This is a genomic window from Polymorphospora sp. NPDC050346, from assembly GCF_040655695.1.
GTDB classification, from domain to species: domain Bacteria; phylum Actinomycetota; class Actinomycetes; order Mycobacteriales; family Micromonosporaceae; genus Polymorphospora; species Polymorphospora lycopeni.
In genome coordinates this window covers 12120-68074 of sequence record NZ_JBFAKM010000032.1, presented here as the reverse complement: position 1 = coordinate 68074, position 55955 = coordinate 12120, and the positions used below count along the sequence as shown (strand labels likewise).

The 55955-nt window shown below is 72.8% G+C and carries 55 protein-coding genes (1 of these 55 only partly in view); 20 read left to right on the top strand and 35 right to left on the bottom strand.

Annotated features, from left to right (window positions below; genetic code table 11):
• From AB0I42_RS27550 to AB0I42_RS27540, 3 genes are all read right to left on the bottom strand, one after another.
• A protein-coding gene (locus AB0I42_RS27550) for an ADP-ribosylglycohydrolase family protein (RefSeq protein ID WP_357541563.1) crosses the window boundary here: on the bottom strand, positions 1-251 show its start. The gene continues 652 nt to the left of window position 1, outside the view; 251 of the gene's 903 nt are visible here — the first part of the coding sequence; its start codon is at positions 249-251; the stop codon falls past the left edge of the window.
• Between the two features lie 42 nt (positions 252-293).
• The gene (locus AB0I42_RS27545) at positions 294-1193 is read right to left on the bottom strand and encodes an aminoglycoside phosphotransferase family protein (protein WP_357541617.1); all 900 of its coding nucleotides are present in this window, start codon (positions 1191-1193) and stop codon (positions 294-296) included.
• A 237-nt stretch (positions 1194-1430) separates the two neighbouring features.
• Positions 1431-1640, bottom strand: a complete 210-nt coding sequence (locus AB0I42_RS27540) for a hypothetical protein (protein ID WP_357541561.1) — start codon at positions 1638-1640, stop codon at positions 1431-1433.
• Between the two features lie 579 nt (positions 1641-2219).
• Here AB0I42_RS27540 and AB0I42_RS27535 point away from each other — a divergent pair.
• A complete protein-coding gene (locus AB0I42_RS27535) occupies positions 2220-2951 on the top strand; it encodes an SRPBCC domain-containing protein (protein ID WP_357541559.1) in 732 nt (243 codons plus the stop codon).
• A gap of 142 nt (positions 2952-3093) precedes the next feature.
• On the opposite strand, the gene AB0I42_RS27530 is transcribed toward AB0I42_RS27535, so the two are convergent.
• Positions 3094-3672: a hypothetical protein gene (locus tag AB0I42_RS27530; RefSeq protein WP_357541557.1), complete on the bottom strand. Its 579-nt coding sequence runs from the start codon at positions 3670-3672 to the stop codon at positions 3094-3096.
• 84 nt (positions 3673-3756) lie between these two features.
• Here AB0I42_RS27530 and AB0I42_RS27525 point away from each other — a divergent pair, with 84 nt between their 5' ends.
• A complete protein-coding gene (locus AB0I42_RS27525; RefSeq protein ID WP_357541555.1) occupies positions 3757-4413 on the top strand; it encodes a CGNR zinc finger domain-containing protein in 657 nt (218 codons plus the stop codon).
• Positions 4414-4446: 33 nt separating this feature from the next.
• On the opposite strand, the gene AB0I42_RS27520 is transcribed toward AB0I42_RS27525, so the two are convergent.
• Positions 4447-5205 carry an ABC transporter permease gene (locus tag AB0I42_RS27520; RefSeq protein WP_357541553.1) on the bottom strand — a complete coding sequence of 253 codons (759 nt, stop codon included), beginning with the start codon at positions 5203-5205 and terminating at the stop codon, positions 4447-4449.
• The gene (locus tag AB0I42_RS27515) at positions 5202-6230 is read right to left on the bottom strand and encodes an ATP-binding cassette domain-containing protein (protein ID WP_357541615.1); all 1029 of its coding nucleotides are present in this window, start codon (positions 6228-6230) and stop codon (positions 5202-5204) included. The genes AB0I42_RS27520 and AB0I42_RS27515 overlap by 4 nt, the downstream gene beginning before the upstream one ends.
• 74 nt (positions 6231-6304) lie before the next feature.
• On the opposite strand from AB0I42_RS27515, the gene AB0I42_RS27510 reads away from it, so the two are divergent.
• Together AB0I42_RS27510 and AB0I42_RS27505 are read left to right on the top strand one after the other, a co-directional pair.
• On the top strand, positions 6305-7261 hold the full coding sequence (locus tag AB0I42_RS27510; protein WP_357541551.1) for a YafY family protein: 957 nt from the start codon (positions 6305-6307) through the stop codon (positions 7259-7261).
• Positions 7262-7295: 34 nt separating this feature from the next.
• Positions 7296-8048 carry a hypothetical protein gene (locus tag AB0I42_RS27505; protein ID WP_357541549.1) on the top strand — a complete coding sequence of 251 codons (753 nt, stop codon included), beginning with the start codon at positions 7296-7298 and terminating at the stop codon, positions 8046-8048.
• 15 nt (positions 8049-8063) lie between these two features.
• Here AB0I42_RS27505 and AB0I42_RS27500 read toward each other — a convergent pair whose 3' ends face one another.
• From AB0I42_RS27500 to AB0I42_RS27490, 3 genes are all read right to left on the bottom strand, one after another.
• Complete coding sequence (locus AB0I42_RS27500) at positions 8064-8537, bottom strand: anthrone oxygenase family protein (protein WP_357541547.1); 474 nt, start codon at positions 8535-8537, stop codon at positions 8064-8066.
• A gap of 139 nt (positions 8538-8676) precedes the next feature.
• Positions 8677-9870: a sialidase family protein gene (locus AB0I42_RS27495; RefSeq protein WP_357541545.1), complete on the bottom strand. Its 1194-nt coding sequence runs from the start codon at positions 9868-9870 to the stop codon at positions 8677-8679.
• Entirely contained in the window at positions 9857-10357 is a 501-nt protein-coding gene (locus AB0I42_RS27490; RefSeq protein WP_357541543.1) for a SigE family RNA polymerase sigma factor, read from the bottom strand. The genes AB0I42_RS27495 and AB0I42_RS27490 overlap by 14 nt, the downstream gene beginning before the upstream one ends.
• A gap of 219 nt (positions 10358-10576) precedes the next feature.
• On the opposite strand from AB0I42_RS27490, the gene AB0I42_RS27485 reads away from it, so the two are divergent.
• The gene (locus AB0I42_RS27485; RefSeq protein WP_357541541.1) at positions 10577-10717 is read left to right on the top strand and encodes a hypothetical protein; all 141 of its coding nucleotides are present in this window, start codon (positions 10577-10579) and stop codon (positions 10715-10717) included.
• A gap of 209 nt (positions 10718-10926) precedes the next feature.
• Here the strand turns inward: AB0I42_RS27485 and AB0I42_RS27480 are convergent, their stop codons facing one another.
• On the bottom strand, positions 10927-12210 hold the full coding sequence (locus AB0I42_RS27480) for a multidrug effflux MFS transporter (protein ID WP_357541539.1): 1284 nt from the start codon (positions 12208-12210) through the stop codon (positions 10927-10929).
• 173 nt (positions 12211-12383) lie between these two features.
• Positions 12384-14261, bottom strand: coding sequence for a transketolase (locus AB0I42_RS27475; protein ID WP_357541537.1), 1878 nt, complete (start codon positions 14259-14261; stop codon positions 12384-12386).
• 226 nt (positions 14262-14487) lie between these two features.
• On the opposite strand from AB0I42_RS27475, the gene AB0I42_RS27470 reads away from it, so the two are divergent.
• Positions 14488-14961 (top strand): hypothetical protein, encoded by a 474-nt coding sequence (locus AB0I42_RS27470; protein ID WP_357541535.1) that lies wholly within the window; start codon positions 14488-14490, stop codon positions 14959-14961.
• A 25-nt stretch (positions 14962-14986) separates the two neighbouring features.
• Here the strand turns inward: AB0I42_RS27470 and AB0I42_RS27465 are convergent, their stop codons facing one another.
• The 3 genes from AB0I42_RS27465 to AB0I42_RS27455 are packed head-to-tail and all read right to left on the bottom strand — an operon-like array spanning position 14987 to position 16561.
• Positions 14987-15943: an FAD-dependent oxidoreductase gene (locus AB0I42_RS27465; protein WP_357541533.1), complete on the bottom strand. Its 957-nt coding sequence runs from the start codon at positions 15941-15943 to the stop codon at positions 14987-14989.
• Between the two features lie 37 nt (positions 15944-15980).
• Positions 15981-16298, bottom strand: coding sequence for a type II toxin-antitoxin system PemK/MazF family toxin (locus AB0I42_RS27460; RefSeq protein ID WP_357541531.1), 318 nt, complete (start codon positions 16296-16298; stop codon positions 15981-15983).
• Complete coding sequence (locus AB0I42_RS27455) at positions 16295-16561, bottom strand: hypothetical protein (protein ID WP_357541529.1); 267 nt, start codon at positions 16559-16561, stop codon at positions 16295-16297. Before AB0I42_RS27455 ends, AB0I42_RS27460 begins: the two co-directional genes overlap by 4 nt.
• 181 nt (positions 16562-16742) lie before the next feature.
• Here AB0I42_RS27455 and AB0I42_RS27450 point away from each other — a divergent pair, with 181 nt between their 5' ends.
• From AB0I42_RS27450 to AB0I42_RS27430, 5 genes are all read left to right on the top strand, one after another.
• Positions 16743-18410, top strand: coding sequence for a DEAD/DEAH box helicase (locus AB0I42_RS27450; protein ID WP_357541527.1), 1668 nt, complete (start codon positions 16743-16745; stop codon positions 18408-18410).
• A 396-nt stretch (positions 18411-18806) separates the two neighbouring features.
• Positions 18807-20159 (top strand): ABC transporter substrate-binding protein, encoded by a 1353-nt coding sequence (locus tag AB0I42_RS27445; protein WP_357541525.1) that lies wholly within the window; start codon positions 18807-18809, stop codon positions 20157-20159.
• Entirely contained in the window at positions 20144-21112 is a 969-nt protein-coding gene (locus tag AB0I42_RS27440) for a sugar ABC transporter permease (RefSeq protein ID WP_357541523.1), read from the top strand. Before AB0I42_RS27445 ends, AB0I42_RS27440 begins: the two co-directional genes overlap by 16 nt.
• Positions 21109-21957, top strand: coding sequence for a carbohydrate ABC transporter permease (locus tag AB0I42_RS27435; RefSeq protein ID WP_357541521.1), 849 nt, complete (start codon positions 21109-21111; stop codon positions 21955-21957). The genes AB0I42_RS27440 and AB0I42_RS27435 overlap by 4 nt, the downstream gene beginning before the upstream one ends.
• Before the next feature lie 41 nt (positions 21958-21998).
• Positions 21999-23123 carry an ABC transporter ATP-binding protein gene (locus AB0I42_RS27430; protein WP_357541519.1) on the top strand — a complete coding sequence of 375 codons (1125 nt, stop codon included), beginning with the start codon at positions 21999-22001 and terminating at the stop codon, positions 23121-23123.
• Between the two features lie 68 nt (positions 23124-23191).
• Here AB0I42_RS27430 and AB0I42_RS27425 read toward each other — a convergent pair whose 3' ends face one another.
• On the bottom strand, positions 23192-24895 hold the full coding sequence (locus AB0I42_RS27425; protein ID WP_357541518.1) for a hypothetical protein: 1704 nt from the start codon (positions 24893-24895) through the stop codon (positions 23192-23194).
• Between the two features lie 231 nt (positions 24896-25126).
• On the opposite strand from AB0I42_RS27425, the gene AB0I42_RS27420 reads away from it, so the two are divergent.
• Positions 25127-26143, top strand: coding sequence for a LacI family DNA-binding transcriptional regulator (locus AB0I42_RS27420; RefSeq protein ID WP_357541516.1), 1017 nt, complete (start codon positions 25127-25129; stop codon positions 26141-26143).
• 43 nt (positions 26144-26186) lie between these two features.
• Here AB0I42_RS27420 and AB0I42_RS27415 read toward each other — a convergent pair whose 3' ends face one another.
• Positions 26187-27332 carry an acyl-CoA dehydrogenase family protein gene (locus AB0I42_RS27415; RefSeq protein ID WP_357541514.1) on the bottom strand — a complete coding sequence of 382 codons (1146 nt, stop codon included), beginning with the start codon at positions 27330-27332 and terminating at the stop codon, positions 26187-26189.
• A 191-nt stretch (positions 27333-27523) separates the two neighbouring features.
• On the opposite strand from AB0I42_RS27415, the gene AB0I42_RS27410 reads away from it, so the two are divergent.
• Together AB0I42_RS27410 and AB0I42_RS27405 are read left to right on the top strand one after the other, a co-directional pair.
• Complete coding sequence (locus AB0I42_RS27410) at positions 27524-28501, top strand: aldo/keto reductase (RefSeq protein ID WP_357541613.1); 978 nt, start codon at positions 27524-27526, stop codon at positions 28499-28501.
• 96 nt (positions 28502-28597) lie between these two features.
• The gene (locus AB0I42_RS27405; protein WP_357541512.1) at positions 28598-29515 is read left to right on the top strand and encodes a 5'-3' exonuclease; all 918 of its coding nucleotides are present in this window, start codon (positions 28598-28600) and stop codon (positions 29513-29515) included.
• A gap of 179 nt (positions 29516-29694) precedes the next feature.
• Here AB0I42_RS27405 and AB0I42_RS27400 read toward each other — a convergent pair whose 3' ends face one another.
• On the bottom strand, positions 29695-30480 hold the full coding sequence (locus tag AB0I42_RS27400) for an MHYT domain-containing protein (RefSeq protein WP_357541510.1): 786 nt from the start codon (positions 30478-30480) through the stop codon (positions 29695-29697).
• A gap of 239 nt (positions 30481-30719) precedes the next feature.
• Entirely contained in the window at positions 30720-33611 is a 2892-nt protein-coding gene (locus tag AB0I42_RS27395; RefSeq protein ID WP_357541508.1) for a DEAD/DEAH box helicase, read from the bottom strand.
• An 86-nt stretch (positions 33612-33697) separates the two neighbouring features.
• Between AB0I42_RS27395 and AB0I42_RS27390 the strand changes: the two genes are divergently transcribed.
• Together AB0I42_RS27390 and AB0I42_RS27385 are read left to right on the top strand one after the other, a co-directional pair.
• A complete protein-coding gene (locus tag AB0I42_RS27390) occupies positions 33698-34471 on the top strand; it encodes an HAD family hydrolase (RefSeq protein WP_357541506.1) in 774 nt (257 codons plus the stop codon).
• Between the two features lie 72 nt (positions 34472-34543).
• Positions 34544-36445, top strand: coding sequence for a glycoside hydrolase family 15 protein (locus AB0I42_RS27385; protein ID WP_357541504.1), 1902 nt, complete (start codon positions 34544-34546; stop codon positions 36443-36445).
• A 3-nt stretch (positions 36446-36448) separates the two neighbouring features.
• Here the strand turns inward: AB0I42_RS27385 and AB0I42_RS27380 are convergent, their stop codons facing one another.
• The 6 genes from AB0I42_RS27380 to AB0I42_RS27355 all read right to left on the bottom strand — a co-directional run bounded on the left by AB0I42_RS27380 (position 36449) and on the right by AB0I42_RS27355 (position 41209).
• Complete coding sequence (locus AB0I42_RS27380) at positions 36449-37333, bottom strand: diacylglycerol kinase family protein (RefSeq protein ID WP_357541611.1); 885 nt, start codon at positions 37331-37333, stop codon at positions 36449-36451.
• Positions 37334-37442: 109 nt separating this feature from the next.
• On the bottom strand, positions 37443-38378 hold the full coding sequence (tatC, locus tag AB0I42_RS27375; RefSeq protein WP_357541502.1) for a twin-arginine translocase subunit TatC: 936 nt from the start codon (positions 38376-38378) through the stop codon (positions 37443-37445).
• A 10-nt stretch (positions 38379-38388) separates the two neighbouring features.
• A complete protein-coding gene (gene tatA / locus AB0I42_RS27370; RefSeq protein ID WP_357541500.1) occupies positions 38389-38670 on the bottom strand; it encodes a Sec-independent protein translocase subunit TatA in 282 nt (93 codons plus the stop codon).
• Positions 38671-38899: 229 nt separating this feature from the next.
• Entirely contained in the window at positions 38900-39148 is a 249-nt protein-coding gene (locus tag AB0I42_RS27365) for a hypothetical protein (RefSeq protein ID WP_357541498.1), read from the bottom strand.
• Positions 39149-39158: 10 nt separating this feature from the next.
• On the bottom strand, positions 39159-40217 hold the full coding sequence (locus AB0I42_RS27360; protein ID WP_357541496.1) for a YafY family protein: 1059 nt from the start codon (positions 40215-40217) through the stop codon (positions 39159-39161).
• On the bottom strand, positions 40214-41209 hold the full coding sequence (locus tag AB0I42_RS27355) for a WYL domain-containing protein (protein WP_357541494.1): 996 nt from the start codon (positions 41207-41209) through the stop codon (positions 40214-40216). The genes AB0I42_RS27360 and AB0I42_RS27355 overlap by 4 nt, the downstream gene beginning before the upstream one ends.
• Positions 41210-41292: 83 nt before the next feature.
• Here AB0I42_RS27355 and AB0I42_RS27350 point away from each other — a divergent pair, with 83 nt between their 5' ends.
• Entirely contained in the window at positions 41293-42378 is a 1086-nt protein-coding gene (locus tag AB0I42_RS27350; protein ID WP_357541492.1) for a DUF3866 family protein, read from the top strand.
• 18 nt (positions 42379-42396) lie between these two features.
• On the opposite strand, the gene AB0I42_RS27345 is transcribed toward AB0I42_RS27350, so the two are convergent.
• The 3 genes from AB0I42_RS27345 to rfbA form a co-directional block, all read right to left on the bottom strand.
• Positions 42397-42594, bottom strand: coding sequence for a hypothetical protein (locus AB0I42_RS27345; protein WP_357541490.1), 198 nt, complete (start codon positions 42592-42594; stop codon positions 42397-42399).
• Positions 42595-42675: 81 nt separating this feature from the next.
• Positions 42676-44034, bottom strand: a complete 1359-nt coding sequence (gene pafA / locus AB0I42_RS27340; RefSeq protein WP_357541488.1) for a Pup--protein ligase — start codon at positions 44032-44034, stop codon at positions 42676-42678.
• A gap of 102 nt (positions 44035-44136) precedes the next feature.
• On the bottom strand, positions 44137-44997 hold the full coding sequence (rfbA, locus tag AB0I42_RS27335; protein ID WP_357541486.1) for a glucose-1-phosphate thymidylyltransferase RfbA: 861 nt from the start codon (positions 44995-44997) through the stop codon (positions 44137-44139).
• Positions 44998-45092: 95 nt separating this feature from the next.
• On the opposite strand from rfbA, the gene rfbD reads away from it, so the two are divergent.
• Together rfbD and AB0I42_RS27325 are read left to right on the top strand one after the other, a co-directional pair.
• Positions 45093-46007, top strand: a complete 915-nt coding sequence (gene rfbD, locus AB0I42_RS27330; protein ID WP_357541484.1) for a dTDP-4-dehydrorhamnose reductase — start codon at positions 45093-45095, stop codon at positions 46005-46007.
• A 90-nt stretch (positions 46008-46097) separates the two neighbouring features.
• Complete coding sequence (locus AB0I42_RS27325; RefSeq protein ID WP_357541482.1) at positions 46098-47132, top strand: glycosyltransferase family 2 protein; 1035 nt, start codon at positions 46098-46100, stop codon at positions 47130-47132.
• Positions 47133-47210: 78 nt separating this feature from the next.
• Here the strand turns inward: AB0I42_RS27325 and prcA are convergent, their stop codons facing one another.
• The 8 genes from prcA to AB0I42_RS27285 form a co-directional block, all read right to left on the bottom strand.
• Positions 47211-48044 carry a proteasome subunit alpha gene (prcA, locus tag AB0I42_RS27320; protein WP_357541480.1) on the bottom strand — a complete coding sequence of 278 codons (834 nt, stop codon included), beginning with the start codon at positions 48042-48044 and terminating at the stop codon, positions 47211-47213.
• Between the two features lie 61 nt (positions 48045-48105).
• The gene (prcB, locus tag AB0I42_RS27315) at positions 48106-48945 is read right to left on the bottom strand and encodes a proteasome subunit beta (protein WP_357541478.1); all 840 of its coding nucleotides are present in this window, start codon (positions 48943-48945) and stop codon (positions 48106-48108) included.
• Positions 48946-49165: 220 nt separating this feature from the next.
• Entirely contained in the window at positions 49166-49381 is a 216-nt protein-coding gene (locus tag AB0I42_RS27310; RefSeq protein ID WP_212819336.1) for a ubiquitin-like protein Pup, read from the bottom strand.
• A 97-nt stretch (positions 49382-49478) separates the two neighbouring features.
• Positions 49479-50750 carry an acyltransferase gene (locus AB0I42_RS27305; protein WP_357541476.1) on the bottom strand — a complete coding sequence of 424 codons (1272 nt, stop codon included), beginning with the start codon at positions 50748-50750 and terminating at the stop codon, positions 49479-49481.
• 92 nt (positions 50751-50842) lie between these two features.
• Positions 50843-52357: a depupylase/deamidase Dop gene (dop, locus tag AB0I42_RS27300; RefSeq protein ID WP_357541474.1), complete on the bottom strand. Its 1515-nt coding sequence runs from the start codon at positions 52355-52357 to the stop codon at positions 50843-50845.
• Between the two features lie 115 nt (positions 52358-52472).
• Positions 52473-53276: a glycosyltransferase family 2 protein gene (locus AB0I42_RS27295; RefSeq protein WP_357541472.1), complete on the bottom strand. Its 804-nt coding sequence runs from the start codon at positions 53274-53276 to the stop codon at positions 52473-52475.
• Positions 53273-53620, bottom strand: coding sequence for a DUF2304 domain-containing protein (locus AB0I42_RS27290; protein ID WP_357541470.1), 348 nt, complete (start codon positions 53618-53620; stop codon positions 53273-53275). The genes AB0I42_RS27295 and AB0I42_RS27290 overlap by 4 nt, the downstream gene beginning before the upstream one ends.
• Positions 53620-55275, bottom strand: coding sequence for a DUF2142 domain-containing protein (locus AB0I42_RS27285; RefSeq protein WP_357541468.1), 1656 nt, complete (start codon positions 55273-55275; stop codon positions 53620-53622). The genes AB0I42_RS27290 and AB0I42_RS27285 overlap by 1 nt, the downstream gene beginning before the upstream one ends.
• A gap of 87 nt (positions 55276-55362) precedes the next feature.
• Between AB0I42_RS27285 and AB0I42_RS27280 the strand changes: the two genes are divergently transcribed.
• A complete protein-coding gene (locus AB0I42_RS27280) occupies positions 55363-55818 on the top strand; it encodes a GtrA family protein (RefSeq protein WP_357541466.1) in 456 nt (151 codons plus the stop codon).
• Positions 55819-55955 lie beyond the last annotated feature (137 nt).

Below are 55955 nucleotides of genomic sequence, written 5' to 3'. Positions count from 1 at the left end.
CCACGGTAGGGATCGAAGCGTCCGGCGAAACGTGTGGCCAGTCGGTCCTGGTCGATACCGGCGTGTTCCCGTAACTCGTCGACGATCGAGCAGGCCATCTCGGTGTCGTCGGTCCACGGCCACGGCGGCTCCGGCAGGTACCAGTCGCTCCGTGCGGAAACGCCGCCGCCGGAAAGGAGGAACTGGGCGCCCAGCGCGTCGCCCACCGACAGTCCGTCCAGGCTGTCGTAAGAAAGGTTCAGCATGGTCATGTCCGGCTCATCCTGCCAGACGGTCCAGCACGCCGGCCCGGCTCAGCCGGCCGGCGGGTCGGCGACGATGCGCGCGACGGTACGCCGGCCCATCCGGCTCATCGCCGGATTGGTCCGGTCGTAGTACCAGACCGCTCCCATCGCCTGCACGAAAGCCCACGCCCTGCCGCGTCCCCATTCGAGATCGTCGCAGCCGAGCTGCCGCCGCAGCGTCTGGCGTGGCCCGGGCTCCAGCAGGTGCCAGGCACCGACGAGATCGAGGGCGGGATCGGCCGGGCCGAGGCCGCCCACGTCGAGGACCCCGGCCAGCCGTCCGTCGGCGACCAGGACGTTCCCCGGTATGAGATCACCGTGATTCGTCCGGTCCGCGGACCCGCCCCGGGGCAGCTCCCGCATCGTCGCCCAGAAGCGGCGCAGCGGCGGGACGTCCAGCAGTGCCTCGCTGTGCCGCAGGCAGGTCTCCATCCACTCGTCGTGCACCCACAACTCGCCCCCGCGCCCCTGGCCCTCGAAGGTGCGTCCCCCGGTGTCGATGGCCCGTACGCCCTCGATGAACTCGGCCAGGTCGCGGGCGAACGCGAACGAGTCACCCGGGTCGCGGTCGGTGGCCACCACCCCGGGCAGCCACGTCTGCACCGACCAGGGAAGCGGATAACCGGCGCCGGGTGCACCGATCGCGACCGGCTCCGGAGTGGGAAACCGGGTACGCCCCAACAGTTTCCGGGCCGCTTCCGCTTCCCGTTCCAGCCAGCGCCGCGCCGACCCGACCTCACGGGGCTGGAGCGGGAACCGGACCGTGAGCCGTTCCCCGAGCCGGAAGATGGCGTTGACCGTCCCCTGCGCGGCGACCCGCCTGATCGGCAGGCCGCGCCACCGGGGAAACTGGGCGTCGACCAACTGACGCACCGTCTCGTCGGCGACGCTGATCTGGTCCTCGTGCATCCGCACGACTGGCAGCCTGATAGCCCTCGCCGACAGCCGCAACCCGGTTTCGCCAGGATTCCATCCGCGAGACGCTCCGCGGGGCAGGCCGGTCAACCGCTGCGGAAACGCCCATGTGTGCCAGCCACTTGCAACGGTTGGCCGATCACTGTCGACATCCGCGCTGGACCTGGCCGCTCCGCCGTCTCGTACGTGACGTCCGGTCGGCGGCAGAGCCGGGACGGTGTCCTGCGTCGATCAGTTCGACGTGAAGTTCCACCGAGTGGGCAGAGCGCTGTCACACAGGGCGCAGGTGAAGTCGTTGTCCCGCACGACGTTGCGCGCGCCGCAGGCCGGGCAGCACCGGAAGATGACCTTGTCGGTGAAGTCATCGCGATGCTCGACGCCGATACGGTCGAGCGCGCTGCCACGCGAATCCAGGCGCATCGCACGACGCCTGTTGATCATCGTTATTCAGGTATGGAGATCAAGCACCTGACGGAATCGGGCCGGGGCAGGGTCTGGCAGGAAGCACCTGCGCCCCTCACGCATTCCGCCACTCACGGAGCGGACACGCCGATCGACACAAGCGCATGCCGCGCGCGCCGCCTCCGTGTCTCTGACCGTGCCGCTGGATCTGCGGTGGAGAAGCCGATACGGATGGCGTTGCTAGGCATCATCCGACAGAAGGTGAAGCATGGTTTCGATGCGTGCCGCCAGGATAGCGCCGATGTCGCCCTCGACCCGCACGCTGATAACGGCACATCGCCGAGCCGGGCGGCTCGACCCGCTCGGACGCGGTGGCCGCAGCGGCACACCAGCACGGCATCACCGTGACCCGCACCGGACTACGACTCTTTCGCCACTGACCCCGCAGCACGATCCCCACCTGCAAGACGGTCAGGCGAACAACGTGGCACCCGAACTCGTCCTCCTGCGGCTTTGACATCGGTGTGAGCGGCTTGCCGCCCGCCTCCTTGACAACTTTTCTTGTCGGTGCGAGGGTCGAGCCGACCGGCACACCTGACCAGCGAGGAGCGCACCGCGATGACCCGCGAGTTCGAGATCCGCCAGGACGTACCCCTCGACGCGACACCGGAGCAGGTGTGGGAGGCGGTCGCGACCGGTCCCGGCATCACCTCGTGGCTGATGCCGTACGAGGTCGAGCCCCGCGCGGGCGGCCGGGTCACGGTGGAACTCGGCGGCGAGCGCGAGGACTCGACGGTGACCGCGTGGGAGCCGCCGTACCGCTTCGCGTTCCGGGGGCCGGCGGCCGAGGACGGCTCGGTCGAGGCGATGGAGTTTCTCATCGAGAGCCGCGACGGCGGTGCCACCGTGCTGCGTTTCGTACACAGTGGACTGGCCAGTCCCGACTGGGGCGACGAGTTCGAGGCGCAGTCGGCGGCCGGCTGGGACATGTACCTGCACACCCTGGTCCAGTACCTGACGCACTTCACCGGCCGCACCGCGACGTTCGTCTATGGAGAGAGCCCGAAGACGTCGGACCCGGCCGGCCCGCTGGCCGTGGTGCGGCGGGCGCTCGGCGTACCCGACACCGTGGCGGCGGGCGACCGGGTGCGCGTCGACCCGGCCGGGCTACCGCCGATCGACGGTGTCGCCGACTACGCGACGCCCGACATGCTCGGGATCCGTACGACCGACGCCCTCTACCGCTTCCACGGCCACCCCGAGACGGTACGGGCCGGCCACCACCTCTTCGCCCCCGTCCAGAAAGCCGAGAAAGCCTGGCAGGACTGGCTGAACCAAGCCATCTCCTGACCCGCCTCCCCTCCCCCTCCCCACATCCCCCACCCCACATCCCCCGCGATCTTGCACTTGTCGCCGGGCAAAAGCCGCAAAGGGAGGAGACAAGTGCAAGATCGCGGGGACACACCGGGGAAGTCGCGGGGGCAACGCAGGGTCAGGTGAGGGGGTCGCAGACGTTCTCGCGGTCGCCGATGCCGACCGCGAGCCGGCGGGTGCCGTCGGCGTCGAACGAGATGACGTGCAGCCCGTCAAGGATGTAGTAGCCCTTCGGCAGGCCGTCGCCGGCCCGGAAACCGAAGCCGGCCGGGCCGACGATCGTGTACCACGCGTAGCTGCCGTCGGGCCGGTACTCGGCCGCCCCGGAACCACCGGCATCACGGCGTACCGACGCTCCGGTGTCGGCGTTGACGAAGTCGACCGTCAGCGGCCCGGCGAACTCTTCCCGCTTGACGGCACCGTCGGGGTGGCGGGCGAGCACCCGGACCCGGATGTCCTGGGAGACCACGCGCACCTCCAGCGGGAAGGAGCAGTACCGGCCGGCCGGCGCGGTCCACTCCTCCTGGATCCACGGCCGCCAGGGTTCGGGCCGGTGGCCGGTCCAGCCGGCAGCCTTGGTGGCGGCCGTGACGGACGCGGGCGCGGGCGCGGGAGCGGCGGCGGCCGGAGCGGCGGGGACCAGGGCAAGGGCGGCAACGACGAGAGCCCCGACGAGGGCCCGACGTTCGAGAACCATACGACCACCTAACCAGTAGACGCGGATTAACCGGTGTTTGGCAGATTACTGGTTGATCGCCGCACGTCAAGGCATAATGACGGCGTGCACTGGGTCGAGGTCGACGGTTACCCGATGCCCGTCCTGCTCGGCGGGCACCCGGCCCTGGACTTCTGCAACACCTGGGCCGGCTGGGACACACCCCCGACCCCCGACCAGCCTCCGACGCCTGACGCTCCCCCGACACCCGACCGGCCGGACCAGGATTGGCTCGGCGACTTCGACCGGCTGGCGGTGTGGGCCGGCCACGCCGGGCTCCTCTCCCCCGACACCGTGCGCCGGCTGCGCGACGCCGGGCACCTCGACCCCGCCGGCGCCCGTCAAGCCGTCGACGACGCCCGGCGGCTGCGGTCCGCGCTGCACGACGTACTGCTCGACCCGACCGACGAGGCGGCGTTCCGGCATGTCGCGGCGCAGGCCCGGCGGGCCGCCGGCCACGCGGTGCTGGAGAACGGGCCGGACGGCGTCGCCCGCTGGACGCTGCCCGCCGACACCGGCCCCGCCCTGCCGGTCCTCGCCGCCGCCCGCGCCGGCGCCGACCTGCTGTCCACGCCGGAGCGTACCCGGATCCGGGCCTGCCCCGGCGAGATGTGCGGCTGGCTGTTCCTCGACCCGCGCGGCCGGCGCCGCTGGTGCAGCATGGCCGCCTGCGGCAACCGGGCCAAGGTACGCGCGTACGCCAGCCGGCACCGGCCGGGCTGACCCGGAACGGCACCGGCCGGCGGACGGGGGGTGTCAGACGGCGCGACGCATGGCGCGGGTGCCGACGGCCAGCCCGAGCCCGGCGACCGCGACCGCCGCGAGCACGCCCCACAGCACCGTCACCGAGGCGATCTCACCAGCGAACAGGACCCGCTCGGCGTCCACCACGTACGTCAGCGGGTTGAGCCGGGACAGCGTCGCCAGCCAGCCCGGCCCGGAGTCGACCGGCAGCAGCATCCCGGCCAGCAGCAGCAACGGGAACAGCAGCGTCTGCTGCACCGTCCAGAACAGCCACTCCTGGTTCTTCGACGCGAGCGCCAGCGTGTACGACAGCGCGCCGAGCCCGACGCAGAACAGCGCGAGGATCAGCAGGCCGAGCAGCGCACCGGCCGGGTGCAGCTCGAACCCGAACGGCACGGTCACCGCGACGATGATCAGCGCCTGGACGAGCACCGGCACGATCTCCTTCAGCGCCCGGCCGATGAGCAGCGCCGGCCGGCGCAGCGGCGCGACGAGCATCCGCTCGTGCGAGCCGGTCTGGATCTCGAAGAGCAGGTTGGAGCCGGTCATCGAGGTGCCGAACAGGCAGCACATGACGACGATGCCGGGCACGAACCACTGCAACGCCGAGCCCTCGCCGGCGCCGACGGCGTCCGGCAGCAGCGGGGCGAACAGGGCGAGGAAAACGAGCGGCTGGACCATGCCGAAGATCGCCGAGAACGGGTTGCGCAGCACCGGGCGAAGTTCCCGGCTGAAAACGGTGACGGTGTCGGTGACCAGGCTGCCGTTCATCGGTTGCTCTCCTGTTCGGTGCCGGCGATGCCGCCTTCACGCAGGCTGCGGCCGGTGAGGTTGAGGAAGACGTCGTCGAGGGTGGGCCGGGCGACGTCGGCGCGGACCACGTCGACGCCGTCGTCGGCGAGCGCCCGTAACAGGCCGGGCAGCAGGCCGGGGCCGTCCGGCACCCGGACCGTGGCGGTGTCGCCGATCTGCTCGACCGCGGCACCCGCCGGTCCGGCGAGGGCGGCCCGGCCGGCCGGACCACCGGCGCGGGCGGCGACCTCGCGGGCGCGTACGGCCGCCCGCCGAGCGGCGTCCGGGTCGGCGCAGACCAGGGTGACCCGGTCCCCGGCCAGGTCGGCCTTGAGCCGGGCCGGGGTGTCGTCGGCGATCACGCGGCCGTTGTCGACCACGATGACGCGTTCGGCCATCGAGTCGGCCTCGTCGAGGTAGTGCGTCGTCAGCACCACCGTCGTGCCGTGGTCGGCACGCAGCTTGCGGATGTGGTCCTGGAGGTTGGCCCGGTTCTGCGGGTCGAGCCCGGTCGACGGCTCGTCGAGGAAGAGCAGCTCGGGAGCGTGGATCAGCCCCATCGCGATGTCCAGCCGGCGTCGCTGGCCGCCGGACAGCGACGAGACGACCCGGTCGGCGACGGCGGCCAGGTCGAGGGTGGTGATCAGGTCGGCGGCACGGGTGCGGGCGTCGGTCCGGCTCAGCCCGTAGCAGCGGCCCTGGTTGATCAGCTCGTCGCGGCCGCGCTGGCTGTGGCCGGCGCCGTTGCCCTGGCCGACGTACCCGATCCGGCGGCGGACCCCGCGCGGGTCGGTCGTGATGTCGTGGCCGGCGACCCGGGCCGTGCCGGACGTCGGCGGGATCAGGGTGGTGAGCATCCGCAGGGTGGTGGACTTACCGGCGCCGTTGGGGCCGAGCAGCGCCACCAGTTCGCCGGTACCGACCGTCAGGTCGATGCCGCGTACGGCTTCGACGGTCGTCTTCCTCACGGTGAAGTGCCTGGTCAGGCCCTTCGCCTCGATCATCGTCGTGGTCATGTCCACCACGCTAGAATCGATTCCGGCCAGAACCTGACCTCAATGCGCGGGAACCTCGATCCATGGCGAACACAAGCACCCGGATGCTGCAACTGCTGTCGCTGTTGCAGACCCACCGCTACTGGCCCGGCAGCGAACTCGCCGGCCGGCTCTCGGTCAGCGAACGCACCCTGCGCCGCGACGTCGACCGGCTGCGTGAACTCGGCTATCCCGTCGACGCCGCCCGGGGCGTCGCCGGCGGCTACCAGCTACAGGCCGGCGCCGCGCTGCCGCCGCTGCTTCTCGACGACGAGGAGGCGGTCGCCATCGCGGTCGGGCTGCGCACCGCCGCCGGCGGCGCCGTCGCCGGCATCGCCGAAACCTCGGTACGGGCCCTCGCCAAGGTGGTGCAGGTGATGCCACCCCGGCTGCGGCGCCGGGTCGACGCACTGCACACGTACACCGAACCGGCCCTGACCGGCGGCGGCCCGACCGTCGACGCGACCACCCTGACCCTGATCGCGCAGGCGTGCCGCGACGACGAGCGGTTGGCGTTCGACTACACCAGCCGCGACGGCGCCCCGACCACCCGGCTCGTCGAGCCGCACCGGCTCGTGTCGTACGGCCGGCGCTGGTACCTGGTCGCGTTCGACGTCGAACGCCACGACTGGCGTACGTTCCGGGTCGACCGCCTGTCGGCGGCCCGGACCACCGGCGCCCGGTTCCGCCCCCGCGACCTGCCGGCGGCCGACGCCGCCGAGTTCGTCCGCACCGGCCTGTCGTCGATCCCGACCCGCCACCGGGTACGGATCCGCGTCGAGGCCGGCACCGACCACGTGGCCCGGGTCGTCGGCCGGTGGGCGGAGGTCGAGGCCGACGGCGAGGGGAGCGTGGTGACCATGCACGTCGACGAGTTCGACTGGCCGGTGCTGCTGCTCGCCGCGATCGGGGCCGAGTTCGAGGTGCTCGAACCGGCCGAGTTCCGCGAGCACCTGGGCCGGATCGGCCGGCTCTTCATCGGGGCCGCTGGCAGGGCCTAGCTACGGTTGCGCCGTGTTCGTCGAGAATCATGCGGTGAAACCCCGGCAGGTCATCTGCGTACTCGGGACCGGACCGGACTTCGACCTGGTCGAGAAACTGGTCGCCGAGGTCGGCGGACCGGGCTTCAGCCTGGACCGGGAGTTCGCCATGACGACGCCCGACCCCCGGATGCTCCAGTCGTTCGAGTCCTGCCTGACCAACGCCACCTTCAGCGCCACCGACCGGCAGGCGGTGTCCGGCCACGACTCCGTCGCCTACATCCTGTCGCCACCGATGGGCGACAAGGACATGTCGTTCCTCGTCGCGGCCCGGATGCTGGCCCTCACCGCGGCGCTGCTGCGGGCCGGCGCCACCGCCGTGAAATGCGAGAGCAGCGGCCTGACCCACGGCCGGGACCGCTGGCTGGAACTGGCCGACCTCGCCGCCGGCGCCCCGTCGCTCGCCGACCTGACCACGGTCCTCTATTACGCCTGGGTGAAACGGCCGCTGTCGGACGACGACCGCATGTACACCTGCGGGATGCACCTGCTCGGCGAACCGGACGTCGAGATCGAGGCGGACGGGCTCGCCGATCCGGACCGGCTCGACGACTGGGTCGAGTTGATCGACGGCCTGGCCGTCTACCTGCTGACCGAGGTCAGGGCCGCGGACATCCGCAGCGGTGAGGGCTTCCGGCTCGCCCCCGAGGCACCACGCTGGATCCTGACCAGACGCGCCTGCCACCGGTACGCCGACGACGACTTCTTCTACAACCCGTACGGCTACTGGCTTATGACGCCGGGGTGAGCCCCGCCGCCCGCGCTACCCGTGCAGGAGCGCGCCGAGCAGGCAGCCGAAGGCGGCGACCGACGCGACCGTACGCACCAGGTTCCAGCGGACCCACCGCGCCTCGAACGCGACCCGGACCGGGCCGGGATCGGCCGGCTCGCCGACCGCGTCGAGCTGGTTGTTCAGCGGCACGTTGACCGCACCGGTGACCCCGAGCGTCACCGCGTGGCAGGCGACCGCCGCCACGATCCACCACAGGGCCGGCCCGCCGGTGCCCCAGAACAGGACGACGGCGACGATCGCCAGCAGCGGCGCGCCGCCGAAGCTCAGCGCGAACCAGCCGTTCAGGATCGCCACGTTGATGTTCCGCATGGCCTCGACGAAGGTGCGGTCGTCGGTGCGGCGCAGCCCCGGCATGACCGAGCAGGCGTACGCGTAGAACAGCCCGCCGAGCAGGCCGGCCGTGCCGGTCGCCGCCACGAGTACGGCCGTACGCAGTGCCCCCATCGTCTCTCCCCCGTTCCGGTCCGGCCGGCCCGGCCGGTGTCACCGCAAGCCGTCGTCGTTGATCTGGGCGCCAGCCACCTTATCCGCCGCCCGTTCGGTGGTTTCCGCCCAGATCAACTCCGTCACGACGGGACACCGTTCATTGCGGAAGGGCCAGGCGTGCCTGCCACGTCACACCGTCGCTGGTGATGCTGGCACCGTCCTGGTCGGCGATCCAGACCAGGCCCGGCAGGCCACCGATGTTGCCGGGCTCCACGGCCGGCCCCCGCACGAAGTGCCGTCCGCCGTCTCGGCTCACCCACACGTACCCGTCCGCCAGGTCGGCGTCGGCGACGAGCAGGACCCGACCGGCACCGACCGCGAACGGGCGCAGGGCCTGCGACGCCGGCAGGTCCGTGGCCACCTCCGTCCAGGTGTCACCACCATCGGAGGTTCGGAAGATCATGGCGTACGGGCCGATGCCGTCTCTCGGGTTGACCAGCAGATAGGCCACCTCGGCGCTCTCCGCCGCCAGCCCGACCAGGGAGGGCGGCGTGTCGCCGGTGAACGGCTCCGGCAGGGTCGCCGGCTGCCAGGTCGCCCCACGGTCGACGCTGCGCGCCACCACCGACGGTCGGTCGATGTCCCCCGGCCAGTAGGCGGTCCACAGCGCTCCGTCCGTGGTCTCGTACATCTCGTGCAGCGGGAACGGCGACGGCGACTCGCCCCGCAGGCGGAAGACCGCTCCGTTGTCCGGATCGACAGCCAGTGGTTGGCGCAGCCCGAAACAGCCCCCCTGGCAGTTCACCGGATCCGCACTTGTCGGGAAGGAGTCGACGGCGGTGATCACCGAGTCCGCTTCCCGCCAGGTCCGCCCCGCGTCCGTCGAAAGATAGGACCGGTCGTCCACGCTCACCAGGTACGTCCGCACGCTGAGCGGCTGGTACCTGAGGTCGGCGGCGTGCCGCCCCTCGGCGTCCCCGCGACACGGCTGTTCGTACGACAGCGGGCGAAACTCGGACCAGGTGACGCCCAGGTCATCGGTGTATCCGAACTCGACGACGCAGTCCGCCGTCTGCCTGACCCCGACCGCCGACGTCTCGTCGAGCACGAACAACTGGGTGATGCCCGGCACCGGCGACGGCTCCTCGGAGCCGTCCGGGCCGCCGACCTGGCTCCCGATCATCGGGCCGCCCGCCACCGCACCCAGTACGGCGACCAGGGCCAGGGCCACTCCCGAAGAGCGACGCTGCCGACGGCGGGCCACCACCCGGTACAGATCGTCCAGCGGCGGCTGCCGGACGGCCTCCTTCACCGCATCGGCGTCGAACCCGGAAAACTCACGATCGGACATCGGCACTCCTGGCGTAGACGGGTTCCTCAAGATCGAGAGCAAGAGCGCGCCGGCCCCTGGACAGCCGCGACTTGACCGTGCCGACGGAGACACCGAGCGCGTCGGCGACCTCCTCGATCGGCAGATCGACCAGGTAGTGCAGGGCAAGCGCATCCCGCTGCCCCCGTGGCAGCCGGCGCATCGCCGCCATGAGCGCGACATGGTCCGGTCCGACGTCGGCGACAACCGGTGGCGGACCGATCCGGCGGAGAAGCCCGTCGAGAACCCGACGCCGCCGGTAACGGCTGCGGGCGACGTTGACCGCCACCCGGCGCAGCCACGCCTCGGGATTGTCCAACCGCTCGAAACGCCGCGGCGCCGCCAGCGCCCGGACGAACGCCTCCTGCACCGCCTCCTGCGCCTCGGTCAGGTCGCCCGTCACCGCGTAGAGCTGAACGACCAGACGCCGGAAACACCCGGCGTACACCTCGCCGACAACGTCATCCACGGACACCTCCCTCTCCACCAGTCCCACTACCGGGCCGATCGAAAGGTTCCATCCGTCGCTGGCACGTTCGCTACGGTGGTCGCGCACCGCCGAGCGCCGGCCGCCGGGGTGCGGCCGAGCGTGAGGTGACGCGTACTCGCAGCAAACTGCCAGCTTCGACTGTCATCATTACGACGGATGGCCACCTAACGACCGGCCACCTGACCACCGGAGCAGCAGATGTCGATCGTCCAGAAGATCCGCACGTTCCTGTCCAGCCCGCAGGGGCGGAAGCTGACCTCCCAGGCCCAGCAGCAGCTCTCCAAGCCGGAAAACCAGCAGAAGCTGCGTAACCTCGCCAGCCGCTTCAAGCGGCGCTGATTTTCTGGCCCTCGCTTCGCTCGGGCGGCTCGCTCCGCATCGCGCCGCCTGAATGCACCGTCTTCACCCTGCGGGCATGACGGCTTCGCCGCATGTCCTCGGGCTCCAGACGGTGCGGCGGCGCTCGGTCGACTCGCGACTTGGGTTGCGGCCCTGTGCCGCGCGTCGCTTGGTTCGTCGGATGGCTGCGGCTTGTGCCGCCGGGTCGGTCAGTGGGCGGCGACCGGTGCCACCGCCGGGACTTCGGTGACCAGGCGGGCGGGGCGGACGATCAGCAGCAGGGCGGCCAGCGCCAGCACCATGCTGGCGGCGACCACGGCCGCCATGGCGCCGCCACCGGTACCGATCGCGCCGACCATGGGCGCGGCGACCGCACCGACACCGAACTGGGCGGAGCCGAGCAGCGCGGCGGCGGTGCCGGCCGCCTCGCCGTGCCGGCTCATCGCCAGGGCCGCCGCGTTGGGGTTGATCAGCGCGACGGTGGCCAGCACACCCCACAGCGGCACCAGGATGGCGGGCAGTCCACCGAATCCGGTGACCGCGAACAGCAGCAGGAACAGGGCGCACAGCGCCCCGGCCACCACGGAGGCGGCCAGGATCCGCGCCGGCCGGAAGTAGCGCAGCAGCACCACGTTGACCTGGCTGGCGGCGACCAGCCCGATCGCGCCGAGGCCGAAGACGACGGCGAAGCCCTGTTCGCTCATCCCGTACTGCTCCTGGAAGACGAACGACGACCCGGAGACGTACGCGAACACGGCCGCCATCGCCAGGCCGGTGACCAGGACCAGGCCGACGAAGACCCGGTCGCGCAGCAACGAGCGGTACGCCCGGGCGGTGCCGGCGATCCCGCCACGGCGGCGACGCTCGGGCGGCAGCGTCTCCGGCAGCCCGAACGCGGTCACCGCGAGCAGGATGACGCTGATGCCGGCCAGGGCGACGAACACGCCCCGCCAGTCGGTCCACCGCAGCACCTCGCCGCCGAGGGTCGGGGCGAGGACCGGGGCGACCCCCATGACGAGCATCAGGCGGGACAGCACCCGGGCCACCCCCAGGCCACTGAACAGGTCCCGTACGACGGCCATGGCGACGACGGCGGCGGCCGACACGGCCAGCCCCTGCACCACCCGCAGCGCGCCGAGGACCGTGACGTTCGGCGCCACCGCGCAGAGCAGGGACGCGAGTACGTGCACGACCGCGCCGGCGAGCAGCGGGCGGCGGCGGCCGACGGCGTCGGAGAGCGGGCCGATGAGCAACTGACCGAGCGCGACACCGGCGAGCGTGCCGGTGAGGGTGAGCTGGACCGCGGCGGCGTTGGTGAGCAGGTCTTCGGTGATCGCGGGCAGCGCCGGCAGGTACATGTCGATGGTGAGCGGGCCCACCGCGATCAGCGAGCCGAGCACCAGCACCGTCTTAACCCGCTGCCACGACGTCATCAGGTCGCCCGGCATCGCCGGTGCGGGGGGCGCCGATTCACGGCTGTCGACCGAGGTCATGGCTGTCTTCCGTCCGGGTGGCGGCAATGGGTGGGAACACGTCCCACCGTCCACCAAGACCGGCTCCCGGTGGATCATTCCCGCCCGGCGCAACGGTGGGCCGGCTCACACCCCGACCACCGGCGACAGCCGCCGCCGTTTCCTCCCGGGCCCGACGGGCGCCGGGCGCGGGATCAGCGGGCGGCGAGGGTACGGGCGGCTCCCGTCACCGCGTCGACGCCGATGCCGGCGGCGTCCATGAGCTGGGCCGTCGTGCCCGAGGTGGGCAGGCCGCGGACCGCGAGGTGACTCATCCGGATCGGCTCGCCGAGGTCGGCGAGCGCCTCCAGGATGGCGGCGCCGATGCCGCCCTGCGGGTAGTGGTCCTCGACCACGACGAGCCGGCCGCCGGTGATCCGTACCGCCTCGACCAGGGCGTCCCGGTCGATGGGCTTGACGGAGTAGAGGTCGATGACGCGGGCGGCGATGCCGTCGGCGGCCAGCCGGTCGGCGGCGGCCAGGCAGTTGTGCACGGTGACGCCGGCACCGATGAGCGCGACCTGGTCGCCGGGGCCGCCGCGCAACTGCTTGCTGCCGCCGATCGGGAAGGTGTCGCCGTTGTCGTACAGGACCGGGTAGGAGCCGCGGGTGGTGCGCACGTAGCTGACGCCGGGCAGGTCCACGGTCTGCGCGACGAGCGCCGCGCAGGAGACCGCGTCGCTGGGGTAGAGCACGGTCGAGCCGTAGACGGCCCGCAGCGCGGCGATGTCCTCCAGCGCCATCTGCGACGGGCCGTCGGCGCCGATCTCGACGCCGGCGTGGGAGCCGGCGAGCTTGATCTCGGCGCCGGAGATGCCGGCCATCCGGATGAAGTCGTACGCCCGGGACAGGAACGCGGCGAAGGTGGCGGCGAACGGCCGGTAGCCGCGTACCTGGAGGCCGACGGCGGCGCCGACCAGCTGCTGCTCGGCGATGTAGATCTCGAAGAACCGGTCCGGGAAGGCGTCGGCGAACGCCTCGGTGCGGGTGGAGTCGCTGACCTCGCCGTCGAGTACGACGACGTCGGGGCGGGCGGCCAGTGCCAGCAGCGCCTCCCCGTACGCCTTGCGGGTGGCGACCTTGGCGCCGCGCTGGTAGCGGGGCAGGTCGGGGGCGGGGCCGCGGGCGGGGGTGGTCACGGCGGGCTGGCCGGGTGCCGGCATCGGCGCGGCGACGGTGATCGACCGTACGCCGCCGAGGGCGGTGACGGCGCGGTCGGCGATATCGGCCGGGAGGGCCTTGCCGTGCCAGCCGGGCTTGTCCTCGACGTCGGGTACGCCCCGGCCCTTGATCGTGCGGGAGAGCAGCACGGTCGGGCCGGTGGCGGTACGGGCGGTGCGCAGGGCGTCGTCGATCGAGGTCAGGTCGTGGCCGTCGACGACGATCGCACGGCAGCCGAACGCCTCGGCGCGCCGGCGGTAGGTGTCGAGGTCCCATTCGAGTTCGGTGGTCCCCCGCTGGCCGTACCGGTTGATGTCGACGATCGCGGTCAGGTTGCGCAGCCCGTAGTGGCCGGCCTTGTCGAGTGCCTCCCAGATCGAGCCCTCGGCGGTCTCGCTGTCGCCGCAGAGCACCCAGACGTGGTACGGCAGCTTGTCGAGGCGCAGGCCGGCGAGCGCGATGCCGACGCCGGCCGGCAGGCCCTGGCCCAGCGAGCCGGTGGCGACGTCGACCCACGGCAGTGCCGGGGTCGGATGGCCCTGCAGCCGCGACCCGAATTTGCGGTACGTCCCGACGAGTTCGTCGTCGCTGATCACGCCGGCGGCCTTGAAGACGGAGTACAGCAGCGGGGAGGCGTGCCCCTTGGAGAAGATCAGGTGGTCGTTGGTGGGGGCCTTCGGGGCGGACCAGTCGTAGCGGAGGTGCCGGGCGAGCAGGACGGCGAGCAGGTCGGCCGCCGACAGGCTGGACGTCGGGTGACCGGAGCCGGCCGCGCTGCTGCTGCGGATCGAGTCGACCCTGAGTTGGGCGGCGAGGTCGCGTAGGGCGACGAGTTCGCTGTCGGGCAGGATCCGGGTCGTTTCGGTGGTCATGCACGCCTCCAACCGCCGGCGGTCGCCGAGTACCGGGACTCCCCACCGGGCCGGCCGACAAACCCGGAAGGCGGGGCCGCCACTACCCGACACGGCTGTCTGGTGGCGGCGGACCGCCCACTGACAAACTCACGACCGTCGATCAGTTGCGGACCTCGGCAGCGGCGAGCAGCGCCGCCCGCGCGTGCCCCGGTGTTGCCCCACCCAGCCAGGAAGGCAGCCCACGATGCTGCGAAGAGCGCTTCTGGTGTCGGCCACGATCTGCGGATTCCTCGTCGCCGGAGTCACCCCCGCCCAGGCCGCCGACGGCGGCTGGCGGATCAACCGCGGCCCGGCGACGCAGGTGTGCGGCACGACGGTCGTGTCGTCGTACGCCAACAGCACCCAGGCTCCGGTCCAGTACAGCCGGACGACGACCACGACCTCGAAGGTGACGATCAGCGCCTCGATCAGCGGGGGCGTGGGAGTGGTCGAATCCGAGATCAGCTACACCAACGAGCAGACCGTCTCCCTCAGCGAGCAGATCAGCCTGACGATCCCGGCGCGCACCGTTCTCAACCTCACCGTCCGCTACACGCAGACGCCCTGGACGTTGTCCTACTCCGGATTCTTCGGGACCAGCCACGGAACAGCCGTCAGCAGGGTTCCGGTGGGACTGTGCATCACCACGATCACCGCGCCCACGCCGCCTCCGCCGTGATCCGGCCGCCGGCGGCGGACCGGCGTCAGGCGGCGCGCAGGCGGCCCGCGAGGGCACGACCGAGCGCGTCCCCGGAGGCCCACGCGGTGGGCACACCGGGCCTGCCGAACGCGTCGCCGGCGAGACCGACCAACTCGTCGTCGAGGTGGTACGCCCCGTCGTCGCCGCCGGGCTCCGGCCGGGCGTACGCCCACCGGTGCACGTACGTGCCGACGGCCGCCCCGGGCAGCTCCAGCAGGTCGCGTACGGCGGCGGCGACCGGTGGTCCGGCGGCGGCCGGGTCGGCGAGGTGCTCGCGGGCGAACCCGGCGGTGGTGTGCGCGACCAGCACCGGGGCGCCATCGCCGCGCCGGTCTCCGTCGTCGCAGACGGTGGCGAGCACCGGGTGCCCGTTGACGAACGCCCCGGCGAAGCCGGCCCAGGTCCGGGCCGGGTAGCGCAGCACGACGGCGAGTGCCGGCAGCCAGCGCCGCGCGGCGGCGGCCCGGGCGGCGGTCGCGAGGGCGGGGTCGAGCAGCCGGGCCGCCTGCGGGCCGGGCATCGCCAGCACGACCGCCTCGGCGGGAGCGCCGTCGACCGTCGGCCCCGGCCCGACCCGGGTCACGGTGCGGCCGGTGGTCACGCCGGCGGGCAGCCCCGCCGCCAGTTCCTCGGGGAGGGAGCGCAGGCCGGCGGGGGCCGCCCACCGCACCGGGCCGGTGGTGTCGTGGCGGCCGTCGGGGTCGTACACGGCGAAGGTGTCGGTCCAGCTCCGCGCGAGCCCGGCGGCCCGCCAGCGTTCGGCGACCGCCGCGAAGGCGGGGTCGCCGGTGGTGAAGTAGGCGGCGCCGAGGTCCACGGGCCTGCCGTCGAGCCGCCGGGTGGCCATCCGGCCGCCGGTGACCCGGGCCCGGTCGAGCACCTCGACGGGTATGCCGGCCGCGGCCAGCGCGCCCGCGCAGGCCAGCCCGCTGATCCCGGCGCCCACCACGACGACCGTCACCCGCCACTCCCCCGTGGTGTCACCGGGGGTGCGCCGCTCACAGCTCGAACAGGTCGCGCATCGCCTCGCCCAGCCGGACCATGCTCGCGCCGGTCACCATGCCGAGCCGTTCGGCGCCGGCGACGATCGGCATCCGGCGCATGCGGTTGACGACGACGACCCCGGACAGCGGGTCGCTCTCGGCGAGCGGCACCACGAACGGGGGAAGTTCGGTCGCGCCGCGCTGGCGGACGATCGGCGCGCAGTACGGTGCCGCGCTCGGCCGGTCGTTGTGCGCGTCTCCGGACAGTACGACGACCCGGTAGCGCATATCTCCGCGACCGCTGCCGATCGTCCAGATCTCGCCGCGGTTCACGCCGCCTCGGACAGGTCGGTCCAGCCGGATCCGGTCCGGTCGGCCTCGATCCGGTCGGCGAGCCGGTCGAATCCGTCGAGTTCCTCGCGGATGCCGGGGTTGGCGGCCATCCAGTCGTCCTGCCGGCGGGCGGCGTCGCGTAGTGCCTCCCGCCGGGCCGCCCGGTCCATCCAGGCGGACAGGCTGAGCCCGGCGTGCCGGGCGGCGGCTCGGGCGCGGGCCAGGGTATCGGCGTTGAGGCTGAGCGTGACCTTCTCTGCCATACCAGCGATGGTACGCCCGGTGGTACCAGGCACGGTACGGTCTCCGGGCCGACGCGCGGTGGCGGCGACGGCGGCGGTCGACGGGTGCCGCAGCGGCGGGCCGGCCGGCAGGGGAGGATGTGGAGGGCGCCGCCGGTGGTGCGGTGGCCGCGCCACAAAGCAAAAATGGGGAAGGGAACACATGGACGACGCGACCGGCTTCGCCGAACTGGGACTGCGGCCGGAACTGTTGCGCGCGATCTCCGGTCTCGGTTACGAGGAACCCACCCCGATCCAGCGGGAGGCGATCCCGCCGCTGGTCGACGGCCGTGACCTGCTGGGTCAGGCGGCGACCGGCACCGGCAAGACGGCGGCGTTCGCGCTGCCGCTGCTGCACCGGATGCGGGCCGAGGGCGGTGGCCCCAACCCGGACGCGCTGGTCCTGGTGCCGACCCGGGAGTTGGCCATCCAGGTCTGCGAGGCGGTGCACCGCTACGGCCGCGAGCTGGGTGCGCGGGTGCTGCCGATCTACGGCGGGCAGCCGATCGTACGGCAGTTGCGAGCCCTCGAACGCGGGGTGGACGTGGTCGTCGCCACGCCGGGGCGGGCGTTGGACCACATCGGGCGCGGCACGCTCGACCTGTCCGACATCCGGACGGTGGTGCTCGACGAGGCCGACGAGATGCTCGACATGGGATTCGCCGAGGACATCGAGGCGATCCTGCAGGAGGTGCCGGAGCGGCGGCAGACGGTGCTCTTCTCGGCCACCATGCCGCCGCGGATCGACGCGCTGGCCCGCAGCCATCTGCGGGACGAGGTCCGCATCCAGATCGGGCGCGAGCCGGCGCCGGCCGGGGAGACGCCGCGCGTGCGGCAGGCGGCCTACCTGGTGGCGCGGGCCCACAAGCCGGCCGCGCTGGGCCGGGTCCTCGACGTCGAGGCGCCGACCGCGGCGATCGTGTTCTGCCGGCGGCGGGACGAGGTCGACGAGCTGACCGAGACGCTCAACGGGCGCGGCTACCGGGCCGAGGCCCTGCACGGCGGGATGAGCCAGGAACAGCGCGACCGGGTGATGACCCGGCTGCGCAACGGCACCGCCGATCTGCTGGTCGCCACCGACGTCGCGGCCCGTGGCCTGGACATCGAGCAGCTCACCCATGTGGTCAACTACGACGTCCCGTCGGCGCCGGAGTCGTACGTGCACCGGATCGGCCGGGTGGGTCGGGCCGGTCGTGAGGGGGTGGCGATCACCCTGGCGGAGCCGCGCGAGCACGGGATGCTGCGGACCATCGAACGGGTGACCCGGCAGCGGATCGCGATGGAGAAGGTGCCGACGACCGCGGACCTGCGGGCCCGGCGGCTGGAGCTGACCCGGGCGGCGCTGCACGAGAGCATCCTGGAGGACGACCTGACCCGGTTCCGGGTCGTCGTGGAGTCGCTGACCGACGAGTTCGACGTGATGGACGTGGCGCTCGCGGCGGTGAAGCTGGCGCACGAGGCCAGCGGTGCGGCGGCCGACGAGGAGGAGATTCCGGAGGTCGCGGTCCAGGCCCGGCCGGCGGGTCGGGGTCGGTCGCGGCCCGGTGGCCGGGAGGACCGGCGGGGGCGGGCGCCCGCCGAGGGCATGACCCGGTTGTTCGTCAGTGCCGGGCGCAGCGCGGGCATCCGGCCGCAGGACCTGGTCGGTGCGATCGCCGGGGAGTCGCGGCTGTCCGGCCGCGAGATCGGCGCGATCGAGATCGCCGACCGGTTCTCGCTGGTCGAGGTGCCGGAGTCGGCGGCGCGGGACGTGATCGCGGCGCTGCGCGGCACGACCGTCAAGGGCAAGAAGGTCACGATACGGCGGGAGCGCGCCGACGCCGGTCACTGACGGGCGGCGGACCGCCTCGTGGTGTCGCCGAACCGGACCCGACCGCCGAAGGTGTGGCCCCCTCGCCCGCCTGCGGTCGGTTGGGATCCGGTCGGTCCGGTTTCCGGCGGGTGCCGGAAGCCGGTGGTGACCCGGCCGGGCGGGCCGTGGCAAGTGGTTCACCCGACGGGTGCGGCGCCGACAGCGATCATGTGACCGTCGTCACAAGTCAGTGTGCACCCGTACCCGCGCGCCTACTGACGGTAACCCGACAGTCGACACGACGAGGAAATGTTTCCTCCGCTTGACACATAGGCCAACAAATATGTCCACTTGTGACACCAAGGGAACCCGACCGTTTCTGGTCGGCCCCGGCGTGACCCGCGCCGACGCCGGCCACCCATACGGGGAGGCACGATGGCAGCTCTACCTGGATCGTTCGCCGACGCCCGACTCGCCCGACGTACCCTGCTCGGACTCGGCCTCGCCGCCGGTGCCGCGCCGCTGCTGACCGCCTGCGGCGGCGCCTCCACCAGCGGCGCCGACGGCGGCGAGGGCGCGGTCAACTTCCTGTCCACCGAATTCACCCCGGTCGAGGAACGTCAGCGGTTCGAGACGATCCTCAGCGAACGGGTCAAGGTCGCCCCGGTGGCGTTCAACCCGGTCAACCCGGGCGTCTTCGCCTCGACCCTGACCACCCAGGCCGACAGCGGCAACATGCAGATCAGCCTCGTCGGCGGCGTACACGGCAACCTCGCCCCGCACGCCCAGCGGCTGGAGAACCTCGACGACCTGGCCACCAAGCTCGCCGACCGGCGGTTCCCCGAGGAGATCGCCGAACTCGGCCGGATCGGCGGCGCCGGCACCATGTACATCCCCTGGATGCAGGCGTCGTACGTGCTCGCCGTACACAAGCGGGCGCTGGAGTGGCTACCGGCCGGCGCCGACGTGCAGAACCTGACGTACGACCAGTTCCTGACCTGGATGCGCGACGCGCAACGGGGCAACGGCGGCAAGCCGGTGCTCGGCCTGCCCTGCGGCCCCAAGGGCCTTTCCCACCGCTTCTACCAGGGCTACCTGCTGCCGAGCTTCACCGGCGGACAGATCACCACCTTCCGCAACCCGGACGCGGTGACCGCCTGGCAGTACATGAAGGAACTGTGGTCGGTGACCGCACCGGCCTCGACGAACTTCGAGTACATGCAGGAGCCGCTCGCCCGCGGCGAGGTCCTGGTCGCCTGGGACCACGTGGCCCGGCTGGTCAACGCCCCGGCGGCGAGCCCCGACGACTGGGTGATGGCGCCCGCGCCGCGCGGCCCGAAGGGCCTGGGCTACATGCTGATCGTCGCCGGCCTCGGAATCCCGCGCGGAGCACCCGAGATGGACCTCGCCAAGTCGGTCATCGAGGCGCTGACCACCCCCGACGTCCAGACCGAGGTGCTGCGCCGCAACGCCTTCTTCCCGGTCGTCGAGGCACCGCCCGCCGCCGACCTGCCGCCCGCGGTCGCCCTCGAGGCCGAGGCCGTACGCCGCCAGCAGGACGCCGAGGGCACCATCGTCGCGCTGCCCCCGGTCGGGATCGGCGCCCGCGACGGCGAGGTGTCGCAGATCTTCCTCAACACCTTCAAGGAGATCTGCCTCGACGGGCGGGGCGTGCAGCAGGTGCTCGACGCGCAGGCGACCCAGCTCAACACCATCCTCGACGAGGTCAAGGTGCCGTGCTGGCGGCCCGACCCGGTCGGCGCGGAGCAGACGTGCCGGGTGGCGTGACCGGCGACCCGGGCGGCGCCGCCGGGGGCGCCGCACCGGCGACGGTGCCCCGCCCACCCGACCGTGAACCCGCCGGGCCGGACCGCCCGGCCCGCGCCGCCCGGCGCCGGCCCCGGCTACCGGTGCCGGTGCTGCTCATCGCCCCGTCGGTGGTCTTCCTGGCCGCGCTGTTCCTGTGGCCGGTGGTCGTCGGCGTCAGCCAGGCGTTCACCGGCACCGACGGCGCCACCCTGGCCCACCTGCGCCGGATGGTCGACGATCCCTACTTCTGGCCGGCGGTACGCAACACCGCGCTGCTCATCGTCGTGCTGATCCCGCTGCAGTTCGCGTTCGCGCTGGCCATGGCGCTGCTGCTGCGCAGCCGGCCCCGGCTGTCGTCGTTCTACTTCTACGTCTGGTGCGTACCGCTGGCGGTCAGCGACCTGGCCGCCGGCCTGATCTGGCTGTCGATCCTCACCGACCGCGGCTACCTCAACTCGGTGCTGGCCCACCTCGGCCTCGGCGACGGCTTCGCCTGGCTGTCCTACCAGAACCCGACCACGATGTTCATCGCGGTCCTGCTCGCCGAACTGTGGCGGGCCACCTCACTGGTGCTGGTCATCGTCGTCGCCGGGCTGCAGAACATCCCCCGCGACTACGACGAGGCCGCCGCCGTCTTCGGCGCCGGCTACTGGCAGCGGCTGTGGCACGTCATCCTGCCCCAGTTGCGGCCCAGCCTCCAGGTCGCGCTGATCCTGCGGACCATCCTCGGCCTGCAGACGTTCGCCGTCGCCCAGGCCCTCACCGGTCGCAACTTCCCGCTCCTGGTCGGCGAGACCTACCAGTGGTACGTCGTGCTGCAGAACGAGCGCGTCGCCGCGGCGATCGCGCTGGTCATCCTCGCCGTGTCGATCGGCACCGCGATGGTCTACCTGCGCGTGCTGCGCGACCCGAGCATCCAGGGGCGGCGATGACCGGCACCGGCAGGCCGGCGGTGACCGCCCGGCGGCGGCGGGCCCGTCGCAACACCGTGCTCGTGCAGGCCGCCTGCATCGCCATCACCCTCTTCATGGGCGTGCCGATCTACCTCGTGGCGCTGGCCGCCCTGTCCAGCCGCGAGGCGCTCAACGAGTTCCCGCTCGCGCTGCTGCCCACCGACCCGTCGTTCGAGACGATGCGGGTGTTCCTGACCTCGACCGGGGTCACCGGCGCCTTCGTCAACTCGATGGAGGTCGGGGTGATCAGCCTCGCCCTGTCCCTGGCGCTCGGCGTACCCGCCGGATACGCCGTAGCCCGCTACGCGTTCCGCGGCCGGGAGCCGTACCAGCTGTTCCTGCTGCTCACCCGGGCGCTGCCGATCGTGGTGCTGTCCGTACCGCTGGCCCGGGTCTTCCTCGGCACCGGCCTGTACGACACGACGTACGGGGTCGCCCTGCTGCACACCGCGCTGGCGCTGCCGACCACCGTGCTGATCACCTCGGCGATCTTCGTGGCCGTACCGGCCGAGCACGAGGAGGCGGCGATGGTCTTCGGCGCCACCCCGGCCCGGGCCTTCACCCGCGTCGTCCTCCCCCAGGCGCTGCCCGGCATCGCCGCCGCCGCCATCTTCACCTTCGTCACGAGCTGGAACGAGGTGCTCGGCGCGGCGATCCTCACCCTCAACCGGCGCACGCTGCCGGCCCAGGTGCTGTCCACCCTGCCCGACTCGCCGCTGGCGTTCCGGTTCGCGGGCGGGTTCGCGCTCGTCGTACCGGCGCTGATCTTCATCGCCTTCATGCGGCGCTACCTGCTCAACATGTGGGGCACCACCATCCGGTGACCGGCGCGCGGGCGCCGCGCCGAGGCTAGAGAGGACGGGCGTTGGCCGAGATCGTGATGACCAACCTGGTCAAGACCTACCCCGGTACGAAGAACCGGGCGACCGACGACATCAGCCTGCGCGTCGGTGACGGCGAGTTCCTGGTCCTGGTCGGCCCGAGCGGCTGCGGCAAGACCACCCTGCTCCGTATGATCGCCGGCCTGGAGAACCCGGACGCCGGCTCGGTGCACATCGGCGGGCGCGACGTCACCGACCTGCCCGCCCGCCAGCGCGACCTGTCGATGGTCTTCCAGTCGTACGCGGTCTTCCCGCACATGCGGGTGCGGCAGAACATCGCCTTCGGGCTGACCATGCGCAAGACCCCGAAGGCCGAGGTGGAGCGGCGGGTCGCCGAGGCCGCCGAGATGCTGCACCTGACCGACTACCTCGACCGCTACCCGGCGCAGCTGTCCGGCGGGCAGCGGCAGCGGGTCGCGGTGGCCCGCGCCATCGTCGTCGACACCGGCGTGCTGCTGATGGACGAGCCGCTGTCCAACCTCGACGCCCTGCTGCGGATGCAGTTCCGCACCGAGCTGAAGCGGATCGTCGCCAAACTCGGCACCACCACCGTCTACGTCACCCACGACCAGGCCGAGGCGCTGTCGCTCGGCGACCGGGTCGCGGTCATGCGCGACGGCCGGATCGCGCAGATCGGGCCGCCGCTGGAGGTCTACGACGCGCCCGCCGACGAGTTCGTCGGCGGCTTCCTCGGCGCGCCGCCGATGAACTTCCTGCCGGCCCGCGTCGACCACGACGGCGACCGGGTCGAACTGGTCCTCGGCGACCAGCGCCTGCCCGCTCCGGACACGCTGCGCGGGCACGCCGGCACCGAGGTCACCGTCGGCGTACGCGCCGAGAACGTGGCGGTCGCGGGCGGGGCGGCGGCGGACCGGGTGGCGGCGCGGGTGGAGGTGGTCGAGCCGACCGGTGCGGCGATCCTGCTCACCGTCGACCTCGCCGGCCGGCAGGTGAAGGTGCAGACCCCGCCGACGCAGCGGGTCGGTGCCGGCGACACCGTGTGGCTGGCCGTCGACCCGAACCGGATGCACTTCTACGACCCGGCGACCGGCGCCGCCCTGCGCCCGGCAGGTACGGCCACCGTGCCGGCCCCGCGCGACGCCGGCTGACCCCGCCCGGGCGTACGTCCCCGGGCGGGGCCGGCGCCTCACCTGCGGCCGGACCGGTGGTGCGGCCGTCAGGTCAGTTCGATGTAGTCGAGTTCGGCGTATCCGGTGCCGCCGGCGAAGTACGGCGCTCCCTTGGCGAGCCGGATCACGTTGTAGCCGGCCCGCAGGTTCACCGTGGTGCTGACCGTCGCGCCGAACTGCCCCCACCCGCCGGTCGGCGGATAGCTGACCGTGGACCAGGCACCGCCGTTGTAGGCCAGGCCGTGCGTCGCGGTGGCACCGGTGGCGTTGGCGTACGCGATCCGCATCGTGTACGCGCGGGCGGTCGGTACGTTGACCACGAAGTCGACGTAGCTCGCCGTACGCGGGTCACCGGTGTTGTCGATCTGGCCGACGTACGCCCCGGCGGAGGCGCCGGCGCTGCCGAACCGGTTGGCCCGGAAGATCGACGCGTTCTCCGCCTCGTACCGCTGCTGGTAGCTCGGCACACCGCTGGTCGGCTGGATGACGATGTGGTAGCCGCTGGTCGCGTTCATGTTCGGTACGGTCACCGTCAGCTCGCCGTTGCTGACGGTCGCGGTGCTGTTGCTGATCACGGTCGGCGCGGCCACGTGGGTGTACCGGCCGGCCGCCGGCGTGGACTCCACCAGCACCCGGACCGAACCGCCCAGTGACGGCAGGCCGGTGACCCGGACGTGGTTGGTGCCGGACTCGCCGCCGAAGATCACCCGCACGATGCGTCGGGTGGGGTCGTGTGCGGCGAAGCCGTCCAGGCCGGTCTGCGCCCGGGGCGTGGTGGTCACCATGTTGCCGGCCATGTCGCCGTACCACTTGTAGAGCCACCAGCTACCGGTCGGCTGGTTGTTGACGGTCAGCCCGTTGACGGTGCCGTACTCGTACCAGAAGGCCCGGTGCGCGTTGTCGACGCCGCCACGCTCGAACTTGGCGATGTAGCCGGCCACCGGGCCGGGCTGGTCGATCTCGGTGGGGGTGGCGTACTCGTTGATGGAGATCCGGCGCGGGCTGATCCCCAGCGACGCCTCCAGGGCGCGGTAGTTGGCGATGTCGTTGGCGACGCGGTGCGCGCCCTCCAGCTCGTGCCAGCAGATGATGTCGGGCAGCGTGTTGCTGTCCCGGGCGTGGGTGAGGAAGGACCGCATCCACGCCTCGTTGTAGACGGCGGTGCTCGGGCCGACGATCGGCGTCAGCGGGTCGCGGGCCCGGACCTGCCGGTACGTGCGTACCCAGGCGTCGTTGAAGTTGCCGGCGGCGGCGGTGTTCCAGGTGTAGTCGGGCTCGTTCCACAGTTCCCAGCCGGCGATGTTGCTGGTGCCGGTCGCCGCCAGCCGGGCGGTGACCTGCGCGTCCACCTTGGACAACCAGTCGGTCCAGCTAACCCAGCGGTACGGGAAGTCGGGGTAGATGTCGGGCATGCGGATGTACTCGGCGGCCCCGACCCGGGTCGCCTGCGGCGCCACGAGCAGCGAGTCGCCGCCGGGCGGCTGGCCGTTGGGGCGCTGGCCGACGCCGGGCGCGGGCTGGGTGAGGGTGTGCAGCTTCAGCGGCAGCAGCATCGCGTCGCTCGGGCGGTTGTTCTCGGCCAGGGCGTACAGGCCGCCGGCGCCGACGTGGCTGACCGGCCGGAACGGCCGCGCCGCGTCGACGGTGAGGGTGGAGTTGGCGGCCACGGCCGGGCTCGCGGCCAGGACGGCGCAGGCGGCGGCCACGACGGCCAGGGACAGCGTCGCGGCCGACGCGCGGGTCGTTCTCACGGGGTGCCTCCTCGGGACGGGTTCGGGAGCGGGGTGTGAGCGTTAACAACTGAGGATTGCGGCCGCGATCGTGGTTGCGGAAAAGTTTGCCGGCCCGGGTGGCTCCGATGTGGGCGGTGCGCCACCTCTTTGACGTCTGGTTTCGCCGAGGTTACGGATGACTTAGGTATCCGTCAATGGCTTCCCGGCCGACCGGTTGAGGCAACCCTTTTCCGTCGCTACGGTTCTTGCGTGACGGGCAGGCGGACACGGGTCAGCATCACCGACGTGGCACGACAGGCCGGAGTGTCGGTCGGCACCGCGTCGAAGGCTCTCAACGGCCGGGGACAACTCCGCGAGGAGACCCGCGCCCGGGTCCGGGCGGCAGCCCACGAACTGGGCTTCCTCCCCAGCGCCGTCGCGGCCAGCCTGCTCACCGGGCGGACGTACACGGTGGGCCTGATCATGACCGACCACCACGGACGGTTCAGCCTGCCGATCCTGCACGGCGCCGAGGACGCCCTGGGCTGGGACGAGACGCTGGCGTTCGTCTGCGACACCAGGGACGACCCGATCCGCGAGCAGCACTACGTCCGCGGCCTGCTGCGTCGTCGGGTCGACGGCATCATCGTCGCCGGCCGGCGCACCGAGCCCCGCCCGCCGCTCGCCGCCGACCTGCCCGTACCGGTCGTCTACGCCTTCGCCCGCTCCGCCGACCCCGGCGACTGCAGCGTCGTGGTCGACGAGCCGGCCGGGGCGGCGCTCGCCGTCGAGCACCTGCTGCGCACCGGCCGCCGGCACATCGCCCACGTCACCGGCCCACACGGCCACGCGTCCGTACGGGCCCGCGTCGACGGCACCCGGCGGGCCCTGGCCGACGCCGGGCGCGAACTGGTCGGCGACCCCTGGTACGGCGGATGGAGCGAGGTGTGGGGCCGCTTCGCGGCGGCGGCCCTGGCCCGCGCACACCCCGACGTGGACGCCGTGTTCTGCGGCAGTGACGCGATCGCCCGGGGCGTGGCGGACGGTCTGCGCGAATGCGGCCGGCGCCTGCCCGACGACGTCGCCATCGTGGGTGTGGACAACTGGCAGCCCACCGCCGAGGGCTGCCGGCCGCCGCTGACCAGCGTCGACCTGAACCTGCGCGAGGTCGGCCGGACCGCCGGCACCCTGCTGCTCTCCGCGATCCGGAGCGGCCCGGCACCCGGCGTGCACTCCGTGCCGTGCCGGCTGGTGGTCCGCGCCTCCTCGGCGCCGACGGGTGGCTGAGCGGCCGGGTGCACCGGGAGACCCCGGCGCACCCGGCCGGGCCTCAGGACCGGGCGAGGGCGCGGGAGATGACGACCCGCTGGATCTGGTTGGTGCCCTCGACGATCTGCAACACCTTCGCCTCGCGCATGTAGCGCTCGACCGGGTAGTCGGCGACGTAGCCGTAGCCGCCAAGGACCTGGACCGCGTCGGTGGTGACCCGCATCGCCATGTCGGTGGCGAAGAGCTTGGCCTTGGCCGCCTCGATCGAGTACGGCCGGCCGGCGTCGCGCAGCCGGGCGGCGGCCAGGGTCAGCGCACGGGCCGCCGACACCTGGGTCGCCATGTCGGCGAGCATGAAGCCCAGCCCCTGGAAGTCGATGATCGGCTTGCCGAACTGGGTCCGCTCCTTGGCGTACGAGGTGGCGAAGTCCAGGGCCGCCTGGGCCAGCCCGACGGCGCAGGCGGCGATGCCGAGGCGCCCGGAGTCCAGCGCGGTCATCGCGATGGTGAAGCCGCCGCCCTCGGCGCCGACGAGCCGGTCACCGGGCACCCGGACGCCGTCGAAGGCGATCTGCGCGACCGGCGAGCCGCGCATGCCCATCGTGCGCTCGGCCGCCAGCGGCTCGATACCGGCGGTGCCCCGGTCGGCGAGCAGGCAGGAGATTCCGGCGGCGCCGGGGCCGCCGGTGCGGCAGAAGATGTTGTAGAAGTCGGCGGAGTGGGCGTGGGTGATCCACGCCTTGGTGCCGTCGACGACCCAGTCGTCTCCGTCGCGCCTGGCGCGGGTGGTCAGCGCGGCGGCGTCCGAGCCACCCTGCGGCTCCGACAGGCAGTACGCGCCGAGCAGTTCCCCGCCGAGCATGTCGGGCAGCAGCGACTTGCGCAGTTCCTCGCTGCCGTACGCGGCGACCGGGTAGCAGGACAGGGTGTGCACGCTGATCGCCTCGGCGACCGTCACCCAGCGGCTGGCGAGCACCTCCAGCACCTGGAGGTAGACCTCGTACGGCTGGCCGGCGCCGCCGTACTCCTCGGGATAGGGCAGGCCGAGCAGCCCGGAGCGGCCCAGGGTGCGCAGGACCTCGCGGGGGAACTCGCCCCGGTTCTCGAAGTCGTCGGCGCGGCCGGCGAGTTCGCGGTCGGCGAGCTCGGTGGCGAGTTCGATCAGGTCGTACGCCTCGGGGGTGGGCAGAATCCGGTCGACTGTCATGGTGCGGCAGGCTCCGTGGGGTGTCGGGCTTCCGGCGGCGTCCAGGGTGTGGACGGCGCCGACTTCCCGCAAGCTTAACGCTCGTTCGGGTAGCTGGGGAGGTACGTCACATACCGGCCTGGTGACGACCGCCCGGCACCGGTACCGGCCCGGGCCCCGGCCGGCCGCCGCATAGGCTCTGCCGGGTGGGTATGGATTATGTACGGCTCGGCGGAACCGGCCTGAAGGTGTCCCGGGTCTGCCTCGGCATGATGAGCTACGGATCGTCCGCGTGGCGGGACTGGGTCCTGGAGTACGACGCGGCGCTGCCCCTGGTCCGCCGGGCGGTCGAGCTGGGCGTGACGTTCTTCGACACCGCCGACATGTACTCGCTCGGCGCGAGCGAGGAGGTCACCGGCCGGCTGCTGCGGGCCCTGTTCGCCCGCCGCGAGGACTACGTGCTGGCGACCAAGGTCTACCACCCGATGGGTGACGGCCCCAACGACCGCGGGCTGTCCCGCAAGCACATCATGGCCTCGATCGACGACTCGCTACGCCGGCTCGGCACCGACCACGTCGACCTCTACCAGATCCACCGCTGGGACCCCGACACCCCGATCGAGGAGACGATGTCGGCGCTGCACGACGTCGTACGCGCCGGCAAGGCCCGCTACCTGGGCGCGTCGAGCATGTACGCCTGGCAGTTCGCCAAGGCCCAGCAGGTCGCCCGCGAGCACGGCTGGACCCCGTTCGTGTCGATGCAGCCGCACTACAACCTGGTCTACCGGGAGGAGGAGCGGGAAATGCTGCCGCTCTGCCTCGACCAGGGCGTCGGGGTCATCCCGTGGAGCCCGCTGGCGCGCGGCGTGCTGGCCGGCACCCGGGCCCGCGGCGGTGCCCGGCACACCACCCGGGCCCGCAGCGACACCCTCGCCGACGCCCTGTACGCCGAGGCCGACTTCGCCGTCGTCGACGCGCTGACCGGGGTCGCCGCCCGGCGCGGGCTGCCGCCCGCACAGGTCGCGCTGGCCTGGCTGCTGCGCCGGCCGGCGGTCACCGCGCCGATCGTCGGGGTGACCAAGCCGGGCCAGATCGACGACGCGGTGGCCGCCGTCGGCGTGGACCTGACCGACGAGGAGTGCGCGGAGCTGGAGCGGCCGTACGTGCCGCACCCGGTCCTCGGCCACTGAGGCACCGCCGGCCACCGGTCGCCGTCGCGGGCCGGGGTGCGGGCCGGCGGCGGGTCGGGGCGGGACCGGCCGGGCCGGCTGTGCCAGGCTGTCCGGGTGAACGACGCCCGCCCCCTGCTGCTGGTCGACTCGCCGAGCCTGTACTTCCGCGCCTACTTCGGCATCCCCGAATCCGCCGCCCAGGCCGCCGACGGCACCCCGGTCAACGCCGTCCGGGGCTTCCTGGACATGCTGGCGACCCTGATCCGCACCCGGCGACCTGACCGGGTGGTGTGCGCGCTCGACCACGACTGGCGGCCGGCGTGGCGGGTGGCGCTGCTGCCGACGTACAAGGCGCACCGGGTGGCGCCGGCCGGTGGCGAGGTCGTCCCCGACACCCTGGTCCCCCAGGTGCCGCTGATCCTCGACATCCTGGCGGCGATCGGCATCCCCGCCGTCGGCGCCGACGGCTACGAGGCCGACGACGTGCTCGGCACGCTCGCCACCGGCCAGCCGGGGCCGGTCGAGGTGGCCTCCGGCGACCGCGACATGATCCAGCTCGTCGACGACGTCCGGGGCGTACGGGTGCTCTACTGCGGCCGGGGCGTGGCGAAGCTGGAGGATCTCGACGACGCGGCCGTACGCGCCAAGTACGGCGTGCCGGCGGCCGGCTACGCCGACTTCGCCGCGCTGCGCGGCGACCCGAGCGACGGCCTGCCGGGGGTGGCCGGCGTCGGTGAGAAGACCGCCGCCCGCCTGGTCGAGCGGTACGGCGATCTGGACGGCATCCTCGCCGCGCTGGACGACCCGGCGTCGGGTTTCGCGCCGGGGCTGCGCGGCAAGCTGCTCGCCGCCCGTGACTACCTGACGGTGGCACCGAAGGTGGTCCGGGTGGCCCTCGACGTGCCGTTGCCGGACCTGGTCACCGACCTGCCGCGGGGGCCGGTCGACCCGGACCGGCTGCTGGCGACGGCGCAGCGGTGGAACCTCGCCGGCCCGTGCCGGCGCCTGGTCGACGCGATCGCCGAACGCTGACCGCCACCGGGCCGGTCACCCGGTCTCGGGCCGATGGCCGGCCGGCCCGGTGGCGGTCGGCGGGTCCGCGCCGCCTGGCCCGGTGGCGGTCGGCGGGTCCGCACCGGCTGGCCCGGTGGCGGTCGGTGGGGCCGCGCCGTACGGCGGCCGGCCCGGGAGTACCGTGCCGGCCGCCGGGGTCAGCGCGGGCGGTTGAAGCGGCCGGCGTCGGTGACCCGCAGCCCCGTCCTCGCCGGTGCCGGCGCCGGTGCCGCCGCGTCGCGGTCGGCGATCTGCGCCTCGAGGAAGGCCACGCCGGCCCGGTCCTCGTCGGTCGACGCGGCGACCAGCGCGTACGCCAGCCCGACGGCCACCACGATCACGGCGAAGACGATCGGCACGATCAGCGTCGCGGCGGTCACGCCGCCCAGCCGGCTGGGCGTGCCGTGCAGGTGGGCCGACATCGAGAACATGCCGGTGAAGTGCATCCCGTTCACCGCCAGGCCCATGACCAGCGCGGACACCACGATCGCCGCCGGCCGGCGGACCCGTACGGCCATCCACAGCGCCACCGTGGCCGCGGCGATCGCGATCCCGACCGAGACCCCGACGAGGAGCGGGTCGTATTCGATACGGCCGTTGAGCCGCATCGCCGCCATCCCGGTGTAGTGCATCGCGGCCACCCCCAGGCCGGTCAGCACACCTCCGGTCACGATCTTGACGGCGGTGGGACGGCCGAGTCCGACGATGAACAGGCCGATCGCGACGAAGACGATCGCCAGGACCGCGCTCGCCACGGTCAGCCCGAGGTCGTAGCGGATCTGGGTGCCGGAAACCCGGAAGCCCAGCATCGCCATGAAGTGCATCGTCCAGATGGACGTACCGCCGATCCCCCAGGCGGCCAGGACCAGCCACCAGGTTCGGCGGCCGGTTGTGGGTGCGTCCCGCAGCCGGACCGTGCAGACCAGCCCGAGCATCGCTCCCATCACTGACAGCACATAGCTGAGAACGGGTGTCACCCACCCGTACCCGAAATGATCTATTTCCCCCACCACTCGCCCCCTTGATCCCACGGACGGGACTATCCGCAGTTCAAGAAGGGATAATCCGGAATACGAGCGGTCCTCACAATGAGACGACAGGGCGGTCTTCACCCCGGACGGTGGAGCCGGCATGCCGCCCCGGCCGAGGCCGAGGCGGCTACTCCGCGTGATGTGAAGGGTGTTCAGGCAGTCGGCAGATAGCCGAGAATGCCGCGGTTGATCGCCGTAATGGACTGCCTGGCCGTGGCCCGCACCCGGGACGAGGCACCGCCGGCCGTCGACAGCTGGCCGAGCAGATCGACGACCTGACGCGCCCACCGGACGAAGTCGCCGGCCGGCATCTCGCCGTCCAGATTGGTGCCGCTGGCCAGCACCTTCGCCAGCGCCTCACCCCGGGCCCACCGGTAGATGGGCCACGCGAACCCCAGATCCGGGTCGCGGGTCGCCTCCAGGCCCCGGGCCGCCTCGTCGGCCTCCAGTTCGGCCCACATCTTCAGGGTCGCGTCGACCGCGTCGGTGACCGCCCCCCGGGGCAGTGACGCCCGCTCGTCGGAGTCACGGCGGGACTCGTAGACCACGACCGACACCGCGGCGGCCAACTCGGCCGGGTCGAGCCCCTCCCACACCCCGCGCCGCAGGCACTCGGCGACCAGCAGATCCGCCTCGGTCCAGATCCGGGCCAGCATCCGGCCGGCGTCGGTCATCTCCCCCTCGGCGGTCAGGTAGCCGCGCGCGGTCAGCATGCCGACCACCCGGTCGAACGTACGCGCCAGCGAGCCGGTCCGGCCGGCCACCCGCTGCCGCAGCTCGTCGGTGTCGCGTTCCAGCCGTCGGCGCCGCTCCGCCCACCGGGCGTGCTCCTCGCGCTCCTCGCAGGCGTGGCACGGGTGCCGCCGCAACTGCGCCCGCAACTGGGTGAGCTGGTGGTCCTCGCCGCTGGCCCGCGACCGCCCGCCACGGCGGCCGGCGTGCCGGTCCAGGCCGGTACCGCTGATCGCCGCCGCCAGGTCCCGGCGGGCGGCCGGCGACCGGTGGTTGAAGTGCTTGGGCACCCGCAGCCGGGTCAGCACCTCGGCCGGGGCGGTGAAGTCGCCGACGGTGACCCGCCCGGCCCACCGGTCCTGCGTCAGGACCAGCGGCCGGGGCTCGCCGAACCCGCCGGTGCCCGGTTCGAGCACGACGGCCAGCCCGGCCCGCCGCCCCGACGGGATCCGGATCACGTCGCCGACCCGCAACCGCTCCAGCGACGCGACCGCCGCCGCCTTACGCTGCGTCTGCCCCTGCCGGGCCAGGGCCCGTTCCCGGTCGCCGATCGCCACCCGCAGCGCGAAGTACTCGTCGAAGTCGCCGTGCTCGCACTGCGTCTCGACGCCGTACGCCTCCATCGTCTCGACGTTGCGCTGCACCTGCCGGGCCAGGCCGACCACCGAGCGGTCGGCCTGGAACTGCGCGAACGACGACTCCAGCAGCGCCCGGGCCGGCGCCGCGCCGACCGAGCCGACCAGGTTCACCGCCATGTTGTACGACGGCCGGAAGCTGGACCGCAGCGGATACGTACGCGTCGACGCCAGCCCCGCGACGTGCCGGGGGTCGACCTCCGGCGACCAGACGACGACGGCGTGCCCCTCGACGTCGATGCCGCGCCGGCCGGCCCGCCCGGTGAGCTGGGTGTACTCCCCCGGCGTCAGCTCGACGTGCGCCTCGCCGTTGAACTTGACCAGCCGCTCCAGCACCACGCACCGGGCCGGCATGTTGATGCCCAGGGCCAGTGTCTCGGTGGCGAAGACCGCCTTGACCAGCCCCCGGACGAACAGCTCCTCGACGACCTCCTTGAACGCCGGCAGCATCCCGGCGTGGTGGGCGGCCAGCCCGCGCTCCAGCCCGTCGAGCCACTCCCAGTAGCCGAGCACCGACAGGTCCTCGCCGGGGATGGCGGTGATCTTCTCCTCGACCACCTGGCGGATCTCGGCCCGCTCGTCGGGGCTGGTCAGCCGCAGCCCGGCGGCCAGGCACTGCTGCACGGCGGCGTCGCAGCCGGCCCGGCTGAAGATGAACAGGATGGCCGGCAGCAGCCCCTCGCGGTCGAGCCGTTCGACGACCTCGGAACGCAGCGGGCCACGCCAGCGCGGCCCGCGCCCCCCGGAGCGGCCCCAGCCGGGGCCGTGGGTACGCCCGTCGCCCAGCTCCAGCCGGCGCATCTGCTCCCGGCTGTAGCGCAGCAGTTCCGGGTGCACGTCGTGCTTGCGGGCCGCGTCGGCGTCGTGGAACAGGTCGAACATCCGGCGCCCGACCAGCATGTGCTGCCACAGCGGGACCGGCCGGTGCTCGCTGACCACGACCTCGGTCTCACCGCGTACGGTGACCAGCCAGTCGGCGAACTCCTCGGCGTTGGAGACGGTGGCCGACAGCGACACCAGCGTCACCGAGTCCGGCAGGTGGATGATCACCTCTTCCCAGACCGCGCCCCGGAACCGGTCGGCGAGGTAGTGCACCTCGTCCATGACCACGTAGGCCAGCCCCTCCAGCGTGCTGGAGCCGGCGTAGAGCATGTTGCGCAGCACCTCGGTGGTCATCACCACCACCGGCGCGTCGCCGTTGATCGCGTTGTCGCCGGTCAGCAGGCCGACCCGCTCGGCGCCGTACCGGTCGACCAGGTCGTGGTACTTCTGGTTCGACAGCGCCTTGATCGGCGTGGTGTAGAAGCACTTGCGCGGCACCGACCGCCCCGGCGGGGCCTGCCCGGCGGGCGTGGCGCCCGCGGCGGCCTCGCCGGCAGTCAGATTTCCGACCGCCGACGGCGGCACGACCGGCCCGGCCGGGCCGACGGCCGACGGCCGCGGAGTGCCGGCCCGCAGCGCCAGGTGTACCGCGAACTCGCCGACCACGGTCTTGCCGGCGCCGGTCGGCGCGCACACCAGCACGCCGCTGCCGCGCTCCAGCGCCTCGCACGCCTCACGCTGGAACTCGTCCAGGTCGAAGCCGAGTTCCGGAACGAACTCGTCCAGGGCCGGATATGCGCGGGCCTGCGCGGCCCGGCGGCGCGCCGCGGCATACCGCTCGGCTGGGCTCGACATACCACCAAGATTAGTGCGTCATGCCCCGACACTCGCGGTGGGCCGCCGACCACGGCCGGTGTGAGCGGCTCGGTAAGGTGCACGACGTGCCGGACCATCCCCAACCGCCCAGTCCTCGCCACGCCAGCGGACCCGCGACGGCCGCCCCGGCGACACCCCCGCGCCGCCCGGTCGAAGCCGTCCTGTTCGACTTCCACGGAACCCTCGCCCAGGTCGAGGACCCGGTCGCCTGGGTACGCGCCGGCGCGCGGGAATGCGGCGTCGAACTCGACCGCGGCCGCGCCACCGTGCTCGCCGACCGGCTGGTGACGGCCGGCCGGGCCGGCGGCCCGCTGCCGCACCGGGTGCCGCCCCACCTGGCCGAGGTGTGGGCCGACCGCGACCTCTACGAGCACGCCCACCGGTCCGCCTACACCGGGCTGGCCGCCACCGTCGACTCGGGCGTGGACGGGCTCGCCGAGGCCCTCTACGACCGGCTGCTGCGTCCCGACGGCTGGCTGCTGTACTCCGACACCACCGCGACCCTGCGGGCGCTGCGCGACGCGTCGGTGCCGGTGGCACTGGTCAGCAACATCGGCTTCGACGTCCGGCCGCTGTTCGAGGCGTGGGGGCTGGCCGACCTGGTCGACGCCTTCGTGCTGTCGTACGAGGTCGGGCGCTGCAAACCCGATCCGGCGATCTTCCACCGGGCGTGCGGGATGCTGCGGGTCGATCCGGAGCGGGTCCTGATGGTCGGCGACACCCCGGCCGACGCCGGGGCGGTCCGGGCCGGCTGCGCGGTGCTGGTGCTGCCGGCCGCCGACCCCGGACGGGCCAACGGCCTGGCCGCCGTCCTGGACCTGGCGGTCACCGACCGCTGACCCCGCCCGCAGCCGAGGAGTTTTCGCCGCTGCGGGCCGGGGTAGCCCCATCCCGGGAGATCAGGAGGGGCGGTGGACGACCATGCGGCACAGGCCGGCGATCCGGCGCGACGGGAGGACCGGGCGGCCGCCCGCCACACGCCCGGAGGCGACGTGAGCGACGCGTTCCCGCCGATCGACTCGTACGCCTTCCTGTCCGACACCCACACCGCGGCGCTGGTCGCGCCGGACGGCGCGGTCGAGTGGTTCTGCGTGCCACGGTTCGACGGCGACGCCGTCTTCGCCCGGCTGCTCGACCGCCGGGCCGGCGGCGCCTTCGAGTTGCGGGTCGACGGCGCCGACGCCCCCGACCGCCGCTACCTGCCGGACACGCTGGTGCTCCAGACCCGGCACACGGCGCCGGACGGGGTCGCCGTCGGACACGACTTCCTCGCCGCCGCGACCGGCCACCCCGACCGCCCGGTCCGCGCCCGGCACGTCCTGGTCCGCCACGTCAGCGTGGAAAGCGGCACGGTGCGGTTGCGGGTCCGGCTCGACGTACGGGCCGACCACGGCGCCCGGCCGGCCGGCTGGCAGCGCCACGGCGACCGGTGGCGGGCGGCGGGCACACCGCTGTGGCTGTCCACCGACCTGCCGCTGCGGGCCGACGGCACCACCCTCACCGCCGACCTGGAACTGACCGCCGGCGACGGGGCCACCCTGCTGCTCGGCTACGGCGAACCGCCCGCCCCGGCCGATGTCGCCAGCCTGCTCGACGAGACCGTCGGCACCTGGCGGGACTGGTCGGCCCGCAGCGACTACGCCGGGTACGGCGCCGACCTGGTCCGGCACAGCGCCCTGGTGCTGCGGGGGCTGTCGTTCGACCGGACCGGGGCACTGCTGGCCGCCCCGACCACCTCGCTGCCGGAGGAGATCGGCGGCGTACGCAACTGGGACTACCGCTACACCTGGCACCGCGACGCCGCACTGCTGCTGCTCGCCCTCTTCCGGCTCGGCCACCACGAGGAGGGCGGGCGCTACCTGCGTTTCCTGATCGACGTCTGCCAGGCGCCGGCCGGGACCCTGCACCCGCTGGTCGGCATCGGCGGCGAGACGACCAGCGACGACGAGCGGATCCTGGCCCACCTCGACGGCTACGCCGGCTCCCGGCCGGTCCGCGTCGGCAACGGCGCCGCCGAACAGGTGCAGTTCGACACGTACGGGCACGTGCTCGACGCGGCGCTGGCCTTCCACGAGCTGACCGGCGACCTCGCCGCCGACCAGTGGGGTTCGCTGCGCCGGCACGTGGAGACGATCGCCCGGCGGTGGCGCGAACCCGACCACGGCGTCTGGGAGATCCGGGCACCGCGTCAGCAGTACGTCTACTCCAAGGTGATGTCGTGGGTCTGCCTGGACCGCGGCATCCGGCTCGCCGGCCTGCTCGGCGACGCGACGGCACCGGTCGACGCGTGGCGGCGCGAGGCCGCGGACCTGCACGCGCAGGTCCTCGACCGCGGCTACGACCCGCAGGTCGGCGGCTTCGTCCTGGCATACGGGTCGACCGAACTGGACGCCGCGCTGCTGCGCATCCCGCTGGTCGGCTTCCTGCCCGGCGACGACCCACGGATGCTGTCCACGATCGACCGGATCCAGGAACGGCTGGCCATCGGCCCGGGACTGGTCCGGCGCTACACCGCCGACGACGGGCTGCCCGGCGAGGAGGGCGCGTTCCTGCTCTGCTGCTTCGAGCTGGTCTCGGCGCTGGTGCTGGCGCACCGGCACGACGCCGCCCGCGAGATCTTCGAACGGCTCGCCGGGGCCGCCGGCCCGCTCGGCCTGTACGCCGAACAACTCGCCGCCGACGGCACCGCGCTCGGCAACTACCCGCAGGCGTTCACCCACCTGGCGTTGATCGAGGCGGCCGTCAACCTGGACGCCGCACAGGAACGCGACGCCCTGCACGCCTGGGCCGAGCGCGGCGGGCGGCGCGGCTGAGACCTACCGCAGCAGCCGTACGGCGGCCGGGACCGCGGTCACCGTCAGCGGCAGGCGGCCGACCCGCTCCCCGTCGGCGTAGCCGACGATGCCGTCGGCGGCCAGCTCGACGGTCGCCGCCCGGTACGTACGCACCATCGGGTGGGTGACGTGGGTGCCGCTGTAGAGCCGGGGTTTGACGCGGACCAGCGTGGTCCGGCTCACCGGGCCGACCACGACGACGTCGAGCAGCCCGTCGGTCGGGTCGGCGGCCGGGCACATCCGCATCCCGCCGCCGTAGCTGGCGCAGTTGCCGACCGCCACCAGGACCGCGTCGACGTGCCGTTCGGCGCCGTCGAGCACCAGCCGGTAGCGCCGGGCCCGCAGCCGGGCCAGCTCGACCAGGATCGCGATGTCGTAGCGCAGCGGGCCGCGCGGCCAGCGCATCCGGTTGGCGCGCTCGTTGACGACGGCGTCGAAGCCGGCGGCGAGCACCGCGCCGAACCAGCGGACCGTGCCGTCGGCGGTCGTCATCCGGGCCAGGTCGACGGGGCTGCCGCGGCCGGCGCGCAAGGCGGCGGCGATGGCGTCGGCGGCGGCGAGCGGCTCGGTGGGAAAGCCGGTGTCGGCGGCGAAGTCGTTGCCGGTGCCGGCCGGCACCGCCCCGAACGGCACGCCGCTGCCGGCGACCGCCTGGAGTGCCTGGTGGACGGTGCCGTCGCCGCCGACGGCGACGAGCCCGGCGACGCCGTCGGCGACCGCGGCGTGGCACCGGGCCAGGGCCTGTTCGGGGGTACGGGCGTCGAGCACCGCCAGCGGCCGGCCGGCGGCGGCCAGCCGGTCGAGTATGTCGGGCAGCAGCCCGCTGTGCCGGGACCGTCCGGCGGTCGGGTTGACCAGGACCGCCAGCGGCCGGTCGGGTTCGGACGGTGGCGGACCGGCGGGCCCGGCGCCGGAGGGTTGATCGTCAGCGGTCACGGCGAGCACCGTACCGCCCCGCCCTCCGGCGGCGGGTCCGTCAGGTCATGTCGTCGTAGCGGCTCTGGATCGGCTTGGGCGCCTCGACCGGGGCCACCGTCTCGGCCCGGCTGCCCGCCTCGACCGGCTCCGGGTCGTGGCTCAGCGGCGACACCTCGTCGTCGGCGATCCCGGCGTAGATCTCCTTGCCGCGGCCCTTGCGCTTGTCGTTGAGGTACGCCACCCCGACCGCCATGAAGTACAGCGCGCACAGGCAGATCGCCAGCGCGGTCATGCCGAACGGGTCGGGGGTCGGCGTGACGATCGCGGAGAACAGGAAGAACACGAACACCGCGACCCGCCACCAGCTCAGCAGCCGCTTGGCGCTGGCGACCCCGACGAAGTTGAGCATCAGGACCAGCAGCGGGAACTCGAACGCCACCCCGAAGATCAGGATCATGTTGGTGACGAACGCGATGTAGCGGGTGACCTCGAGCTGGGTGTCGAGCCCGGTGACACCGGACTCGAGCAGGAACGCCAGGCCCTTGTCGACGACGAAGTACGCCAGTCCGGCGCCGGCCGCGAACAGCGGCGCCGCGATCGCCGCGAACGCGTACGCGTAGCGGCGCTCGTTGCGGTGCAGGCCGGGCGCGATGAACGCCCACAACTGGTAGAGCCACACCGGGGCGGCCACGATCAGGCCGACCCACAGCGCGATCTTCAGCTTGAGCAGGAACCCGTCGGCCGGGCCGAGCTGCGTCATCGGGCAACTGCCGTCGGCCTTGGTGATCCCCGGCAGGTTGCAGTAGGGCTCCTTGAGCAGGTCGAACACCGGGTCGGCGAGCCAGAAGCCGACGATGAAGCCGAGCACGATGGCGATCGAGGCGCGGAACAGCCGGTCCCGCAGCTCGCGGATGTGGTCGACGAGCGTCATCGAGCCGTCCGCGGCCTGCTCGAACTTGCTGGGGCCGCGGCGGCGAGGCAGTGCTAGGCGCACGGCGGTGGGGCTAGATGGTGTCGCGGTGCCGCTGCACCGGGTCCACGACCTGTCCCTGCTGCGCGGCCGGCGGCTGCTGGGCCGCGTTCGGCGGCAGCGGCTGGCGGGCGGCCTGCGCGTCGGCCTTCTCGGCGAGGTCCTTGTCGTCGTCGGCGAGCTGCTTCGTCTCGGCCTTCATGATCCGCAGAGACCGACCGAGCGAACGGGCCGCGTCGGGAAGACGCTTGGCGCCGAAGAGCAGGATCAGCACCACCACGAGTACAGCGATATGCCACGGCTTGAGGGCGCCCATGGAAACTCCAGTTGGTTCTGTCGGTCTCGGCTGGTCGAGCCCCATCGTACGTCCGTAGACGGCAGTCGCCACCCGCCAGGTCTATTACGGTTCTGCCTGGTCGGTGAAGTTTCGACCAACTACGCGGGCCGCGTCAACCCGTCGACGAGCTTAATCGTGCGCGCCGGGCCGTCCCGTCGCGCACGGACAGTGAGCAGGCCGCCCGGAGCGGGCCGACGAGGGCCTGGAATCACTTGCCGCGCCGGGCCTGGATGACCTCCATGCGACGCTGGGTGACCTCGAGCTTCTCCTGAAGTTTCTCGATCCGGTCCTGCAGGTCGACCGCGGTGTGCTGCAGCGACGCGACCTCGTCCTGCCGGCTCTGCAACGTCAGCGCCGCCCGCTGCAACCCCGGCAGCCGGCCCAGCAGCGGCCGTACGGCCAGGAACAGGACGAGCAGTGCGAACAGCACCACCCCGAGCACGATCCACTTCACCACGCCGGTCAGCCTAGTGGGTCGCGACCGCCTTCGCCGGGTGCGGCACGGCCGGCGGCGCGGCGTCCACCGCGAACGCGGGCCCGCTCTCGTACGGCACCGCGTAGGCGTCCAGCGCCAACTGGGCCACGTCGCGGACCTGGGCGACCAGTTCCGGCGGGCTGACCACGGTCGCCTCCGGGCCGAGCCCGAGCACGAACCGGCGGGCCCACCCCAGGTCGCTGACCCGCAGCGACACCAGCCACTCGTCGCCGTCGCCGGGCCGGACCTGCTCGCACGGGTAGTACTCGGTGATCCACCGGCCGGCCCGACCGACGCGTACGGTCACCAGCGGCAGTTCCGGGGTCGGCTGGAACACCCCGGCGGTGAGGTCGTGCGGCTGCGCCTGCGGCGGCGCCACCGCCGGTTCGTCGAGTTCGGTCAGCGCGTCGATCCGGTCGGCGCGGAACAGCCGGACGGCCTCGGCCCGCCGGCACCACGCCTCGAGATAGGCGTGGCCGCCGACCATCAGCATCCGCATCGGGTCGACGACCCGCTCGGACGTCTCGTCACGGGTCGCGGTGTAGTAGGTGATCCGCAGCGCCCGGCCCCGCTCGACCGCGCCGCGCAGCGTGTCGGCCCGGTCGCCGTCGCCGGGCATGCGTACGGCCACCGGGGCGCCGCCGAGGTCGCCGGCCGCGCTCTCGATCTTGGCCAGGGCGCGCTCGATCGCGTCGCGGTTGGCCATCCCCGGCGTCTCGGCGAGCATCCGCAGCGCCACCACCAGCGCCAGCGCCTCGTCGGGGGTCAGCCGCAGCGGGCGGTCGATGCCGGCGTCGTAGGTGATGGTGACCGTGTCGCCGTCGAACGCCATGTCGATCAGGTCGCCGGGGCCGTAGCCGGGCAGCCCGCACACCCACAGCAGTTCCAGGTCCTCCCGGAGCTGCCGCTCGGTCACGCCGAGGTCGGCGGCCGCCTCGGCGACCTCGATACCGGGCCGGGCCAGCAGGTAGGGCACCAGGTTGAGCAGCCGGGCCAGCCGGTCGGCCGACGGCCGGGGCCCGGAGGAGCGGGCCGGGGAGGAGGTGGTCATCGAAGCGCTCCCGCCGTCGCCGCCTCGTGCCGGGCGGCGATCTCCTTGAGTCGTTGCACAACGGCCTCGCGTACCTCGGGCGGTTCCAGGACCCGTACGTCGGCACCGTAGCCGACCAGCGCGCCGGCGAGCCGCTCCGGGTCGGCGTACGGCAGCACGAGCACGTCGCCGGCCGGACCGGTCTCGGTCTCCTGTGCCCAGCGGCGCAGCCCGGCGGCCCGGCCCGGCCGCACCAGCACGCGGGCCCGCCCGGTCCGCTCCACCGGCCCGGACCAGCGGGCCACGTGGCTGATCAGGTCGACCCCGGCCGGCGGCGTGAACGCGCCCGGCCGGCCGGTGGCCTTGACCGCGCCGACGATGCGCGACAGCCGGAAGCAGCGGGTGGCGTCGCGGTCGACGTCGTGGCCGACCACGTACCACCGGCCCCGCCAGCAGACCACGCCCCACGGCTGCAGCTTGCGGGTGCTGGCCGCGTCGTTCTCCGGGATCCGGTAGTCGAAGGTGACCGTGCGCCGGTCGCGGGCGGCGGCGGTCAGCGGAGCGAACGTCGGGTCGACGGTGACGACCGGCTCGACACCGAGCGTGGCCTGCGGGTCGACGTCGATGCCGGCGGCCCGCAGCTTCGCCAGCCCGGACGACGCCGCGGCGGCCAGGCCGGCGTGCTGCCACAGCCGGGCGGCGATGCCGACGGCGGCGGCCTCGTCGGGTTCGAGCGGGATCTCCGGCAGCGCGTACTCGCGCTGCGCGATCCGGTAGCCGGGCTCGGTGTCGAAGGCGCTGGCGGTGCCGGTCTCCAGCGGCACGCCGAGATCACGCAGTTCGGCCTTGTCCCGTTCGAACTTGCGCTGGAACGCCTCGTGGTCGCGGGCGTCCTCGGGGTCGTGCTCGTAGCCGGGCACGGTGGCGGCGATCTGGGCGGCGGTCAGGAACCGGCGCGTCGACAGCAGGCAGATGACCAGGTTGACCAGGCGTTCGGTGCGGGTCCGGGACACGCCCCAGACGCTAGCAGTGTCCGTACGCGTGTGCGTACACCCCGCCGGGGCGTCCCACCGCGCCGTACGGATAGCGTGCACGCATGGTGCGATGGCGGTCGGCGACCGTGGTGGCCGTACGGCGGCGGTGGCACGGGGCGGCCGAACTCGACGTCGCCCTGCCCGACGGGGCGACCCTGCGTGCCCTCGCCTACCCCGAACTGGTCGGCGACCCGGAGCCCGGCGACCGGGTGCTGCTCAACGTCGGCGCCCTGGTGATGGGGCTCGGCACCGGCGGGTACGCGCTGGTCGTCGCGCTGCCGGACCGGTTGCCCGCCGACCCGCCGCAGGACGGCACCACCCGCGACGCCGGCCACCTGGTCAAGGCCCGCTACACCCCGCTGCAGCCGATCCTGCTCGGCGCCGACGAGGACGCGTCGCCGCACCGGGCGGTCCTCGCCGACGCCCACGACGTGGCCGGCATGCCGGTCGTCACCGCCGACCTGCACTCGGCGCTGCCGGCCGTCGTCGCCGGCATCCACGCCGACCGGCCGGACGCCCGGGTGGCGTACGTGATGACCGACGGCGGTGCGCTGCCGGCGTGGTTCTCCCGCACCCTGGACGGGCTGCGCGGCACGCTGGCCGGCACCGTCACCGTCGGCCAGGCGTTCGGTGGCGACCTGGAGGCGACCAACGTGCACAGCGGGCTGCTCGCCGCCCGGCACGCGCTGCGCGCCGACGTCGCGGTCGTCGCGCAGGGGCCGGGCAACCTCGGCACCGGCACCCGCTGGGGCTTCTCCGGCGTCGCGGTCGGTGAGGCGGTCAACGCCGTCGCCGCGCTCGGCGGGCGGCCGGTCGGGTCGCTGCGGATCTCGGCCGCCGACCCGCGCCCCCGCCACCGGGGCCTGTCGCACCACAGCGTGACCGCGTACGGCCGGGTCGCGCTGGCGGCGGCCGACCTGGTGCTGCCGGGCGGGCTCGACGCCGATCTGGCCGGTGAGGTCGAGGTGGCCCTGGCACCACTGCGGGACCGGCACCGGATCGTCCGGGTCGATCCGGCCGGGCTGGACGCGGCGCTGCGGGCGAGCCCGGTCGGCCTGTCGACGATGGGCCGCGGCCTGGACGCCGACCACGGCTACTTCCTCGCGGCGGCGGCGGCCGGCCGGCACGCGGCGGCGCTGCTCGGATGAGCGGCCGCGAGCGGGCGGTCAGCTCAGGATGACCAGGGCCGCCCAGGCGGCGATGACCAGCAGGAGAATGGTGGCGAGCACCCAGGTCGGCACCTTGTGGTCGCCGCGCCGGTTGCGCTCGATCTCGGCGGCGATCTTCTCCCGCCGACGGTTGACCCAGCCCTGACGAACCCGCTCGGGGTTGTCCTCAAGGCGTTCCTCGTCCGGCTCGGCCATAGGCAGCAGAGCCTACCGTGCCGGCCGGAACCCGCCCGGTCCGGGCCGCCCGCGAAGGTGGGCGGACGGCCCCGGCCGGTGTCACATGCTGGCGATCAGCCGCTCGACCCGCTCGTCGTACGCCCGGAACGGGTCCTTGCACAGCACGGTGCGCTGGGCCTGGTCGTTGAGCTTCAGGTGCACCCAGTCGACGGTGAAGTCGCGGCGCTTCTCCTGCGCGTGCCGGATGAACTCCCCGCGCAGCCGGGCCCGGGTGGTCTGCGGCGGCGTCTCCTTGGCCTGGAAGACGTCGAGGTCGCTGACGACCCGGTCGACCTGGCCCCGGCGCTCCAGCAGGCCGTGCAGCCCGCGCCCGCGGCGGATGTCGTGGTAGGCCAGGTCCATCTGGGCGATCCGCGGATGGGACAGCGGCAGGTCGTGCTTGTTCTGGTAGCGCTCCAGCAGCTTCAGCTTGGTGACCCAGTCGATCTCGCGGGCGACCGGGTCCAGGTCGCCGGTCTCGACCGCGCGCAGCACCCGGCCCCACAGTTCGACGACCCGCTTGGCGGTCTCGTCGCCGCCACGCCGCTCGACGAACTCGGTCGCCTTGGCCAGGTATTCCTGCTGGATCTCCAGGGCGCTGATCTCCTTGTTGGAGGCCAGCCGGACCTTGCGCCGCCCGGTGATGTCGTGCGACACCTCGCGGATCGCCCGGATGGGGTTCTCCAGCGACATGTCGCGCATGACGACCCCGGCCTCGATCATCTTGAGCACGATGTCGGCGCTGCCGAACTTCAGCAGCGTGGTGACCTCGTTCATGTTCGAGTCGCCGACGATCACGTGCAGCCGCCGGTAGCGTTCGGCGTCGGCGTGCGGCTCGTCGCGGGTGTTGATGATCGGCCGGGACCGGGTGGTCGCCGACGAGACGCCCTCCCAGATGTGCTCGGCCCGCTGCGACAGGCAGTAGACCGCGCCGCGCGGGGTCTGGAGCACCTTGCCGGCGCCGCAGATCAACTGCCGGGTGACCAGGAACGGAATCAGCACGTCGGCGAGCCGGCCGAACTCCCCGTGCCGCGACACCAGGTAGTTCTCGTGGCAGCCGTAGGAGTTGCCGGCCGAGTCGGTGTTGTTCTTGAACAGGTAGATCTCGCCGGCGATGCCCTCGTCGTGCAGCCGCTTCTCGGCGTCGACGAGCAGCCCCTCGAGGATCCGCTCGCCGGCCCGGTCGTGGGCGACCAGGTCGACGATCGAGTCGCATTCCGGGGTGGCGTATTCGGGGTGGGAGCCGACGTCGAGGTAGAGGCGGGCGCCGTTGCGGAGGAAGACGTTGCTCGACCGGCCCCAGGAGACCACCCGGCGGAAGAGGTAGCGGGCCACCTCGTCGGGGGAAAGTCGCCGTTGGCCGCGGTAGGTACAGGTGACGCCGTACTCGGTCTCGATACCGAAGATTCGCCGTTCCATGAACAGACATTAGCCGGCCGGAGCCGCCGATGGTCACTGTCGCGACCGGCACGCCGCGCCGACCCGCCGGCAAAAATCCCGGGTACGTCCCGCCCCCGCCGATCAGGCCAGCAGTTCCAGCAGGTAGTCGCCGTATCCACTCTTGGTCAACGGCTCGGCCAACTCGCGCAAACGATCGTCGTCGATAAGTCCGGCCCGCCAGGCGGCCTCCTCGACGCAGCCGATCTTCAGCCCCTGACGCTCCTCGATCACCCGGACGAACTCGGCCGCCTGCACCAGCGAGGTGAAGGTGCCGGTGTCGAGCCAGGCGGTGCCCCGGTCCAGGACCGTCACCGACAGCTCGCCGGCCTCGCGGTAGGTCTCGTTGACCGTGGTGATCTCCAGCTCGCCGCGGGCGCTCGGGGTCAGGCCGCGCGCGATCTCGACCACCCGGTTGTCGTAGAAGTACAGGCCGGGCACCGCGTACCGGGACTTCGGCTTGTCCGGCTTCTCCTCGATCGACAGCACCCGGCCGTCGCTGTCGAAGTCGACCACGCCGTACGCCTCGGGGTTGGCCACCTGGTAGGCGAAGACCCGGCCGCCGACGAGTTCCCCCGGGTCGGCGAGCTGCCGGCCGAGCCCGACGCCGTGGAAGATGTTGTCGCCCAGGATCAGCGCGACCGACCGGTCGCCGATGAAGTCCGCGCCGAGGACGAACGCCTGCGCGATGCCCTCCGGTCGCGGCTGGGCGACGTACTCCAGCCGCAACCCCCACTGGCTGCCGTCACCGAGCAGCCGGCGGAACTGCGACTGGTCGTCGGGAGTGGTGATGACCAGGATCTCGCTGACCCCCGCCATGATCAGTGTGGACAGCGGGTAGTAGATCATCGGCTTGTCGAACACCGGCATGAGCTGCTTGGACACGGCCCGGGTGATCGGCCACAGGCGGGAGCCGGTCCCGCCGGCCAGAAGGATTCCACGCACCGGCGGAGCCTACCGGCCGCACGGCCGCGACACCCTCCCCCGGGTGCCCCGCGCTTTACCGCCGCCCGGCCGGTGTCGCGTAGACTGCCGAACCCGTGAGCGACCTCGACACCGCCGGCACCGCCACGCCGGGCGCCGGCCCGACCCGCTGGCTGGTTACCGGCGCGGGCGGCATGCTCGGGCACGATCTCCTCGCCGTCCTCGGCCGGCACCCCGGCGCGCGGGTCACCGCCGCCACCCGCGCCGACCTCGACCTCACCGACGCCGCCGCCGTCAAGTCCGCGGTCGCCGGGCACGACCTGGTCGTCAACGCCGCCGCGTGGACCGACGTCGACGCCGCGGAGACCCGGGAGGCCGAGGCGACCGAGGTCAACGGCACCGGCGTCACCAACCTCGCCGCCGCCTGCGCCGCCACCGGCGCCCGGCTGCTGCACGTGTCCACCGACTACGTCTTCGCCGGCGACGGCCGCGAGCCGTACCCGGAGGACCACCCGACCGCGCCGGTCAACGCGTACGGGCGCGGCAAGCTCGTCGGCGAGCAGGCGGTCGCCCGACTACTTCCCGACACCGGCTACGTGGTGCGCACCGCGTGGCTCTACGGCGCGCACGGGCGCAACTTCGTCGCCACCATGCTGCGACTGGCCGCCGAGCGGGAGACCCTCGAGGTGGTCGACGACCAGCACGGCCAGCCGACGTGGTCGTACGCGCTCGCCGGCCACCTGGTCGCACTCGGCGACGCCGCCCGCGCCGGCCGTGCCCCGGCCGGGGTCTACCACGGCACCGCGTCCGGCCGGACCACCTGGTACGGCCTGGCCCGGGCCGCGTACGCGCTGCGCGGGCTGGACCCGGACCGGATCCGCCCCACCACCAGCGAACACTTCCGCCGGCCGGCGCCCCGCCCCGCGTACAGCGTCCTCGGACACGCCCGCTGGGCACTCGCCGGGCTGTCCCCCATGCCAGACTGGCACGACCAGTTGACGCAGGCGCTGTCCGGCGACTGGCCGACCTGAATCCGGTCGAACCCCGGCGGCCCGGCCGCCGGTCCCGCCCCGGCCGGCGGCCGCCGGCCTCCGCACCCGAATCCCCCAGGAGACCTGCACATGTCCGACACCGACACCGGCGGGCTGCCCCGGGTCAGTGCGATCGTCCTGGCCTGGAAAGCCGAGCCGCTGCTGCGCCGGTCGGTCGAGTCGCTGCTCGCCTCCGCCAAGGTCGACGTCGAGGTGGTGCTGGTCGACAACGGCTGCACCACCGACGACGTGACCGTCCTGGCCGAACTGCCCGGCGTCGTCGTGGTGGGCGAGGGCGAGAACCTCGGTTTCTCCGCCGGCTGCAACCTCGGCGTCTCGGCCTCCTCCGGCGACTACGTGGCCCTGGTCAACGGTGACGCGATCGTCGAACCGACCACCCTGGCCCGGCTGGTCGAGGAACTGGTCACCCGGCCCGACGTGGGCATCGCCGCCGGCGCCGTACGGCTGGCCGACGAGCCGGAGCTGCTCAACTCCAGCGGCAACGAGGTGCACGTGCTCGGGGTGAGCTGGATCGGCGGCTTCCGGCAGCGGGAGACCCGGTCCGAGCCGACCGAGACGGCCGGCGCGATGGGCGCCTGCCTGGTCACCAGCCGGGCGCACTGGGACCGCCTCGGCGGCTTCGACCACCACTACTTCGCCTACCACGAGGACGCCGACCTGTCGATCCGCACCTGGCGGGTCGGGCTGCGGGTCGTCAACGTGCCGGACGCGGTCGCCCTGCACCGCTACGAGTTCAGCCGCAACAGCTTCAAGTACTACCTGGTGGAACGCAACCGGCTGATGTTCGTCAGCACCCTGTGGTCCGGCCGCGCCCTCTTCCTGCTCGGCGGGCCGTTCCTGGCCCTGGAGCTGGTGATGCTCCTGCTGGCGACCAAGGAGGGCTGGCTGCGCGACAAGCTGAAGGGCTACCGCTGGCTGTGGCAGCACCGCCGGCACCTGCGAACCCGGCGGCGGATGCTGCAGACCGAGCGGACCGTCCCGGACCGGGAGTGGATGCGGGTGCTGACCGACCGGTTCGACACCCCGCTGATCAGCCCGCCCGGTGTCGGGGTGCTCAACGCGGCGATGTCCGCCTACTGGCGGCTGGTCCGGCGCTGGATCTGACCCCGTACGCCCCGACGCTCCACACGTGACCGCCCGCCCGGGATCGATCCCGGGCGGGCGGTGTGGTTCACGGCGGCGTCACTCGCCGGCGTCGGGTTCCGGCTCCGGCTTGCCCTCCAGGTCGGCGGACGCGGCCGACACGGTCGGCTTCTCCGGGCCGGCCGCCGGCTGCTTCGGACCGTCGTCGGCCGTCGACTCGCCAGCCTTGGCGTCGTCGCCGTCGAGCAGCGCGGTCAACGCCGCACCGGTGATCCGCCGGAACGTACGCCCGGTGCGGCGCCGGTCGAGAACCGCCACCTCGAGCTGGTTGGCGGCGATCGTCCGGACCGCGCCGCCCTCGCCACCGACGCTGCCGAGCGCCTTCACGGCGAGCTTGACGGCGTCGCCGAGCGACATGTCGTCCTGCCGGTCGGCGCGCAGCGCGGTCGCGATCGCCTCGGCCTGACCACCCATCGCCATCAGACCCGGCTCGTCGTTGACCGACCCGTCGTAGGTCAGCCGGTAGATCTCGTCGTCGTCCGGGGTGGCCCCGACCTCGGCGACGCAGAGTTCGACCTCGAACGGCTTGGACTGCTCGGTGAAGATGGTGCCGAGGATCTGGGCGTAGAAGTTGGCCAGGGCCCGGCCGGTGACGTCGCGGCGGTCGTAGCTGAGGCCGTTGATGTCGGCCATCCGCACGCCGGCGCGGCGCAGGTTCTCGAACTCGTTGTAGCGGCCGACGGCGGCGAAGCCGATCCGGTCGTAGATCTCGCTGACCTTGTGCAACGCGCTGGACAGGTTCTCCGCGACGAAGAGCACCCCGCCGGAGTAGCTGAGGACCACCGCGCTGCGCCCGCGGGCGATGCCCTTGCGGGCCAGCTCGGAGCGGTCCCGCATGATCTGCTCGGGCGAGGCGTAGAACTGCATGGCCACGAAGCGGCTCTCCTTCGACCTGGTGACGACGGGTTGTTACGGCGGGCGGTCCGGCCGGACGTCAGCCGCCCGGGTTCTCCATCCGGCCGGCGACGACGGCCTCGGCGACGGTGGCCGTCTCGGCGTCGGTGAGCCGGTGGGTGCCCTCGGCGGTCGCGGTCATCACCACCGGGTAGATCTTCCGGGTGAGGTCGGGACCACCGGTGGCGGTGTCGTCGTCGGCGGCGTCGTAGAGGGCTTCGACGGCCAGCCGTACGGCCTCGTCGGTGGGCAGCCCGGCCCGGAACCGCTTCTTCAGCGCGGAGCGGGCGAACAGCGAGCCGGAGCCGATCGCGTCGTAGCCGGTCTCCTCGTAGGGGCCGCCGCTGACGTCGAAGCTGAAGATGCGGCCGGCCTTGGCCGGGTCGGCGGCCGACAGGTCGAAGCCGGCGAAGAGCGGAATCACCGCCAGGCCCTGCATCGCGGCACCCAGGTTGCCCCGGACCATCGCGGCGAGCCGGTTGGCCTTGCCGTCGAGGGACAGCATCGCGCCCTCGATCTTCTCGTAGTGCTCCAGCTCGACCTGGAACAGCCGCATCAGCTCGATGCCGATGCCGGCGGTGCCGGCGATGCCGACCAGCGAGTACGCGTCGGCCGGGTGGACCTTCTCGATGTCGCGTTGGGCGATCAGGTGGCCCATCGTGGCCCGCCGGTCGCCGGCCATGACCACGCCGGTGGCGCAGGTGATGGCGACGATCGTCGTCGCGTGCGGGGCGAGGTCGGCGGCCGTGCCCACCGGCAGCGGCCGGCGGCCCGGCAGCAGCTCGGGTGCGGCCAGGCTCAGGAACTGTGTGAAGGAGGACGTCCCCACGTTGGTGAACACATCAGGAAACCGCCCGGATGGATCAAAACCCGCTGCCACGTGGTTCCTCTCAGGTTGGATCGCCTTTGGGCCACGGCCGTCCGGTCGTCGGCGGGACGACCCGGGCCGCCGGTGCAGTTGAAGCAGACTATCTCGCCGGTCCGGCCGACGCGATCATCGCGCCGGCGGTGTCGACGCCGGTCGCGTCCGTCCCGGTGACCGCCGGCCGGCGTGCCACCGCCGGCCACCGGGACAGACCAGTCCTAACAGGACCAGACGGCTACTGGCCGCCCTTCTGGACGTAACCGCGGACGAACTCCTCGGCGTTCTCCTCGAGCACCGAGTCGATCTCGTCGAGCAGGTCGTCGACGTCTTCGGTGATCTCGGCGTGCCGCTCGGCGACCTCGGGATTCGCCTCGGCCGTTACCTCGTCGACCTCTTCGTCACGACGGGCCTTTCCGGACTGCGACTGACCGCCGGTGTCACGAGTAGCCATGTGCGTGCCTCCTCAACATCGCCTGGTCAAAATCTACCTCGCCGCACCGCCACGGCGCCCGACCGCGCGCCAGGTTTCGCGCTGCGCTGATCCGGGCTCAGACCCGGGCGGGCGGGCCGTCACCGGACTCGGCGTCGCCGGCCTGCGCCGGGACCGGCCCCGGCACCGCGTCTCCCGCCCCGGCCAGGGCCGGCGGGGCGGCCGACCGACGACGGCGCCGCCACCGCGACGGCCGTACGGCCGGGGGCTGCCAGCCCTTCAACCGCAGCGCCTGCTTCTCCACCAGGTGCCAGGACCCGAAGGCCAGGACGAAGCTGACCGCCAGGCTGGCCAGGAAGTAGCCCACGAAGCCCAGCGCCGGTACGCCGTACTTCGCCATCACCTGCTGGACGACGAACGAATAGATGTACAGGCCGTACGAGTAGTCGGTGCGCTGCCCGATCCCCTGCAGCCTCGCCGGCAGGCGAATCGCCAGCCAGAGGATCACGTATTCGTAGGCGAGCAGGGCCGGGCCGAAGAACTCCCCGCGCAGCGCGAACCAGGTGACCACGACCAGCGCGACCACCCCGAGCAGGTCGTTCATCGGGATCTTGTCGCGGTAGAGGTCGGCGGCGGCGCCCGCCATGAACATGAAGCCGTACCACAGCAGCCAGGTCTGGCTGAACTCGCCGAGCAGCGGGACGGGCCCGAAGGTGCCGCCGCTCCACAGCGTCGGCAGCCCGAACCGCAGCACCTCGTAGTGGTTCCAGCACAGCACGCCGAAGAGTCCGACGACGGACGCCAGGACCAGCCAGCGGGCCCGGCGCAGCACCGCCAGCAGCGCCATGGCCGCGACGACCAGGTAGCACAGGATCTCGTAGCTCAGCGTCCAGAGCGAGCCGTTCACCAGGCTGCGCCGCGACATCTCGCCGTACGGGGTGTCCCACCGGAACAGGTCCACGATGCCGCCCTGGCGCAGGCCGCCCCACCAGTTCTGCGACAGGTAGTTGAGCGCGCCGGTGGGGTGGCGCAGCAGCCCGCCGAGGGTCCCCCGGTCGAGGTACCACAGCACGGGTGCGACCACCAGAGCGGTCACCAGCAGGCACACCCACAGCCCGGGCAGGATCCGCAGGGCGCGGTGCCACAGGAACCGCGGCAGGGGGCTGCGCCGCGCGCTGCGGGTGATCAGGAAGCCGGAGATGCCGAAGAATCCGGCGACGGCCAGCCCGGGGACGTCCACCACGGTGGTCAGCGGCCGGGCGTACCCGAGCACGGCGGCGTGGGCCAGCACGACCGCGATCGAGAAGCACAGCCGCAGGAATCCGAAGCTGTTGGCCCGGCCCGTGTAGGCCGTGGCCAGCGGGGCGGTACGCAGCAGGCGACCGCCCACGCGCCGCGACAAAGTCGTCAAGTGGACCTTCCGGGGGTGAGAACCGACGGCTCAGAGTGCCATACCCCGGTGTCCAACCCGAAAGCGGCGCGTCAGGTGGTGATGACCTCCAGCAGGTCCTTGGCGCTCGAGCAGCGGTCGAACAGGGCGCCCACGTGCTTCTTCGTGCCCCGCTCCGGCTCCATCATCGGCACCCGCACCAGCGACTCCCGGCCGACGTCGAAGATCACCGAGTCCCAGCTGGCGGCGACCACCTCCGAGGCGTACTGGGCCAGGCAGCGGCCCCGGAAGTAGGCCCGGGTGTCCTCCGGCGGCTGCACCATCGCCGTCCGGGTCAGTTCGTCGGACAGCAGCGTCGCCATCGAGCCACGTGCCACCAGCCGGTGGTAGAGCCCCTTCTCCGGCCGTACGTCGGAATACTGCAGGTCGACCAGTTGCAGCTTGTGCGAGGCCCAGGCGAGCTTCTCCCGCTCCCGGTAGCCCTCCAGCAGCCGCAGCTTGGCCACCCAGTCGAGCTCGCCGGCGCAGAGTATCGCGTCGCGGCCGAGCCGGTCGAGCACGCTCTCCCACCGGGCCAGTACGTCCGCGGTCGCCTCGTCGACGTCGGTGCCGTAGCGGTCCTCGACGAACGCGCTGGCCCGCTCGAAGTAGGCCCACTGGAGGTCCAGCGCCGTCAGCCGGCGGCCGTCGCGCAGCCGCATCAGGTGCTTCAGGGACGGGTCGTGGCTGACCGCCCGCAACTCGCTGACCGGATCGGCGATGCCGAAGTCCGGCGTCATCGCCTTCTCCTCGATCATCGTCAGCACCAACGCGGTCGTGCCGAACTTCAGATAGCTCGAAATCTCCGACAGGTTGGCGTCGCCGATGATCACGTGCAGCCGGCGGTATTTGTCGGCGTCGGAGTGCGGCTCGTCGCGGGTGTTGATGATCGGCCGCTTCAACGTCGTCTCCAGGCCGACCTCGACCTCGAAGAAGTCGGCCCGCTGGGAGATCTGGAAACCCGGCTGCGAGCCGTCCTGGCCGATGCCGACCCGGCCGGCACCGCAGACCACCTGCCGGGTGACGAAGAACGGCGTCAGGTAGGCGACGATGTCGGCGAACGGCGTCTGCCGGCGCATCAGGTAGTTCTCGTGGGCTCCGTAGCTGGCGCCCTTGTTGTCGGTGTTGTTCTTGTAGAGGTGGATCGGGTGGGTGCCCGGGATCGTCGCCGCCCGCCGCGACGCCTCGGCCATCACCCGCTCCCCCGCCTTGTCCCACCGGACCAGGTCCAGCGGGTTGGTCACCTCCGGGGTCGAGTACTCCGGATGCGCGTGGTCGACGTAGAGCCGGGCGCCGTTGGTCAGGATGACGTTGGCCAGCCCCAGGTCGTCGTCGGCGAGCGCCTCGGCCGGGTCGTACGCCGAACCGGAGTAGGTGAACCCGCGGGCGTCGCGCAGCGGCGACTCCTCCTCGTAGTCCCACCGCGCGCGGCCGCCCCGGTTCAGCTCGGGACGCGCGCCGTAGGCGTTGACCACCTGTGACGAGGTGACCATCGGGTTGGCTCCCGGCTGGCCGGGCACCGAGATGCCGTACTCGACCTCACTGCCCATGATCCGCCGTACGCTCATGCCGCTGCCCCGTTCTCCACACCCATACCTGGAAGCGTAGTCCGCCCACCGGTCACCGCGCCGGCCACGGCGCGGCGCGGCGGCACTGGGTGGCCACCGCGCCGGGCCACTGCGGTCAGCCGGCGACCGAGCGGGCGGTCGCGGCCGGTACCTCCGCGGTGCCCGCCGCCGGCACGGCCGGACCGGCGCCGACCGGGGCGGCCGGGTCCGGCGGCGCCTCGTAGCGGCGGATCAGCGCCAGGCCGAGCACGACCGCCGCCCGGGCGAGATACAGCGCGGCCTTGCCGACGGACTGGCTGGGGACCCCGGCCATCCGGGCCCGCATCGCCACCGGCACCTGCACGATCCGCAGCCCGGTCTTGGCGACGTGCACGACGGTCTCGACCGTGTCACCGAGATACTCCACCGGGTACGCGCGGGCGAACATCTCGATCACCCGCCGGTTCGCGGCCCGGAATCCGGACGTGGTGTCGGTCAGCCGGGTCCGGGCGATCCGGCTCAGCGCGGCGGCGAGCAGCACCATCGCGTAGCGGCGCGGGCCGCGCACGGTGTAGTCGCCGACGCCGGCGAACCGGGCGCCGATGACCAGGTCGACGTCGGCGAGCGCGGCGACGAGTTCCGGCACGAACCGCGGGTCGTGCTGGCCGTCGGCGTCGAGCTGCACCGCCACGTCGTAGCCGTGGTCCCGGGCGTAGCGGTAGCCGAGCCGCATCGCCCCGCCGACGCCGAGGTTGTACGGCAGGCGCACCACCCGGGCACCGGCGGCGGCGGCCCGCACACTGGTGGCGTCGGTGGAGCCGTCGTCGACGACGAGGATGTCGACGTCGGGCAGTTCCCCGCGTACCTCGGTGACGACGTCGGCGATCGACCCCGACTCGTTCCAGGCCGGGATGATGATCAGAATGCGTCCGCTGTTCACCGCTCGACCCGTTCCTGCTTCAACTCGCTGCGCAACAACGCCACCTCTTCGGCCAGCACCCTGGTCTTCTCCTCCAGCCGGCTCGCCTCCCAGCTCAGGTGGATGGTGACCAGCAGCAGGAACACGACACCGCCGAACAGGGCCAGGCTCACCCCGTTGACTATGCCGAGGGCGCCGGCGATCTGGTCGGGCAGCCGGGGGAACAGTGCCAGCGGCACGATCAGGAGCCCGACGACGATCCACAGGGCGGCGTACTTCTCCCGCAGTTGCCGGCGCCGCATCAGTTCGACGAGGACGACCAGCAGGATCAGTGCTGTGGTCGCCGTGAGCAGGGTAAGGCGCATCAGGGACGCTCCTCCGGTTGGTGCTGACCAGCGGCGACGACCATCGGCCGCTGAAGATCGTGGACCGGGACGGTGTGGGACGTGGTGGCCTGCGGTGCGGTGCCGTTGTCGCCGGAGCCGGTGCCGTCGGTCGGGCCGGCGGCGGCGGGCGCGGGCGTCGCGGTCACCCGGAAGTGCCAGGCGACGAGCACTACGACGGCGGCGATCCCCATCAGCACCGGCGTCAGCGAGCCGACCTGCGGGTGCCACGACCCGGCGAGCGGGTTGAGCGAGACGATGAACGCCCCGTCGGGCAGCCCGGTCTGGTAGCGGACCATGAGATAGAACAGGCTCGCCAGGTGGGCCGGCAGCAGCAGCAGGGCGAGCAGCCTGGTCAGCCGCGGCGTCGGGTCGAAGTTCGGCAGGCCGGCCAGGAAGTAGCCGGCCAGGATCGGTACGCCGGCCAGCAGCGCCAGGTAGTAGCGACCCTGTGCCACGAACCCGTACGTGTTGACGTTGACCGCCTCGAGCAGGCTGGGCACGAGCATGGCGAGCAGGGCCAGCCCGGCGACCCGCCACCGCTGGGCCGGGCGGCACAGTGCCACCGCCGGCAGCAGCAGCGCGCCGACACTCAGCCACCAGACCAGGTGGATCACCGGGGGCAGCGGCGTGTCGAGCCACGACATCACGCCGATCATCTCGGTGAAGTAGCGCCGCCACTTGTCGAAGATCTCGATCTTCATCGCGTCGACGATGCCGAGATGGCCTTTGTAGAGCGCGTTGGGGATCAGCTCGTTGGACCGTTTCCACAGCGTCCAGCCGACCGAGGCGAGCCCGGCCGCCGCCAGCGCGCCGGCCAGCAGCCACATCCGGCGCGAGCGCAGCAGCTGCCGGTAGCGGGCCAGCGACAGCGGAACCAGCATCACCAACGCGATCACGGCCAGCCAGGCCGGACCGGCCGACCGTACGGTGACCAGGGTCGCGCCGGCGATTCCGGCCAGCCACCACGGTGCCGCCCGGCGCCCGGCCCCGTCGGGTTCGAGCAGGATCGCGATCAGTGCCACGACCAGCGCCGCCCCGGCGGCGATCTCGACGCCGTTGGGGTTGATCGCCCCGGCCAGGTGGGCCGTCATCGGGGTGACCGCCACCAGCAGGCCGGCGAGGACGCCCCGGTTGCGCAGCCGCAGCGTGACCGCGGTCGCCGCGGCCAGCAACCCGGCGACCAGCGCGGCGTTGACCAGCCGGGCCAGCAGCACCCCGGTCATGTCCGGCGACAGCCGCAGCGGCCAGCCGACCGCGGCGTAGTAGGCCGGGTGGTACCGGCCGGCCGGGGTCAGCACCCGGACCTCGTCACGGTCGCCGCCCGGCGGCTCGGCGCAGGCCGCCGACCGGTCCGGCTCGAACGCGAAACAGTTGTCGCGCAGCAGGCTGGACGGCACGTCGTGGTAGGCGCCGGGGAACTTGCCCTCCCGCGCCGGCGCCGGCGCGACCTGCCCGTCCGCGACCCCGTACGCGCGGATGATGTGCCGCATCTCGTCCGGCGTGCCGTCGTACGGCGTGGCGACGGCCCAGGCGCCGAACAGCAGGAAGTAGCCCAGGAAGGGGATCACCCAGCGCGACGCCCGGCCCGCGGCGATCCGGCTCAGGCGTCCACGGGCTGTGGTTGGGGAGGACACGGGCGCTGAGGCTACCGGAACACGCCCCTGTGTGTCGTGTGTGCCCCGGTGGACACTCGGTGTGGTGTCGGCGCCTAGGGTGCGGCCATGGATTCGGTTGTTCGGCCCGACACGCCGACCGGTGGGGCCACGACGCCGCGCCGGTCCGCGCTGGCCCGCCTGCTCGACGTCGGGTTCGTCCGGTTCCTCGCCGTGGGCGGGGCCAGCGCGGCGCTCGACACGGGGCTGCTGTGGCTGCTGCACGGCGCGCTCGGGGTCTGGCTGCCGGCCGCCACCCTCACCGCCGTGGTCGCCGCGTTCGTGCTGAACTTCCTGCTCAACCGGTCGTGGGTCTTCGTCTCGGGCGGGTCGGCGGGCGGCCAGTTCGTCCGCTACCTTGTGCTCGCCGGACTCAACTGGGTGCTGACGGTCGCGGCCGTCACCGGCCTGGTCGCGCTCGGCGCGCACTACCTCGTGGCGCGGGTCGGGGTCCTGGCGGTGCTGACCGTGCTTAACTTCGTCGCCTACCGGGTGTGGGTCTTCCGCCCGCCGGCACCGGCCTGACCAGCCGGCCACGAACCGACCGGGACCTGACCGGCCGGTCACGGTACCGACCCGGGACACGAAACGGCGGTGCGGCGATCGCCGCACCCCCGGTTCGCGGGCGTGGTAAAGGTACTGGGCCGGGTTTGTGGGGGGGA

Excerpts from the sequence above, each read along its gene's own strand:
- AB0I42_RS27545 (WP_357541617.1), bottom strand. The coding sequence starts at position 1,193 with ATGCACGAGGACCAGATCAGCGTCGCCGACGAGACGGTGCGTCAGTTG.
- AB0I42_RS27540 (WP_357541561.1), bottom strand. The coding sequence starts at position 1,640 with ATGATCAACAGGCGTCGTGCGATGCGCCTGGATTCGCGTGGCAGCGCG.
- AB0I42_RS27535 (WP_357541559.1), top strand. The coding sequence starts at position 2,220 with ATGACCCGCGAGTTCGAGATCCGCCAGGACGTACCCCTCGACGCGACA.
- AB0I42_RS27530 (WP_357541557.1), bottom strand. The coding sequence starts at position 3,672 with ATGGTTCTCGAACGTCGGGCCCTCGTCGGGGCTCTCGTCGTTGCCGCC.
- AB0I42_RS27520 (WP_357541553.1), bottom strand. The coding sequence starts at position 5,205 with ATGAACGGCAGCCTGGTCACCGACACCGTCACCGTTTTCAGCCGGGAA.
- AB0I42_RS27515 (WP_357541615.1), bottom strand. The coding sequence starts at position 6,230 with ATGATCGAGGCGAAGGGCCTGACCAGGCACTTCACCGTGAGGAAGACG.
- AB0I42_RS27510 (WP_357541551.1), top strand. The coding sequence starts at position 6,305 with ATGGCGAACACAAGCACCCGGATGCTGCAACTGCTGTCGCTGTTGCAG.
- AB0I42_RS27500 (WP_357541547.1), bottom strand. The coding sequence starts at position 8,537 with ATGGGGGCACTGCGTACGGCCGTACTCGTGGCGGCGACCGGCACGGCC.
- AB0I42_RS27495 (WP_357541545.1), bottom strand. The coding sequence starts at position 9,870 with ATGTCCGATCGTGAGTTTTCCGGGTTCGACGCCGATGCGGTGAAGGAG.
- AB0I42_RS27485 (WP_357541541.1), top strand. The coding sequence starts at position 10,577 with ATGTCGATCGTCCAGAAGATCCGCACGTTCCTGTCCAGCCCGCAGGGG.
- AB0I42_RS27480 (WP_357541539.1), bottom strand. The coding sequence starts at position 12,210 with ATGACCTCGGTCGACAGCCGTGAATCGGCGCCCCCCGCACCGGCGATG.
- AB0I42_RS27475 (WP_357541537.1), bottom strand. The coding sequence starts at position 14,261 with ATGACCACCGAAACGACCCGGATCCTGCCCGACAGCGAACTCGTCGCC.
- AB0I42_RS27470 (WP_357541535.1), top strand. The coding sequence starts at position 14,488 with ATGCTGCGAAGAGCGCTTCTGGTGTCGGCCACGATCTGCGGATTCCTC.
- AB0I42_RS27455 (WP_357541529.1), bottom strand. The coding sequence starts at position 16,561 with ATGGCAGAGAAGGTCACGCTCAGCCTCAACGCCGATACCCTGGCCCGC.
- AB0I42_RS27450 (WP_357541527.1), top strand. The coding sequence starts at position 16,743 with ATGGACGACGCGACCGGCTTCGCCGAACTGGGACTGCGGCCGGAACTG.
- AB0I42_RS27445 (WP_357541525.1), top strand. The coding sequence starts at position 18,807 with ATGGCAGCTCTACCTGGATCGTTCGCCGACGCCCGACTCGCCCGACGT.
- AB0I42_RS27435 (WP_357541521.1), top strand. The coding sequence starts at position 21,109 with ATGACCGGCACCGGCAGGCCGGCGGTGACCGCCCGGCGGCGGCGGGCC.
- AB0I42_RS27415 (WP_357541514.1), bottom strand. The coding sequence starts at position 27,332 with ATGACAGTCGACCGGATTCTGCCCACCCCCGAGGCGTACGACCTGATC.
- AB0I42_RS27410 (WP_357541613.1), top strand. The coding sequence starts at position 27,524 with ATGGATTATGTACGGCTCGGCGGAACCGGCCTGAAGGTGTCCCGGGTC.
- AB0I42_RS27400 (WP_357541510.1), bottom strand. The coding sequence starts at position 30,480 with ATGGGAGCGATGCTCGGGCTGGTCTGCACGGTCCGGCTGCGGGACGCA.
- AB0I42_RS27395 (WP_357541508.1), bottom strand. The coding sequence starts at position 33,611 with ATGTCGAGCCCAGCCGAGCGGTATGCCGCGGCGCGCCGCCGGGCCGCG.
- tatA (WP_357541500.1), bottom strand. The coding sequence starts at position 38,670 with ATGGGCGCCCTCAAGCCGTGGCATATCGCTGTACTCGTGGTGGTGCTG.
- AB0I42_RS27360 (WP_357541496.1), bottom strand. The coding sequence starts at position 40,217 with ATGACCACCTCCTCCCCGGCCCGCTCCTCCGGGCCCCGGCCGTCGGCC.
- AB0I42_RS27350 (WP_357541492.1), top strand. The coding sequence starts at position 41,293 with ATGGTGCGATGGCGGTCGGCGACCGTGGTGGCCGTACGGCGGCGGTGG.
- AB0I42_RS27345 (WP_357541490.1), bottom strand. The coding sequence starts at position 42,594 with ATGGCCGAGCCGGACGAGGAACGCCTTGAGGACAACCCCGAGCGGGTT.
- pafA (WP_357541488.1), bottom strand. The coding sequence starts at position 44,034 with ATGGAACGGCGAATCTTCGGTATCGAGACCGAGTACGGCGTCACCTGT.
- AB0I42_RS27325 (WP_357541482.1), top strand. The coding sequence starts at position 46,098 with ATGTCCGACACCGACACCGGCGGGCTGCCCCGGGTCAGTGCGATCGTC.
- AB0I42_RS27310 (WP_212819336.1), bottom strand. The coding sequence starts at position 49,381 with ATGGCTACTCGTGACACCGGCGGTCAGTCGCAGTCCGGAAAGGCCCGT.
- dop (WP_357541474.1), bottom strand. The coding sequence starts at position 52,357 with ATGAGCGTACGGCGGATCATGGGCAGTGAGGTCGAGTACGGCATCTCG.
- AB0I42_RS27290 (WP_357541470.1), bottom strand. The coding sequence starts at position 53,620 with ATGCGCCTTACCCTGCTCACGGCGACCACAGCACTGATCCTGCTGGTC.
- AB0I42_RS27280 (WP_357541466.1), top strand. The coding sequence starts at position 55,363 with ATGGATTCGGTTGTTCGGCCCGACACGCCGACCGGTGGGGCCACGACG.